This is a genomic window from Saccharothrix sp. (genome assembly GCF_031180885.1).
Classification (GTDB): Bacteria; Actinomycetota; Actinomycetes; order Mycobacteriales; family Pseudonocardiaceae; genus Actinosynnema.
Map to the genome: position 1 here is coordinate 1 of NZ_JAPSLK010000022.1, position 57,671 is coordinate 57,671.

A 57,671-nucleotide genomic window follows, 5' to 3' on the forward strand; every position below is an offset into this window, starting at 1 on the left:
TCCCCGCTCAAATCCACGCTTCGCGCGTGTAGACGCAACGCGCTCCGCGCTGCTGGAGGAGGAACGCGCTTCGCGCTCTTGAACCGCGCTGACGCGCTCTCAAGCTGAACGCGCTGACGCGCTCTCAAGATCAAAAGCGGCCTGGAGGCCGCCAATGGGGGAGGGAAGGGCGTCGGTTCCCCCACCGCATGGCCTGGCAAAGCCAACCACAGATTCCCCGGGTGCGGCTAAAAACTTTTGCTCGTTCCTCGCAAAACTTTTTGGCCGCACCCGGGGAATCTGTGGTAGCCCTTCGGGCAGGCCATACGGTGGGGGAACCGAAGCCCCGCCGTGGCTGGGAGCAGCCCGCCGCGCGGAGCGCGGCGAAAAGCGTAAAGCAGCCGCTGCGCGGCGAAAAGCGAAAAGCGTAAAGCAGCCGCTGCGCGGCGAAAAGCGTAAAGCAGCCGCTACGCGGCGAAAGCAGGCCGTGGGTGGCGACTTCCGGCCTGACGTCCTTCCGTTTCACCCATCGCCCGGACACGGGCGGTCCCTGCCGGCGCATCTCCGGCAGGGACCGGGCTCGGGGTGGCTGGCCGGGTGACTAGCTCTGGGCGAACTGCCACCAGTTCACGTTGAGCTGGTAGCCGCTGCCCCCGGTGAAGCGGAGGAACAGGTCGCGGGTGCCCGTCAGGCCCGACACCCCGCACGTCACCGTGGTCCAGTTCTGCCAGCCGCCCGTGTTCGGCACCGCGCAGCGGCCGACCACCGTTCCGGTCGCGGAGCCGGTGCGGACCTCGATCGCGCTGCCCGCCACCGGGGACGCCACCCGGGCGGTGAAGCGGGTGGCGCCGGTGCCGAAGGCGACGTTCTTGACCTTGACCCAGTCGCCGTTCTCCAGCCAGCCGATGTTCATGCCGCCCTCGCTGGACGGTTCCGTCTCGATGCCGCTGCCCCAGGCGATGGTCTCGGCTTCCTGGCGGACGTACGGGTTGAGCGTGTCGGCGGGCGGCGGGCCCGACGAGGTCATGTTGATGGTCGGGATGGAGCCGTCCGCGTTGTAGGTGAACTTCTCCACGGCCACCGAGCGGGTGAAGCCGCCGCCGCCGGGCAGTGCGCCGTTGTGGTAGAAGAAGTACGAGCTGCCCTTGAAGTCGATGATCCCGGCGTGGTTGGTGAAGCTGCTGCCCTGGGCGGGCATGATCGTGCCGCGGTAGGTCCACGGGCCGGTGGGGCCGGGCGAGGTCGAGTAGGCGATGAACTCCGAGCAGCACTTGGCGGCGAACACGTTGTAGTACAAGCCGTTGCGCTTGTAGACCCAGGGGCCTTCCTCGTACAGGGTGGGCCGGGTGGCGTCACCGGTCCGGGTGCCGAACCCGGCCGTGGTGAGCGGGATCTGGGTGGGGCCGCCGTTCAGGGAGATCATGTCCGGGTTGAGGCGGGCGTACCACAGGTTCGGGTTGCCCCAGTACAGGTACGCCTGACCGTTGTCGTCGATCATGACGGCCGGGTCGATCTCGCCGTTCTCCACCAGCGGCCTGCCGATGGCGTCGCGGAACGGGCCGGTGGGGCTGTCCGCCACACCGACGCCGATGGCCATGCGCCCGGTGGCGCGGTTGACCACGGGGACGTACCAGTAGAACTTCCCGTTGCGCTCGACGGCGTGGCCCGCCCACGCGTCACGAGCGGCCCAGCTGAAGGTGGCGAGGCTCATCGGTGAGCCGTGATCGGTCCAGTTGACCATGTCCGCCGAGGACCAGACGCGCCAGTCCTTCATGGTGAACCAGGTGGAGCCGTCCTCGTCGTGTCCGGTGTAGAGGTACACGCGTCCGTTGTGGACCAACGGCGCTGGGTCGGCGGTGTGGATGTGCTGCACGATCGGGTTGTCCGCCCGGGCGGGCGGTGGCGAGAGGACCGCGTTCAGGGTCGTCGCGGTCAGGACCAGTCCCAGGAGTGCGGCCGTCATCGCCCGCAGCCTCGTCAGTTTCATCTTCCACGCTTTCCGGAGAACGCCCGCGGCACACGACCAAACGAGTTTGGCAGCGCATGTGCACGCTCACAAGACAGATTTCAAGGTCACTGCGGATATTTAGCCCGGTTGGCGTAGACAAGGGCGAAGAGCGCCCTGAAGTGCCTGCTCAGCGCTACGAAACATGTGTGAACGAGTTTTCGTACATGAACTTGCTAAAGTTAGCGCTAACATCTTTAGCAACCGCCAGTAATTGACTCCCCTGTCGCGGCGTCGCTACATTGGCCTCTCTGGGAGCGCTCCCAACCTGCTGCACACGTCCTTCACCACGGCAACGACGCTACGAGGACTCTGAATGAAACCAACGATCCTGGCCCGAGGCGGCGCCGCTGTCGCCGCCCTGACCCTGTGTTCGGGGCTGCTGGTCCTGGGAGGCACGTCGGCAGGCGCGGCTCCCGGGTGTGCGGTCGACTACCAGGTGAACCAGTGGGACTCCGGCTTCACGGCCAACATCACGGTCAAGAACGTCGGTGACGCGATCACCGACGGGTGGACCCTGGAGTGGGACTTCCCGGGCAACCAGCGGGTCACCAACGGCTGGAGCGCGACCTACACCCAGTCCGGGCAGCACGTGACGGCGAAGAACCCCGACTGGGCGCGTTCGCTGCCCGCCGGCGGCAGCGCGAACATCGGGTTCAACGGCTCGTACTCGGGCTCGAACCCCGCTCCCACGTCGTTCAAGCTCAACGGCGTCACGTGCGGCGGCGGCCCCACCACGACGACGAGCACGAGCACCAGCACGAGCACGAGCACCACGACCACCACGACGACCACCACCACGACGACGACCACGACGACCGACCCGGGCCAGCCCGGCGAGCACGTGGCCAACCCGTACGTGGGGGCCAAGGGCTACATCAACCCGGACTTCGTCGCCAACGTCAACACCACGGCCGACGCGACGGGCGGCGCGCTGGGCACCGCGATGCGCAAGGTCGCCGAGCACTCCACCGCCGTGTGGATGGACCGCATCGGCGCCATCACCGCGGGCCGCGGCCTGCGGGGCCACCTCGACGAGGCGCTGCGGCAGGCGGCGGGCGGCAGCACCCCCGTGGTGATCCAGGTCGTCATCTACGACCTGCCCAACCGCGACTGCGCGGCGCTGGCGTCCAACGGCGAGCTGAAGGTCAGCGAGAACGGCCTGGCCCGCTACAAGGCCGAGTACATCGACCCGATCGCGGCGATCCTGGCCGACCCGAAGTACCGCAGCCTGAGGATCGTCAACATCGTCGAGCCCGACTCGCTGCCCAACCTGGTCACCAACCTGTCCAAGCCCAAGTGTGCCGAGGCCAACTCCAGCGGCGCCTACGTGCAGGGCATCCAGTACGCCCTGAACAAGCTCAGCGCGATCCCGAACGTCTACAACTACGTGGACATCGCGCACGCGGGCTGGCTGGGCTGGAGCTCGAACATGGGTCCCGCGGTGACGCTGATCGCCAACACGATCAAGGGCACCACCAAGGGCGTCAACAGCGTCGACGGCTTCGTGTCGAACATGGCCAACACCTCGCCGACCGACGAGATCCACCTGCCCGACCCGACGCTGAACATCAACGGCACGCAGCTCCAGGCGGCGACCTTCTACCAGTGGAACCCGTTCTTCGACGAGGCCGACTACGGCACGGAGATGCGCAACCGGTTCATCGCCGCCGGCTTCCCCAGCGGCATCGGCATGATGATCGACACCTCGCGCAACGGGTGGGGCGGCCCGAACCGGCCGACCGGCGCCAGCGGCACGACGGCCGACGCGTACGTCAACTCCGGCCGCATCGACCGCAAGCTGCACCGCGGCAACTGGTGCAACCAGAGCGGCGCGGGCATCGGCGCCCGACCCACGGCCGCGCCGCGTCCGGGCTTCGACGCCTACATCTGGGTCAAGCCGCCGGGCGAGTCGGACGGCATCGCCACCAAGACCGACGGCCCGAACGAGGAGGGCAAGCAGCACGACCCGATGTGCGACCCGAACTACCGCGGTGACAACCAGGCCAACGGCGGCAACCTGACCGGCGCCATGCCGGGCGCCCCGCACGCCGGCCACTGGTTCCCCGCCGGGTTCACCACCCTCGTCCAGAACGCCTACCCGGCATTCTGATGGCTGCGAAGAGGCAGGCGGTGGGCGCGGCCCTGGCGGGTGCGCTGGTGGCGGGCGTGGTGGCCCTGTCGGTGACCGGCACGACCACCGCCCGGGCCGCGGACTCGGTGTTCTACGTGGACCCGTCGAGTTCGAGCGCGAGGTGGGTCGCCGCCAACCCCGGCGACTGGCGCGCCCCGGTCATCCGCGACCGGATCGCGTCGGTCCCGCAGGCGCGGTGGTACACCACGACGAACACGTCCACCGTGCGCGGCGAGGTCAGTTCGTTCGTCGGCGCGGCGGCCGCGGCGGGGAAGATCCCGATCCTGGTGGTCTACAACGTCCCCAACCGCGACTGCGGCGGCGCGAGCGGCGGCGGCGCGCCGTCCCACTCGGCCTACCGGGCCTGGGTGGACGAGGTGGCGGCGGGCCTGGCCGGTCGTCCCGCGACGATCGTGCTGGAGCCCGACGTCCTGCCGATCATGTCCAACTGCCAGAGCCAGCAGCAGCAGGCCGAGACCAGGGCGTCGCTGGCCTACGCGGGCCGGAAGCTCAAGTCCGGTTCGGCGCAGGCGAAGGTGTACCTGGACATCGGCAACTCGGCGTGGCTGAGCGTGTCGGAGGCGGCGGCCAGGCTGCGGGCCGCGGACGTGTCGAACATCGCCGACGGCATCTCGACCAACGTCTCGAACTACCGCACCACCTCCGACGAGGTGGCCTATGCCAAGGCCATCCTCGGCGCGGTGGGCGACGGCAGGCTCAAGGCGGTCGTGGACACCAGCCGCAACGGCAACGGTCCACTCGGGACGGAGTGGTGCGACCCGGCCGGTCGCGCGATCGGCACCCCGAGCACCACGAACACCGGTGACGGGGCGATCGCGGCCTTCCTGTGGGTGAAGCTGCCCGGGGAGGCGGACGGGTGCATCGCCCCGGCGGGCCAGTTCGTGCCGCAGCGGGCGTACGACCTGGCCATCGCCGGCAAGCCACCGACGACGACCAGCAGTAGCAGCAACAGTCCCGGCAGTGGTTGCACGGTGTCCCACCGTGTGGTCAGCCAGTGGTCGGGCGGGTACACCGGCGAGATCGTGGTGGGGAACCGGGGACCGTCGATCGACGGATGGGTCCTCACGTTCTCGGCACCGGGTGTGTCCGTCACGCAGGGTTGGAACGGGACGTGGACGGACACCGGTGATGTCGTGCGGGTGACCAACGCGTCCTGGAACGGATCGCTCGCGACCGGCGGTCAGGTGACCATCGGGTACAACGCGAACTACAACGGGAGCACGCCCCCCTTCTCAGCAGCGGCGCTGAACGGCACGGCTTGCTCCTGACCGGCGATCCCCAACCCTGAAGCAGTTCCCCGCCCGGCAACGCCTCCGCCGGGCGGGGAACCGCCGTTTGTGGCGGTTGTGTGGAGGCGGTTCGCGCCTTTGCCGGTCGCGCTTCGACGGTTGGCGCGTTGGCGGTTGGCGCGTTGGTGCGTTGGCGGTTGGCGGTTGGCGGTTGGCGGTTGGCGGTTGCAGTTTGCGGTTGGTGCTTGGTGCTTGGTGCTCGGAGCTTGGCGGTTGGTGCGTTGGTGGTTGGCTCGCGTTTGTCGCGGGTTGTCTCGCGTCGGGCGGAACGCCAACGACCGCCGCCGGCGGCCTCCCGCGTCTACGAGCTGACCGAGTGGGGCGCCGAGTTAAGGCCCATCGTTCTCGCACTCGGCATCTGGGGCGCGCGGTCACCGGTGCTCAAGCCCGAGGGCGAACTGCGCGCGGACTCGCTGATGCTGTCGCTGCTCCGCGGGCTCGACCCGGCCATGTTCGCGTCCGCCCGCGTCTTCGAGGTCCGCCTCGGCAAAGACGCGTTCACGGTTTCCACGCGGGACGCGGTCCGGGTGTCTCGCGACCAGGTGACCGGTCCGGTGGACACCGTCATCGACATCGACACCGAGACAATGGGCGCGCTAATGGCGGGCGAGACCGATGTGGACTCCGTGGTCGAGGGCGTTCGGGTCCGACTGGACGGCGACGTCGAGGCCGGACGGGCGCTGCTGGCCGCGGTCTCGGCGTTGGACGTTTCGGCGGCTTGAAACCGCCCTCCGGCACCGCCGCGAAGCCCAAGATCCAGCACGACGACCACCAGACCGACTGCCCGTGTGGCGGCTCGGGTGAGGCGCACCGCCGGGGAGTGCGCGGCGGTGCGCCTCGGTGGTTCTTACGGTGTGGTCAGGTCGAACTTTCGGATGGTCACCGAGCCGCCCAGGGCCTGGGTGGCGTGGTTGAACATGGCGAAGCGGTAGCCCATGAAGAATTGCCAGGCGTTGTTGAGGGTCAGGGCGTTGCCGAGCGGGGTGAAGTTCACTCCGTCCGTGCTGTAGGAGAACCTTGCCTGGCGTCCGCTGCCTGGTCTGATGTCGGCGTTGGCGCGCAACCAGATCCGGCCGCCGCTGACGTTCGCGCCGGCCACCTCGGTGCCGGTGTTGGTGGTGTTCCAGTTGCTGTCCATGGCCAGGCCGTTGGTCATCACGACGCGGGTGTTGCCGTTGTCGCGTTTGATGCCGATCCAGGCGGATGACTGGCGCAGCATGGCCAGGCCCGAGCGGTCACCGTCGCGCATGGTGCTGTAGTCCAGCTCGATGGTGGCGGTGGATGTCGGGCCTTGGATGCGGTGGGTCAGGGTGTTGCGGGCTGCGTAGAGGTCGTTGGTGACGGTGGCCGTGGAGAGGCGCAGGCCGTTGCCCACGCTGTACTTGGTGGGGTCGGGGTTGTGGTTCCACTCCCACTGGGGGCCGAGGGTGGTGGCCGTGAAGGTGTCGGAGCCGACCATCGGCTTCACCTGGCGGGGCGGCGCGGGGAGGTTCGGCTTGGGGTAGTTGGTGCCCCAGGTGCCGTTGACGGTTTGGAGGACCGGCCAGCCGTCCGACGTCCAGGTGATCGGGGCGAGAGCGGGCATCCGGCCGCCGGGGTAGGCGTCGACGAAGGCCATGTAGTACCAGTCGCCGTTCTGGGTCTGGACCAGGCCGCCCTGGTGCGGCACGCCGCCGCCGGGGATGGGGCCGGGGAGGTCGAGCAGGACCTGGCGCATGGTGTACGGGCCGAAGGGGCCGTTGTCGGACTTGAGGACGTACTGGCCGTTCGCGGGGCGGGTCAGCCAGATGTAGTAGCTGTTGCCGCGCTTGTAGAAGCGGGCGCCTTCGAGCGTGCCGACGTTGGATGGCGTTTGGAAGACTTGTTGCGCGCGGACCTGCGTGCGGCCGTCGGGGGAGAGTTGGGCGACGCTGATCGTCGTGTTGCCGTACGCGATGTACATGGTGTCGTTGTCGTCGAACAACATGCCCGCGTCGTAGTAGCAGTTGTCGATCTGGGCGTGCTTGGTCCACGTGCCGTCCACGGCGGAGGCGGTGTAGATGTGGGTGTCGTTGAAGTCGATGCACCCGGCCCAGTAGTAGGTGCTGTTGCTGCGCCGGTAGTTCATCGTGGAGGCCCAGATGCCGTCGACGTAGGCATGGCCGCCGGTGAGGTTGTACTTGGACCCGAATTCGAGGGACGGGACGGCGTGACCCGCGTACTCCCAGTTGACCAGGTCGTAGGAGCGGATGATCGGGGCGCCCGGCGAGTAGTGCATGGTCGAGGCGGTGGCGTAGTAGGTGTCGCCGACCCGGATGATGTCCACGTCGGCGAAGTCCTGCCACACGACCGGGTTGGTGAACTGGGTGCCGGGTGTCGTGCCGCCGACCTTGACCAGTTGCCACTGCTGGTTGTTGCCGCCCCAGTCGCTGTACTGGACGATGTTCGCTCCATCGGATGTCGAGGCGTTCTGCACTTCGACGGCCTTGTTGCTGTTGCGGTTGATCAGGCGGACGTAGCCGTCGGGGGAGTCGGCCAGGCGGAACTGCTGGTTGGTGCCGTTGTGGTCGGACCACTGGACGATGGCGGCGCCGTCGGCGGTGGAGGCGCCCGTGACGTCGAGGACCTTGCCGGAGTGCTTGGACTTCAGCCGGTAGTAGCCGCCGCCGGAGTCGACGAACTGCCACTGCTGGTTGGCGCCGTCACCGCGCGTCCACTGGGTGATGCGCCCGCCGTCGTTGGTGGCGAAGTTGTACACGTCCAGGGCCTTCCCGCTGTTGCGGTTGACCAGGACGTACCACGCGGTGGTGTCCACGGTGGCGGCGGAGCTGGGGGTTGTGCCGAGGGCGACCAGCAGGCCGCCGAGCAGGGTGACGACGGCGAGTGCGGCGACCCGTCGGCGTCTGGTGGGGGAGTGGCCTGGCTCGGCCATGAGCGCTCCTTCGATCGTCGGTGATCATCGGACCGCGACGCCCCGGACCAGGGCGTCGGCGAAACGGCGGTGCGCCAGGGCGAGCGCCACGACCACCGGGGCCGTGATCAGCAGCGCGCCCGCGCACAGCAGCGGCACGTCGGTGCCCCAACGGCCCTGGAACGCGTCCAGCGCGCCGGCGGCTGTGCGGCGCAGCGGGTCGTCGACCAGGACCAGGGCGAAGAGGAGGTGGTTCCACGTCCACACGGAGAGGAGGAGGGCGAGGGACCGCAGCGCGTCGTCGGCGAGGGGCAGGTGCACGCGTCGGAGTGCCGACCAGGGGCCGGCGCCGTCCACGCGGGCGGAGTCGGTCAGTTCGGGCGGTGTGGAGGCGAAGTGTGTGCGCATCCACAGGACGCCGAAGGGGAGGTGGGCGGCGATCAGCGCGAGGGCCAGGCCTGTGGTGGTGTTGAGCAGGCCGAGGTCGCGGACTTGTTGGTAGAGGGGGAGGGTGATGGCTTCGCGGGGCAGCACGAGGCCGACCAGGAACAGTCCCTCGGCGATGCGTCGGCCGGGGAAGGGGAGTCGGGCCAGTGCGTATCCGGCGGCTGTCGAGAGCGCCAGGGCCGCTGGTACGACGGTGAGCACGAGGAGTGCGCCGGAGAGCAGGGCGCGGTCTATGTGGGCCGAGCGGAATGCATCGGTGAAGTTCGACCAGTGCGGGTCCGATGGCCAGGTCAGGCCCGGGGGATGGGTGCCCGGTGGGTGCAGGGCGGTGACCAGCAGTTCCGCCAGGGGGAGGAGGGTGACCGCGGCGAGCGCGATCTGTGTCGTGAGTTTCACCGCGACCACCGGAGTACGGGGGCGGTGAAGGCCAGCACTACGGCCACCAGGAGCACGGCCAGGGCGGAGGCGAGGCCTATCTGGCGGTCGGTGAAGGCCAGGTGGAAGATCTCCAGTGCGGGAACCGCTGTTGCGCCGCCGGGGCCGCCCTTCGTGGTCACGTAGACGACGTCGAAGCTCGACAGCGCTGCCAGCGAGGTGATCACCACGCACACGCCGATCTCGCGCCGGACACCCGGCAGCGTCACCGTGCGGAACTCCTGCCATCGGCCGGCGCCGTCCAGGCGGGCGGCTTCGTAGAGGGACGGGTCCAGGCGGCGGACGCCCGCCGAGAGCAGGAGAGTGCACAGGCCGAGCAGCGCCCACGCTCCGATCACACCCACGGCCGCCAGGGCTGTTGAGGAGTCGCCCAGCCATGCCCGTGTCACGTTGTCGAGGCCGATTGCCTCCAGCGTTCGGTTCACCGCGCCGGTCGAGGACAGCAGCACGCTCCACGCCAGGCCCGCCGCGACCGGCGGCACGGCCTGGGGCAGGACCAGGATCAGTGTCGGCCCCCGCTGGAGTGCGGCGGCGAGGGTCAGGCCCAGGACGATCGGACCGGCCGTGAACAACACGACCAGTAGGAGGGCGTTGAGGAGTGGGCGGTGTAGATCTGGGTCGGTGAGAACGGCGGTGTAGTTGTCCCAGCCGACCCATACCGCTTGGCCTACGCCGTCCCAGCGGTACAGGGAGTACTGGGCGACCAGGGCCAGTGGGCGCAGGACGAAGACCCCGTACACGGCTAGTGCGGGGAGGACGAACAGCCAGCCGGCCAAGCGGGTTCGCACCTCGTCAGCCCCCGGTTTGGGCGACGTAGTCCGCCTGCACCGCGCGCAGCAGGCCCTCGGGGGTCTGGTCGCCCTCCGCCAAGCGCTGGAGCTGCGGGGTCCAGCTCTTCGCGTAGATGGCGCCGGTCGCGTTGGCGATGAAGTCCATGGCGGTGTCGTGGGTCAGGACCTCGTCGGTCGCGGCGAACGTGGCGGCGGTGACCGAAGCCGGGTCCAGTGGCCAGGGCGTTGTCGGGCCGAGGGGGCGGGCGCCGCCTACGCGTACGACCAGGTCGCGGGCCGTGGGGTTGGTGGTGGCCCAGTCGAGGAACGCTGCGGCGCAGTCGGGGCGGGCGGCGCGGGACGGGATGCCGAAGGTGGGGGGACCGGCCATCGCGGCGCGGGGGTGGCCCGCTTGTCGTGGGGGCATGAGGAAGAAGCCGGCGCGGTTGGGCATGCGGCGGTCCAGAGTGGCGGATTCCCAGTCGCCGTTGACCATGAACAGGGCCTTGCCGGAGGTGAACCTGTCCATCATGCGGGCGTAGTCGGTGGCGTTGAGGTCGGGGTCGAAGTAGCCCGCCTTCAGCCAGCGCGCCAGGTGTCGTGCGGCCTCGATGTTGGACGGGGTGTCGATGGTCGCGCCGGGGCGCTGGAAGATCCAGTCGTCCAAGGACTTCGGGGTGCTGTAGACGCCCATGAGGCTTTGCAGGGGGAACGTCAGCCCGCCGGTTGCGCCGCCGTTGAAGCCGGCTATGGGGGTGATGCCGGCGGACTTGGCGCGGGCGAGGGCGTTGTCCAATTCGGCCAGGGTTCGGGGTTCTTGGATGCCGATGCGGGCGGCGATTTCCTTGTCGTAGAAGATTCCTGTGACGCTGGTGGACAGGCCGGTCGCGTACAGCGGTCCCTCGCCGCGGGGCCGGCCGTTGGGGGAGACGCGCAGTGGGCGGGTCTGGGCTGACGGCCTGCGGTCCCAGCCCAGGGTGCGGGCGTAGCCGTCGAGGTCGCGTAAGAGGCCGGCGCGGACGGCCTCGGACACCTGGGGCAGCCGCATCAGGTCCGGTGGGTCGTCGGCCAGGACGCGGAGGGCGTTGCGGGTCAGGACGTCGAACTGTTCCTCGCGGATGTCCCACGTGACGTTGGGGTGCTGGCGGGTGAACTCGTCGGCCAGTGCCTTTGCCAGTGGGAAACCGGTTTCGAAGCGGGCCTTCAGGGTGATGTCCGCGGTGCCGCAGCCCGGGGTCGTCGATGTGTCCACTGTGGACTGCGGTGCGCTGCCGGGTGCACAGCAGCCGACCACGATGGCGGTCAGTGCGGCCAGGACCGCTCCGGCGCGATGGGACATCCGAGTCTCCTCTTGCCCTGCTAAATCGTGTTAGCGTGCCGAGTCGTGGGACGCAGGCGGGTGACGCTGGCCGACGTGGCCGTGGCGAGCGGGGTGTCCGCCACGACCGCGTCGTTGGTCCTGTCCGGACGGGCGCGGGAGTTGCGCATCTCCGAAGCCGTCGAGAAGCGGGTGCGAGCGACCGCGCACGAGTTGGGCTACCGGCGCAACACCCTGTCGGTCGGGCTGCGCACCGGGCGTTCGCAGACCATCGGGTTCGTGTCCGACACCGTTGCCTCGTCGGGGCTCGCCGGCGACATGATCCGGGGCGCGGTGGATGCGGCGCACCGGCGCGGGTTCATGTTGTTCGTCGGGGAGTCCGGTGGGGATCCGGCGGTCGAACGGGCGTTGGTGGAGGCCATGCACGACCGCCGGGTGGACGGCATCGTGTTCGCCGCCATGTACACGCGGACCGTCGCGGTGCCGGATGGGCTTCACGACGGTCCGGCGGTGCTGCTCAACGCCACGGCCGCGTCCCGGTCGAGCCTGCACTCGGTGCTGCCGGACGAGGTCGAGGCGGGACGGTCGGCCGCGCGGGTCGTGGTCGAGGCGGGGCACCGGGCCGGCGTCCACCTGATCGGCGCGGGGCCGGGGCTGGACGACATCCCGCCCAACAGCACGGCCGCCGTGGAGCGGCTGGTGGGGTTGTGGGAGGTGTTCGAGGCGGCCGGGGTCGACGTGGTCAGCGCGCACCGGTGTCCGAAGTGGATGCCCGAGGACGGTTACGCCGCGACCCACGAGGTGCTGCGGGAGCACCGGCCGCGGGCGCTGGTGTGCTTCAACGACCGCCTCGCGTTCGGCGCCTACCAGGCCCTCGGCGAGGCCGGCCTGGCCGTGCCGGACGACGTCTCCGTGGTCGGGTTCGACGACCATCCCATCGCCTCCTGGCTGCGTCCGCGGTTGACCACGGTCGCCCTGCCGCACCACGAGCTGGGCGTGCGGGCGGTCGAGGTCCTGCTGGGGCTGTTCGAACGGCGCCGGCGCGGCCAGCGGACCCCCGTGGTCCACCGGGTGCCGATGCCCGTGCGCGAGGGCGGCTCCGTCGCGCCGCCCAGCACCACGTGACACCTCCCCAGCAGTGCGGACGGAGTGTGCCAGCCGTTGTTCACGCTCACAAGGACTTGCGAAAGATCCGCGCGCACCCCGCTAGGAAGGTTCGTTAGCTAAAGTTAGCGCTCACACCTTTAGCTTTGACCGGCTGTGACCGCCTGGCTACATTGCGAGGGTCGACGACGACGCAGGGAGACCTGATGCCCATCCGACCCTGGACGGCGATCCGCCGCGCGACGGTCGCGCTGGCCCTGGCCGCCACCGCGCTGGTCGCGCCCACCACCCCCGCCACCCCACCCGCTTCGGCCGCTCCCGGCAGCCCGGCGCTGACCCCGCCGCTGGGCTGGAACAGCTGGAACAGCTTCGGCTGCGGCATCACCGAGAGCCAGGTCCGGCAGGCCGCCGACGCGATGGTGTCCTCGGGCATGCGCGACGCCGGCTACCAGTACGTCGTCGTCGACGACTGCTGGTTCGACCCCCAGCGCGACGCCGCCGGCAACCTGCGCAGCCACCCGACGAAGTTCCCCAGCGGCATGAAGGCCCTGGGCGACTACATCCACAGCAAGGGTCTGAAGTTCGGCATCTACCAGGCGCCCAACGAGAAGACCTGCGCCCAGGGCGTCGGCACGTTCCCCGGTTCGACCGGCAGCAAGGGCCACGAGGTCCAGGACGCCCGGTCGTTCGCGTCGTGGGGCGTGGACTACCTGAAGTACGACTGGTGCTCCAGCAGCGGCACCCGGGACGAGCAGATCGCCCGGTTCACGATCATGCGCGACGCCCTGCGCGCCACCGGCCGCCCGATCGTCTACAGCATCAACTCCAACAGCTTCCACGCCCCCACCGGCGACAAGTACAACTGGGGCGAGGTCGCCGACCTGTGGCGGACGACCGAGGACCTGCTGGACATCTGGCAGAACGGCAACACCAACAGCTACCCGATGGGCGTGGGCAACGTCCTCGACATCACCGCCCCGCTCGCCGCCCAGGCCGGCCCCGGCCACTGGAACGACCCGGACATGCTGGTCGTGGGCCGCCCCGGCCTGACCCTCACCGAGTCCCGCGCGCACTTCGCGCTGTGGGCGCTGATGGCCGCGCCGCTGATGGCGGGCAACGACATCCGCACCATGTCCGCCGACATCAGCGCGGTCCTGCGCAACCCGCGGCTGATCGCGGTCAACCAGGACCCGCTCGGCGCTGGCGGCCGGCGCGTGCGCGACGACGGCAACACCGAGGTCTTCGCCAAGCCCCTCTCCGACGGCTCCGTCGCGGTCGGGCTGCTCAACCGCGGCAGCGCGACCACCACCATCAGCACGAACGTCGGCCAGATCGGCTTGTCCGGCACCGGTTTCACGCTGACCGACCTGTGGACCGGCGGCACGTCCAGCAGCTCGGGCACGATCTCGGCCAGCGTCCCGGCCCACGGCGTCGCCGCCTTCAAGGTCACCGGCGGCAGCCCGATCGCGAACACCACCGCACGCCTGCGCGGCACCGGCTCCGGCCGCTGCCTCGACGTCGACAACGCCTCCACCGCCGCCGGCGCGACCGTCCTGATCTGGGACTGCCACACCGCCGCCAACCAGCTGTGGACGACGTGGGCGGGCGGCGAGGTCCGCGTGTTCGGCGACAAGTGCCTGGACGCCTACAACGGCGGCACCACCAACGGCACCCGCGTGATCACGTGGCAGTGCAACGGCCAGGACAACCAGCGCTGGACCCAGAACTCCGACGGCTCCCTGCGCAACGTCCGCGCGAACCTGTGCCTGGACGTGGAGGGCGCGGCCACCGCCAACGGCTCCCGCCTCGTGCTGTGGACGTGCAACGGCCAGAACAACCAGAAGTGGACGCGGTCGTGAGCGCCCGGCGTCTGCTGCACGCCTTAGCCGCGGCCGTGCTGGTGTCGGCGGGCGTCGTGACGGCGGTCGTGCACACCCAGTCGGCCCAAGCCCTGGAGAACGGCGTGGCGCGCACGCCCCCGATGGGCTGGAACTCGTGGAACACCTTCGGCTGCAACATCAACGAGACGTTGATCAGGCAGATGGCCGACGCGATGGTGTCCAGCGGGATGCGCGAGGTCGGCTACCAGTACGTCGTGGTCGACGACTGCTGGATGAACCCCAACCGCGACGCGGCGGGCAACCTCCAGGGCGACCCGACCCGCTTCCCCAGCGGCATGAAGGCACTCGGCGACTACATCCACAGCAAGGGCCTGAAGTTCGGCATCTACCAGGCGCCGCTGGACAAGACGTGCGCCCAGTACTTCAACTCCTACCCGGGCGCGACCGGCACCAACGGGCGTGAGGCGCAGGACGCCCGCCAGTTCGCCGCGTGGGGCGTGGACTTCCTCAAGTACGACTGGTGCTCGCCCACGGGGACCATCGAGGACCAGGTCCGCACGTTCGCGAAGATGCGGGACGCCCTCGCGGCCACCGGCCGCCCGATCGTGTACAGCATCAACCCCAACAGCATCCACGAGAAGACCGGTCCGCGGCGCGACTGGGGCGACGTCTCCAACATGTGGCGCACCACCGAGGACATCACCAACGCGTGGAACACCGGGCAGACCAACGGCTACCCGATGGGCATCCAGAACATCGTGGACGTCACCGTGCCGCTGGCCTCCTACGCCGAGCCGGGCGGGTTCAACGACGCGGACATGATGGAGGTCGGCCGCGGCGGCATGAACGACACCGAGATGCGCAGCCACTTCGCGCTGTGGGCGATGATGGCCTCGCCGCTCATCGCGGGCAACGACCTGCGCAACATGAACGCCGCCACCACGACGATCCTGAAGAACACCAACCTCATCGCCATCAACCAGGACCCGCTGGGCCTGCAGGCCCGCCAGGTCTCCCACGATGGGACCCGCCGCGTGCTGGCCAAGCGGCTAGCCAACGGCGACGTCGCGGTGGCCCTGTTCAACCAGGGCACCACCACCACGACGGTCAGCACGTTCTCCGCCGCGGTCGGGCTGGAGGGCACCTCGTTCCTGCTCCGCGACGCGTGGACCGGGGCCGAGAGTTCCACCTCGGGGTCCATCTCCGCCTCCGTCCCGCCGCACGGCACGGTCGTCTACCGGATCACCGCCTCCGGCGGGTTCCCGACGACGACCACGACCACGCCGCCGCCGTCGTCCTGCCGGGTCACCGACACGGTCAACGCCTGGAACACCGGCCTGACCTCGGAGATCACCATCACCAACACCGGCACCGCGCCGGTCGCCGGCTGGTCGCTGGCGTTCACCCTGCCCGCCGGGCAGACCATCACCTCCGGGTGGAACGCCGACTACACGCCGAAGTCGGGCGCGGTGACCGCCCGCAACCTGTCCTACAACGCCGACATCGCACCCGGTGCGAGCGTGTCCATCGGCTTCCAGGCCACCCACACCGGTAACTCGGGCGAACCGGCGGCCTTCACCCTGAACGGGGCCGCCTGCACCATCGCCTGAGCCGACGCCCCGCCACCCGTCCGAGGGGTGGCGGGGCACGGTGCTCCTTCACCCGTCATGCTGTACGTGCCGACGGACCACCAGAAGGAGCAGGATCAGCGCGCATGGTCACACTCGCCGACGTGGCAAGGCACGCGGGCGTGTCGTCCAGCACGGTCAGCTACGTCCTCAGCGGCAAGCGCACGATCTCCGAGGAGACCCGCCGCCGCGTCGAACAGGCCGTGGCCGAACTCGGCTACCACCCCAACGCCCGCGCCCGCGCGCTGGCCGCCCGCAGGTCCTACATCCTCGCCCTGGTGGTGCCGCTGCGCGCGGACAGCCACGAGCCGATCATGATGGAGATCGCCACCTCCGTCACGGTCGCGGCCCGGCAGTACGGCTACGACGTGCTGCTGATCACCAACGACGAGGGACCCGAGGGCGTGCGGCGGGTGGCGTTGACCGGGTTGGCGGACGGCGTGATCCTGATGGACGTCGGGCTGGACGACGAGCGCATCCCGGTGCTGCGCGAGCTGGGCACCCAGGCCGCGCTGATCGGGTTGCCCGACGACCGGGCCGGGTTGTCGTGCGTGGACCACGACTTCGCCGCCGCCGGCGCGATGTGCGCGGACCACCTGGCCGACCTGGGCCACCGCGAGATCGCGTTCGTCGGCCACACCTCGGACACCAGGCACGACAACCCCACCGTGGTCGGGTTCCGCGAGCGCGCGCAGGAGCGCGGCCTGCGCTTCGTCCACCGGGCGTCGGAGGGCAATTACGACAGCACGGCGGGCACGTTCGCCCGCATCTTCGCCGACCGGCCGGCCACCACGGCGTTCGTCGTGCAGAACGACGGCGCCATCGGCCCGTTGCTGAACTTGCTGCGGACCAGCGGGCGGACGGTGCCCGAGGACGCCTCGGTCGTCGCGCTGTGCCCGGACCGGGTCGCCGAGCAGCACACGCCCCGGCTCACGACGGTCAGCGGGTCGTACCAGGACCTCGGCCGGGTCGCGGTGGAACAGCTGCTCCGCCGGCTCACCGCCGTGTCGCGCGGCGAGGAGCCGACCGACGAACAACTCCTGCTCACGCCGACGCTGACCGTGCGGGAGAGCACCGCGCCCAGGGTGTAGAGCGGCGCCCCCACCCGGTGGGTGAGGGCGCCGGTCGGGAGTCGGGCGGTCAGCGCTGGAGCGTCAGCACGCCCGGCCGCCAGGGCAGGGAGTTGTACGGGACACCGCCCGAGCCGTGCGGAAGTCCCTGGTAGAGGAGCTGGAGGTTGCAGGGGTCGATGGTCTTGGTCTGGTCGGGGTTGGTGCGGACCAGGTCGCCGTGGCTGATGTCGTTGGTCCAGGTGGCGCCGCTGTTGGCCTTGCCCGCGAACGGGTTGCTCTCGGTGGCGGCCTGCGGGGTCCACGTGCCGTTGAGGCTGGTGGCGGTGAAGGACCGGAAGTAGCGCCCGTTCACGCCCATCGCCTCGACGATCATCAGGTACTGGTTCTGGTCCTTGACCTTGTAGACCTCGACCGCTTCGAACAGGTTCTCCCTCGTGTCGGTCATGATCGTGGTGTAGGACGTGCCGAAGCTGCCCGGGAAGTTCCCGATCGGCATGGACGACCGGTAGATGTTGCCGTTGTCACCGGCGAAGAACATGTACATGTTCTGGCCGTCGGCGATCAGCGTCTGGTCGAGCGCGCCGCCGCCGGGGATCTGCCCCGAGAAGAGTTCCTGCGGGGCCGACCAGCTGTTGGCGTTGGTCGGGTCGGTGGAGGTCCGGTAGCTGAACGTGGTCGGACCCCACTGGTAGGCGAGCACCCAGATGTTCTTCGGGGCGAAGTAGAGCAACGTGGGCGCCACCGTGCCGAGGTTCATCGTGTTCTGCGGGGCGGAGGCCATGTCCGACCAGTTGGTGAACGGCCCGAAGTTCATCGAGCCGTAGTGCTGGCCGGTCCGGTCGACCGTGGACCCGTAGACCAGGTGCTTGCCGTTGTGGACGACGGCGGTGAAGTCCTTGAGCGAGATCCAGTCCGACTTCGGGGTCGCCAGGACGCCCGTCGACGACCAGCGGTAGGTCGACGGGAGCGAGCACGTGCCGCCACTGCCCACGCGGACCAGTTGCCACTGCTGGTTGGCGCCGTTCCAGTCGCCGTACTGGACGACGGCCGCCCCGTCCGCGGTCGACAGGCCGGTCACCTCGACCGCCTTGCCGCTGTTGCGGTTGAGCAGCCGGACGTACCCGCCGTCGGAGTCGGCGAGCCGGAACTGCTGGTTGGTGCCGTTGTGGTCGGTCCACTGCTGGACCTTCGCGCCGTCCGCGCTCGACCAGTTGTCGACATCGAGGACCTTGCCGGAGTTCTTGGACTTCAACCGGTAGTAGCCGCCACCGGAGTCCACGAACTGCCACTGCTGGTTGGCGCCGTCGTGCCGGGACCACTGCGTGATCGCCGCCCCGTCCGCCGTGGACGCGCCCGAGACGTCCAGCGCCTTGCCGCTGTTGCGGTTGACCAGCACGTACCAGGCGTTCGTGTCGACGGTCGCCGCCGTCGCCGCGCTCGGGCTGAGCGCGACCGCGGCACCGGCCGCGAGCACGGTGGCGAGCACCGGGCTTAACAGGGACGAGACTCTGCCCCTCGATTTCACGGTGATTCTCCTTTGGTGTCAGGGTTGAAGGAGGTTCGGGGTCAGGCCGTGGTGCCCGTGACCGCGCTGCCCGACTTGGTGACGTAGTAGGTGAGCTTCGCCCCGCTCCAGTAGTGGAACGTGAGGGTCACCCGGGCGTTGTCGTTGACCTCGGCGAAGAACTCGGGCGTCAGGGTGGTGGTGCCGGCCGTGTAGTTCGGGGCGAACGTGCGGTCGAACTCCTTGAAGGAGGTCCAGTTGTGCGGGCCGGCGTTGGTGCCGTCGTCGTACTTCGCTTCCATCGTGGCCAGTTGGTCGCCCTTGAACGCGGTCGGGATCGCGAAGCCGGCCGTGGTCCCGGTGGCGTCGGACAGGACCGGGGTGTCGTGGGTGACCAGGTTGATCCGCCACGGCACGCCCTTGGAGAACCGGGCGTGCAGCACGGCGTTCGTGCCGTACTCGCGCGCACCGCTGAGCCTGGTCATCGCCGACGCGGTGAGGGTGAGCTGGTCGCCGGAGACGGTGTAGTCCGTGCCGCGCACGAGTTCCGTCGTGCCGTGGCGCAGGCCGGTGAAGGTGGTGCCGTTGAGGTTCAGCGCCAGGGTCTTGGCGGTGACGGGGCTCGACTTGCTGGAGAAGATCTGGTCGGAGTAGGCGGTGCCGGAGCGGGTGGTCCAGCTGGACTTGATCTGGGCGATCAGTTCGGGGTCGCTCCACTGGAAGGACGTGCGGCCGAAGTGCTGGCCGTTGTCCCACAGCATGGTGGTGATCTTCTTGACGCCCGCGTAGTAGCCGAGGTACTCGAAGAACTTCAGCTTCTCGCCCTGCTGGATGGTGTTGATGTGCCGGTCGAAGCCGAGCAGGCCGTACTCGCCCAGGATCACCGGGATGCCCTTGGACACGAACGTGTTGTGGACGCGGTCGAAGGCGTCGGTGAGGTCCTTCTGGGCGGTGGCGTCGAAGCGCGTGCCGCCGGCGACGTTGACGCTGAACGGCCAGTAGCCGTAGTTGTGCACGGTCGCGACCAGGTACGGGTCGTTGAACGTGCGGAACGAGCCGGCCAGCGCGTCCAGGTGGTCCTGGTCGGCGGAGGTGTGCAGGGTCGGCAGGATCAGCAGCCGGGTGGCGTTGCCGCCGCCGGACCCGCGCACGATGTCCCGGAAGGACGCGTTCAGCTCGTGCAGCAGCTCCTCTTCCTGGGGCACGCCCGTGCTGCCCCGGAACTGCGGCTCGTTCACGCTCTCCAGCACCAGCTTCGGGCCGAAGTCCTTGAACGCGGCGGCGAGCTGGGTCCAGATCGCGTTGTACTGGGCGAGCACGCCGGCCCGGTCGGTCGGCATGTTCAGGATCCACTGCCACGAGTCGTGGTGGATGTTGACCATGACGTACAGGTCTTCCCGCAACGCCCAGGTGACGACTTCCTTGACCCGGTCGAGGTACGCGGGCTCGATCGTGTAGTCGGGGGCCGGACCCACGTGGGCGCTCCACGTGACGGGCAGGCGGATGCTCTTGAAGCCCTGCGCCTTCACGTTGTCCAGCAACGCTTCGGTGATCCTGGGGTTGCCCCAGGACGTCTCGTCGGAACCGGTGGAGTCCAGGGTGTTGCCCAGGTTCCAGCCGGGCTGCATCGCCGCGACGTGCTGCATCGCGGTGGGTGCCTTGGCGTCGGCGCACCGGACACCGTTGAGGGAGAAGGAAACCGGCGCCGTGTTGGCTCCGCTCCACGTGCCCTTCAGGCCGAACGTCACCGTGCCGCCCGTGGCGATGGTGGCGTTGTAACCGGCGTTGGTGGCGGTCACCTGGGCGTCCGACGAGGTCACCGTGGCGTTCCAGGCGCGGTCTACCCGCTGGCCGGACGGCCACGTCCACTCCAACCGCCAGCCGTCGAGCCGCTGGCCGCCGTTGGTCACCGAGACCTCGGCGGTGAAGCCGCCCGTCCACTGGCCGGTCACCGAGTACCCCACGCTGCACGCGGTGGCGGCGGTGGTGGCCGGCGCGGCGGCGGACGGGTGGGCCGCGGCGACCAGACCGGCGGCCAGGGTCGCGAACCCGGCCGCCACCGCGCCCATCCGATGGCGCACCGTCTTGCTCCTGCGCAGTCCGAACATGGATCTCCTCACTGAGAAACCGAAGCTGTCGAAGCGCTTAAACAAGTGCGGCGAGAGTAGCCACGGGGACCCGATCCGACAAGGCCGCTTTTCTCAATAGGCGTTGTCAGGACTGGATCGTTGACAGCTCGAACGGGACCGTGTCAAGGTCGAAGCGCTTCAACGAACAAGGAGTCGAGCATGCCGCTGACGGACGCACCCCTCGACGACCTCGCCGGCTACCGCCCGGAGTCCGAGGCTCCGCCGGACTTCGACGCCTTCTGGGACCGGACCCTCGCCGAGGCTCGCGCGTGCGGGGGAGCGGTGAAGACCGAGCGGGTCACCGACCGGCACCACCTGCGCACCGTCGAGGTGGACGACGTGCGCTTCCCCGGCTGGAACGGCGAACCGGTGGCCGCGTGGCTGCTGCGCCCGCGTGACGCCGAGGGGCCGCTCCCCGTCGTGGTCTCCTACCAGGGCTACAGCGGTGGTCGCGCGCTGCCGACCGACCACCTGTTCTGGTCCGCCGCCGGCTACGCCCACCTCGTCGTCGACACCCGCGGCCAGGGCCACGACACCCCCGACCCCGACCCCGGCTTCGGGACGCAGTGGGCGGAGGGCTTCATGACCCGGGGCGTCGAGTCGCCCGAGCACTACTACTACCGACGCCTGATGACCGACTGCGTCCGCGCGGTCGACGCCCTCTCGGAACTGTCCGATGTGGACGCGAGTCGGGTGGTCGTCGCGGGCGGCAGCCAGGGCGGCGGTCTGGCGCTCGCCGTCGCCGGCCTGCTCAAAGACCGGGTGGCGGCGGTGCTGTCCGACGTGCCCTTCCTGTGCCACTACCGCCGGGCGGCGGAGATCAGCGGCGAGGGCCCGTACCTGGAGCTGGCGAAGTACCTGCGCTGGCACAGCCGGCACCGCGTGGAGCCCACCTTCGCCACGCTGGCCTACTTCGACGGTGTCCACTTCGCCCAGCGGGCCACCGCGCCGGCGTTGTTCAGCGTCGGTCTGATGGACCCGATCTGCCCGCCGTCCACCGTCTACGCCGCGTTCAACCACTACGCGGGCGAGGACCGGACCATGACGGTGTGGCCGTTCGCCGACCACGGCGGCGGTCACGGCTCGAACCAGGCCGCCCAACTCGCGTGGCTGCGCGATCGTGCTCTGTGAGCGTTAACAGGCCAATTGAGAGTCGATCGTTGACAGATCAGGGGTGATCAGACTAACCATATAGCCCGCAAGCACGCCGACCGCCTCGATCCAGTGTTAATGATGTTAACGCTAACATCCGGATCGGCGGCGGGGTCAAGGGTGACCGCAGGGCGTGCGGAGGGAGGAATGCCCGATGGACGTGCGCCTTTCCCGCCATCGACGACCGCGCGCCGGGGTCGTGTCGGTGGTCCTCGCCCTGCTGGCCGGCCTGATCGTCGTGGCGGCCCCGACCGCCTCCGCAGCCCCCGCCGTGCAGTACACGAACCCGCTGGCGAACCAACGGGCCGATCCGCACATCTTCAAGCACACCGACGGCTACTACTACTTCACCGCCACCGCCCCGGAGTACGACCGCATCGTGCTCCGGCGCGCGACCACCATCCAGGGCCTGGCGAGCGCGCCCGAGTCGGTGATCTGGCGGCGGCACACCACCGGTGAGATGGGCGCGCACATCTGGGCGCCGGAGATCCACTTCATCAACGGCAAGTGGTACGTCTACTTCGCCGCCGGGCGCGCCGAGGACGTGTGGCGCATCCGGCCCTACGTGCTGGAGAACACCTCCGCCAACCCGTTGACCGGCACCTGGGTCGAACGCGGCCGGGTCAACGTCCCGTGGGACACCTTCTCCCTGGACATGTCGACCTTCGTGGTGGGCGGCGTGCGCTACCTGACCTGGGCGCAGGCCGAACCGGGCATCGCCACCAACTCCAACATCTACCTGGCCCGCATGGGCGCGGACCCGTGGCAGATCACCGGGACCGTGGCGCGCCTGACCGTGCCGACGCTGGACTGGGAGACCCGCGGTGGCGTGAAGGTCGCCGAGGGGCCGGCGGTGGTCGAGCGCGGCGGACGGGTGTTCATGACCTACTCGGCCAGCGCGACCGACCACAACTACTGCCTCGGGATGCTCTCCGCGAGCGCGTCGGCCGACCTGCTCAACCCCGCGTCGTGGACCAAGTCGCCCACCCCGGTGTTCGCGAGCAACGCGGCGACCGGCCAGTACGGTCCCGGGCACAACTCGTTCACCGTGTCCGAGGACGGCCAGAGCGACATCCTGGTCTACCACGACCGCAACTACCGCGACATCGCCGGCGACCCGCTGCGCGACCCCAACCGCCGCACCCGCGTGCAGAAGTTCTACTGGCGCGCGGACGGCTCGCCGGACTTCGGCATCCCCGTCGCCGACGGCGTCACCCCGGTGCGGCTGAAGTCCTACAACGTGCCCGACCGGTTCGTCCGGCACTGGGAGTACCGGGCGCGGATCGAGGCGAACGTGCAGCCGCTGGCGGACTCGCAGTTCCGGATCGTCCCCGGCCTGTCCGGCTCGGGCACGGTGTCCCTGGAGTCGACCAACTTCCCCGGCTACTACCTGCGGCACCGCAACTACGAGGTGTGGGTGGAGCGCGACGACGGCAGTGCCGGCTTCCGGGCCGACGCGAGCTTCTTCCGCCGCGCGGGCCTGGCGTCCGGTTCGGCGGTGTCGTTCGAGGCGATCACCCACCCGGGCTACTACCTGCGGCACTTCAACTACCTGATGGTCCTGCGCACCGCCCCCGACGCGATCGGGCGGGCCGACGCGACGTTCGTGCTGGAGTGAAGATGAAGCCGACCCGCGCACTCGCGCTCGTCCTGACGACCCTGGCCACGTCGGTGCTGGTCGGCGTGCCCGCCGCCCACGCGGCCGGCCCGGTGCCGCACTACCTGATGACCGCGTTCACCAACAGCAGCGAGTCGAACATGTACGTCTACGACTCGCCGAACGCGACGAACTTCAGCCTGGTGCGGGCCAACGCGTACCGGCCGCCGTCCGGCCTGATCCGCGACCCCAGCGTGATCCGGCACAGCGACGGCTACTACTACGTCGTCTACACCACCGGGTGGACCGGCAACACGATCGGGTTCGCCCGCAGCGCCGACTACACGAACTGGACGTTCCTGCGGAACGTGACCGTGGGCCTGAACGGCTCGACCGGCAGCACGTGGGCGCCGGAGTGGTTCCGGGACAGCGACGGCAGCGTGCACGTCGTGTTCTCCGCCTCCACCACCGGCACCTCGGGCCAGTTCCGGCCCTACCGCATCACCGCCACCAACGGCGACCTGTCCGCGTGGACCTCCCCCGTGCCGCTGGGCATCCCGGCGAACTACATCGACAGCTTCCTGGTCAAGGTCGGCGGCACCTACCACAACTTCCTCAAGAACGAGACCACCAAGTACATCGAGCACGCCACCGCCACGTCGCTCAACGGCCCCTGGCAGTTCGTCGGCACCGGGAACTGGGCCGGCTGGGGCTCGGGTCTGGAGGGACCGGCGGTGGTGCAGCTGCCGGACGGCCGGTGGCGGATCTACTTCGACCAGTACGCGGCGGGCCGCTACTACTACGCCGACAGCGCGGACCTGAACTCGTTCGGGGCCAAGGTGGAGCTGCCCGGTCTGACCGGCACCGCGCGGCACTTCACGGTGTTGCGGGAGAACGTCGGCGACAGCACGGCGGTGCCCACCGGGAACCGGTCGCTGCGCTCGGCGAACTTCCCCGACCGCTACGTCCGGCACCGCGACAACCTCGCCTACATCGACCCCATCAGCACCGCGACGGACCGCGCCGACGCCACGTTCACGATCGGCGCGGGCCTGGCCAACTCCGGGTGCTACTCGTTCCAGGCGGTCAACTTCCCCGGCTACTACCTGCGGCACAACAACATGCGCCTGACGCTGGCCCGTGACGACGGTTCCGCGCTGTTCCGGGGCGATGCCACGTTCTGCGGCCGGGCGGGGCTGGCCGGGGCGGGCACGACGTCCTTCGAGTCCTACAACTTCCCGGGTCGCTACCTGCGCCACTACAACTACGAACTGCGGCTCGACCTGCGGGAGAACACGTCCACGTTCGCCGGCGACGCTTCCTTCACCGTGGCGGCACCGCTGTCCTGATCTCCGGCGCGCTGGGAAGTCGGATGGTGACGGTGAGGCCGCCGGTGGGGCGTGCTGTGAGGTCGAGGGTGCCGTCGTGGGCTCGGACGATGCTGTGCACGATGGCGAGTCCGAGCCCTACGCCGGCGTGTTCGTCGGTGCGGATGCGTTCCGTGCCGCGCTGGAAGGGTTCCGTCAGGGTCGGCACGAGTTCGGGTGGGAGCGGAGGGCCGGTGTTCTCGACCTTGAGAACGCTCCCCTCGGGCCCTGCTTCCGCGTGGATGATCGCCGTGCCGCCGGTCGGTACGTTGTGGACGATGGCGTTCTGGACGAGGTTGATCACCATTCTGAGGAGGAGTGCCGCCGAGCCGACCGTTTGAGTGGTGCCGCCGGTGACGGTGAGGGTGATTCCGCGTTGTTCGGCTAGCGGGAGCAGGGTTTCGGTGGCTTCCTCGGCGATCAGGGAGAGGTCGACGGTCTCGCGGGTGAAGTTCCTCCGGTCGGCGCGGCTGAGCAGGAGCAGGGCTTCGGTGAGGTCGATCGCGCGGGTGTTGACGGTGTGGAGGCGTTCGACGAGTTCGGCCCGGTCGCGGGTGGGGTCGTTGCGGGCCACTTCCAGCAGTGTCCGGGAGATCGCGAGCGGGGTGCGCAGTTCGTGGGAGGCGTTGGCGGCGAACCTGCGTTGTTCGGTGACGTGTGATTCGAGCTGTTCCAGCATGGTGTCGAAGACGTCGGCGAGTTCGCGGAACTCGTCCGCCGGGCCGTCCATGTGGATGCGGTGGGACAGCGAGCCGTTGGCGGCCAGGCGCGCCGCGGTCGTGATCTTGGTCAGTGGTGCGAGCATGCGGCCGGCGAGGATCCAACCGCCTATCAGGCCGACGAACAGCAGGAGGACGAGTGCGATGGCGGCGGCGGGCGCGAAGATCTTGAGGAGGAGGTTGCGGCTGGGGGACAGGCCCAGCAGGCCCTGGTCGCGGTCGGGCACGTAGCGGAGCAGGAACGCCCAGACCACGGCGAGCAGCAGGGCGCTGGCGAGCATCAGGAACCCGGCGTAGCTGAAGGTGAGCTTGAGCCGGGCGCTGAGGCCCGGCCGCCTGGTCATGCGTCGATCCGGTAGCCGACGCCCGGGACGGTGGCGATGAGCCAGGGTTCGCCGAGGCGTTTGCGCAGGGCGGAGATGGTGATGCGGACGGCGTTGGTGAACGGGTCGGCGTTCTCGTCCCAGGCCCGTGCCAGCAGCTCCTCGGCGCTGACCACGCCACCTTCGGCGGCGACGAGCACTTCGAGGACGGCGAACTGCTTGCGGGTGAGGGCGACGTAGCGGCCGTCGCGGAAGACCTCGCGGCGGAACGGGTCCACGCGCAGGCCCGCGATCTCGCGGACCGGGGGTCGGGCGTGCCCGCGCCTGCGGTCCAGCGCGCGCAGGCGGAGGACGAGTTCGCGCAGCTCGAACGGTTTGGTGAGGTAGTCGTCGGCGCCGAGTTCGAAGCCGGAGGCCTTGTCGTCGATCCGGTCGGCGGCGGTGAGCATGAGGATCGGGGTGCCGGTGCCGGAGGCGACGATCCGGCGGGCGACCTCGTCGCCGGAGGGGCCGGGGATGTCGCGGTCGAGGACGGCGAGGTCGTAGGAGTTGACGCTGAGCAGCTCCAGCGCGGTGTCGCCGTCGGGCGCGACGTCGGCGGCGATGGCCTCCAGGCGGAGGCCGTCCCGGACGGCTTCGGCGAGGTAGGGCTCGTCCTCCACGATCAGCACGCGCATGACCGCCAGGGTAGGCAGCCCGGCATATCGCCACCATATGAAACGCTCCCGGGTCGCCGTGTGGAAGGCATCAGGCGGCAGTCCGCGTTGTGCAGGCTTCAGGCGGCGGTCCTCGCGTTGTGCAGGTCTCAAGCGGCGGTCCTCGCGTTGTGCAGGTCTCAAGCGGCGGTCTCCGCGTTGTGCAGGTCTGAGGCGGCGGTCCGGGGTCTCATGGCGGTCGGGTGCCACCAGGGGCGTGAGACGAGGGCGGCCAGCGCGGCTCCGGCGGCGTTGAGCAGCACGTCGTCCACAGAGGACACCCGGTCGAGGCGCAGGACGTACTGCGCTGTCTCGACCAACACCGAACAGCCCACTCCGAGCGCCAGGACCCGTGGCACCGACGCCAGTGCCGCGAACCGCAGCGGGGCGAGGAACCCCAGTGCCGCGAACACCAGCAGGTTGCCGACGACCTGCCCGGTCGCGGTCTGCGGCCCGGCGGCGAAGATCGCCGACAGGTCTCGCAGCGGCACCAGGCTCACCTGCCCGGCGACGTCCCCGGCCCGGCCGCCCGGCAACATGATCATCCACACCCACGGCACCGTCCCGTAGACCATGCCTACCTCGGCCAACGATCTCCGCCAGGCCCACGACGTCCCACCCCGCCGCCAGGCCAGCCCCCACACCACCAGCCCGGCCACCGGCAGCAGGGCCACCGCGAGCACCACGACCCCGGTGAACGTGCCGACCAGACTGTGCCACCCCTTGATCACGCTTCCTCCTCCCGATCGCCCGGTCCATGGAAGCCGGAAGTCGGTTCTTGGGGCGTAAGCGTTTTTGCTTATGTTCGCGATATGTCCGGCCGGGTTGACTGAGTGCGGCGGGAAAGCCACCTGGTCGCTTTGACCGTGATCGCCACGAGGGCGACTCCGGCCACGATGTCCAGGACGTAGTGGTGTCCAGTAACGAGCACGACGAAGGCGGTCAGCAATGGAAAGAGCCAGGCCAACCACGCCATCCGGTGATGGCGCAGCATCGACCACACCGCGTAGCCGCACCACGTGGTCCAGGCGACGTGCATGCTCGGCATGGCTGCGAGGAGGTTGATACCCGGACGGGGGATGCGGTGTTGCGCGCCGCCGAGGATGTCGTAGGTGGCCATGTAGTCGACGATGCCGGGCAGGGAGAACCGTGGTGGGGCTTCCGGGTAGAGCAAGACGAGGGGGAGGTCGAGGAGGGTCATCACGACCAACACGGTGCGCAGCTGCCGGTAGTGCGCGCGTCGGGCGAGGTAGAGCCAGATCAGCACGGCTGGCACCGCCAGGACGCTGAGGCGGTAGAAGTACCCGGTCAGGTAGATCGCTTCCGGGTGCGCGAGGACCATCTGGTTGAGCGGCAGTTCGACGTCGATCTTGAGCGCCCGCTCGATCCGCTGGACCAGGAGGGCGTTCTCGGTGGCCGCCGGCCCACCCCGGTCGACCGCGGCCCGGACCAGCCCGAACGCGATGTACCCACCGATCAACAACGGCACTTCGAGAACCCACAATGGCCGCTCGTGCCGCACACGTAAGGACCGCATGCGGCGTGAGCGTAGGTGGGCAGGTGAAGGCGCGATGTGAAGTGCGGTCCTCGGCGGACGGTCGCGCTGGGCAGGTCGTCACGGACCAGTGCGACGACCTGCCCAACGAGCGGACCGGGTACGTCGAAGTCGGTGGAGCCGGTCGTGGTGGCGGGGATGGTCGCGGTGGGGTTGAACCGCCAGTCGGCCGAAGTTCTGACAAAGCCGCCGACCTGCCGAACGGCTACCCGCTCGACCCGCCGGACAGCAAGATCGCGTCGAGCACGCCGTCTACCTCGACGCACCGGCGATGGCGGCCTGGTACGCGCACCCGGAGTTCCACGTCCTCAAGTGAACCGCCTGTGGCCCGCACCCCGGTCCTGCTACGCTTGTCGTGATGATTCACTACTCGTGCAGATCGGGGGTTCCGTTCGTCAAAGGTGAGTGCTGATGCACCACTTGACCGCGAATGAGAACACCCGCCTTCTCCTCTGGTCGCGCGTGCGCGAGTTCGCCGTGCCGCCGACGATGATCGAGTCAGCGACTGCCCGCCGCGCGGTGGGTGACTGGGCCGGGGCCTGTGCCGCGGCGCGCGTTGACGTGGACCTGAACCTCAGAGCCGTGGGGCGTGCCCATGGTGCGCAGGTCGTCGCACAGGTCCGCGACGACCTGCGGCACCTGGCTCCGGACCTGCTGCGCTGGCACTTCCCGCGGATCCCTCCCGACGGCCTGTTGCGGCCCGGGCTGACCGTTTCCCTTGCCCGGTACGGCCCGCTGCACCTCGTGGCGCGCACACCGCCGGCCTGGGCGGACGCCGGTCAGCGGATCAGTCTCGCGCTGTGGGACCCGGGGCGGCCCCGGGACGGGGCGGGTGCGCATCCCCATCCCCGGCCGGACCGAAGGTTCCGGCTCGACCTGCACCGACATTTGTGGGACGTGCGCAGGGTTGGTGAGCTGCGAGAACGTTCCGGGAGTGCGCCCGCAGGGGGCTGCGCCGTCGACCGGTGGGTGGACGAGGCGGCGTTGCTGCTGCGGGCGGACGGGGTTGCGGACGGGGTTGTCGCCGTGCGGCTCAACACCCGGCGTTGGCTGGCGGTGGCGCCGTCCGAGGCGCGGATCGTGGAGTGCCCGCCGAGAAGTCGTGCGGGGCCGGTGTTGCCCGATGCCGCCACCTGGGTGTTGCCCGACCTGGAGCTGCTCCGAGCCGGGATGATCGACGCCGACCGGCTGCATCCCCTTGTGGCGTCGGCACTTCTGCCGGGACACCGGGCCGCCGAGACCCGAAACCCGGACCGCACGGGGGAGCGCCTGGTCGAGTGTCGTGGTGCGACGCATCGGATCGGTGTGGTGGACGGGGTGCTGGTCCCGCTCGACCACGACGCCGACGAGATCCGGCGCGAGGAGTTGCTGGTCGCGTTGGGTGGTCCGCCATTGCCGTGCCTGCGCGCGATCGACGACGTCCACCGGCATCCGGAGTCCCTTGTGGACGTTCGCGCCCGCCTGGACCACGGCGACGCCGCCGGCGCCATTGCCGCGGTCGAAGACCTGCTCGGACCGGACGCGATCCTGCGTGGCGGCGCGCTGCGCGACGAGCTGGAGACGGCGGTGCGCCGTCGGCTCGCGCACGGCCTGTACCGCGCCGGACTCCTCGGGGGTGGAGGCGCCCCGTCCACTCAGGACAGTCGAGACACTCGGCGAAGCAGGCGAAACCGCCTGCGCCACGCCACTCACTGAGCCCTGCCCACGCAAGGGCTCCCAGACCTCATGGTGATCAAACATGCCCGCACACGTTCACAAGCCGCTCGACGTTGCCGCCGATTTGCTTGCCCTGCTTCAGAAAACCGACACCGAGCCACGTGCCGACCCGCAATTGGAAGCCCTGACCCTGGCCGTGTCCGCCGACCTGCCGGTCCTGCTGTGGGGCGAACCGGGGATCGGCAAGACCGCGGCCTTGATCCAGCTCGCCGACGCGCTCGAACTGCCGTTGACCACGGTCATCGCGAGCGTGCACGAGCCGTCCGACTTCTCCGGTCTGCCGGTGGTCGGTGACGACCCGGCGGTGCAGGGCGTGCCGATGGCCCCGCCGGACTGGGCCGTGCGCCTGGTCCGAGCCGGCAAAGGGCTGTTGTTCCTGGACGAGCTGTCCACGGCACCGCCCGCCGTTCAAGCCGCGCTGCTCCGCGTTGTGCTTGAGCGCCGAATCGGAGCGCTGACCCTCCCACCTGGGGTCCGGATCGTGGCTGCGGCCAACCCGCGGTCTTCGGCGGCGGACGGGTGGGAGCTGAGTCCGCCGCTGGCCAACCGGTTCGTCCACCTGCAATGGGCCCACGACCACGACGTCGTGGTGCGCGGACTGGGTGGGACGTGGCCGCGTGCGACGTTGCCCCGGCTCGACCCGGCGCGGCTGCCGGAGGCGGTGGCGTTGGCGCGGCGCGCGGTGTGTGAACTCCTCGCCGCTCGGCCCGGGCTCGTGCACCAACTGCCGAAGAGTGAAGCGCGCCGGGGTGGTGCGTGGCCGTCGCCGCGCAGTTGGGAGATGACGTTGCGGCTGATCGCGTTCGCCACCGCGGCGGACGTGTCCCGCGAAGTGCTGTCGATGCTGGTGCGCGGCACGGTGGGCGATGGGCCGGGGCTGGAACTGCTGGCGGGTCTCGACCGGCTGGACCTGCCGGACCCCGAGGTGCTGCTCGCGGACCCGGCGGCGGCCGTCCTGCCCGAGCGCGGCGACCTGCGGCAGACCGTGCTCGACGGCGTGGTGGAGGCGGTGCGGCGGCGGCCGGAGTGGGCGCGGTGGGACGCGGCGTGGCAGCTTCTGGTGCTGGCGCTGGAAACCGGTGCACCGGACCTGGTCGTCGTGCCGGCGTCCACGCTCGCGGCGGTGCGGCGGGACGACTGGGAAGTTCCGGCGGCGATCGAGCGGTTGGCGGGCGCGGTGGCGGTGTCGCGGCGAGCGGACCGGGTGGCCGCCAAGGTCGGGGCGGGCCGGTGACGTCGGGGACCTTGGACGAGGAGAAGCTCTTCGCCGCACGGTTGTACGCGGTCCGCAGCCGGCCGTACCTGGCGACGGCGTTGTTCGCCTTGCACGTGGTGGAATCGCGGTGGGTGCCCACGATGGCCGTCGACCAGCACTGGCGCTGCTACGTGTCGCCGGCGTTCGTGGACCGCACCCCGGTGGAGGAACTGGCCGGGGTGTGGGTGCACGAGGTGTCCCACCTGCTGCGCGACCACCACGGGCGCAGCGACCGGTTCGCCGCCGAGCACGGGTTGAGCGGGCCGGGGGAGCGGTTGCGGATGAACATCGCGGCGGACTGCGAGATCAACGACGACGTGTTCGGTGAAGGGCTGGTGCGACCGGAGGGCGCGGTCGAGCCGACGATGCTGCGGCTGTCCGAGGGGCAGTTGATGGAGGACTACCTGCGGCAGTTCCGGCTCGGGCCGCACACGAACGCGTTGGCCTGGCTGGATTGCGGCAGCGGTGCGGACGGCTTGGCGCGACCTTGGGACCTGGGGCCGGACGGCGCCCACGGGCTCAGCACGGGGGAACGGGACGCCGTTCGGTTCCGGGTCGCCCAGGGCATCACCGCGCGGCCGGGGAGCGTGCCGAAGGGGTGGCAGCGTTGGGCGGAGGAGGCTTTCCACCCGCCGCAGCCGTGGCGGGAGCTGCTGGGGGCGGCGGTCCGTTCGGCGGTCTCGGGCGCCGGTGCGGGGGAGGACTACACCTACGGTCGGCCCGCGCGCCGGTCGGCGAGCCTGCCCGGTGTGGTCCTGCCGAGCCTGCGCCGCCGGCCGCCCCGGGTGCGGGTCATCGTCGACACGTCCGGGTCGGTGAGCGACGCCGAGTTGGGCAGCGCCCTGGTCGAGATCGCCGGGATCGTACGTGCGGTGGGCGGACGGCGCGACCTGGTCTCGGTGCTGTCGTGCGACGCCGCCGCCCAGGTCACGCACCCGTTGTGCCGAGCGGAGGGGATTCCGCTGGTGGGCGGCGGCGGCACGGACCTGCGCACCGGCTTCGCCCAGTCCCTGCGCACCAGTCCGCGGCCGGACGTGATCGTCGCCTTGACCGACGGCCAGACCCCTTGGCCCGAGGCCAGACCACCGTGCCGGACGGTCGTGGGCCTGTTCCCGCGCTCGGGCCGCTCCGGCGAGGACAACCCCGACTACCGCCCGGACACACCGCCGCCGTGGGCACGGGTGGTGACCATCGGTTGATCACTCCTCGACGGACACGTGTCCGCTGGGCTGCTCCGTCACGGTGAAGTGGAGCCGGCCGGGTGACCGCACCACCATCGACACCAGGAAGACCGCGCCACCGGCGGCCTGCGTGACGACAACCGTGAAGTAGGAGTCCACCGCGTGCCCGCGGTCGTCGGGCTGGGCATCGCCGCCACGCTCCTGGGCGGCGTGCCCGCCGCCGGCCTCTGCGTTTACGTGTGCTGGCGGATGTTGCGCCCACGGGGGCTCGCCGAACAGCAAGGCGTCGACGAGCCCCCGGAAAGGGTGTCGAGGAGCCCTCGACCGCACGACCTACAGGATGATCTCGGCGCGGGCGCGCTCGTTCGGCGTTCCGATGTCCCAGAAGCGCACCGTGCCGCGGGCCTTCTGGTACGCGCCGGTGCCGCCGGTGATCGCCATGTCGAGCGGGCTCGTGCCACGGGACCACTGGGCCTGCATGGTCACCGAGCCGCGTTCGACGTTCATCGTGATCACGCACTGCATGTCGACGTCGTCACCGTCGACGTGGATGACCTGGCACGAACCGCCGCCGTGCCCGACCACCCGGCCGTCCTTGATCGCCTTGCCGGAGTAGACGTCCATGTCGCCCAGGCTCAGCCCCGGTTTGCCGAGGTCGAGGGCTTCGTACTGCTCGTTGCGCACCCCGAGTTCGAGGATCTCGACCCGGTCCCGGGCCGCGGTCTCCGGCGCGCCCTCGGCCACGCTGCAACCGCCGACCGCGACGGCGACGAGGGACACGGCGGCGAGCCTGGTGAACGTCTTCTTGTTGTGCATGGTGGTTCCTCTGTTTGAAATCCGACGGTGGAAATCAGGACTGCTGGACCCAGCCGCGTTGCGCCGCCCACTCCCGGGCGAGGTCGTCGGCGGCGGGCAGGGTGAGGATCGAGACGGCGAGCAGGCCCACGACGAGCCCGATCGGCCCGGCCCACTGGCGCGTGGTGGGCCGGGGGTGGTCCGCGGTGGCCGGGAGTCGGCGGTCGGCGGGCCGCAGAGCCCACGACACGACGGCGAACGCCAGGTACATCAGCGGTGGCCCCCACGACACCAGAGTGTCGCCGACGACCACGAACGACAGCACGGCGGCCCCCACATGAAGAAGACGCCCGCGTACGCCCACCGAGGATCTCGTAGACGATCGTGAACAACAACGGCCGCAACACCGTGAACCGCTCCGCCTGCGGAGTTCGGTGCCCTGTGCTCAGACATGCCCCCAAGACACCGCCGGCCCGTCGAACGTGACAGGAGTCGACGTGACGCGGGGCACACCGGAAACGTCGAAGGTCCGCGAGTGCTGCGACTCGCGGACCTTGGGGACGGATGCGGAACGGTCAGTAAGGAACGGCGAAGGCGTGGCTCATCACGGCTGCGTGGGTGGTGGTGGAGCCGGTGCTGTCGGTCAGGCCGCTGGCGGCCATTTGGATGGCGGCCGTGGAGCCGCCCAGCCAGTCGGTCTTGACGTAGAAGTTGAAGCGCGGGATGCAGTCGCCGCCCGTGGCCGCGGGGAAGAGGAGGTGCAGTGGGACGACCTGGTGGTGGACGTCGCGGCGGACGGTGGTGGTGATGGAGGTGCTGTCGGTCTTGCAGAGGGTGCCGTCGCGTTTCCACTGGTTGACGAACAGGGTGACCTGGACGTTGACGAAGTTGTCCGGGCAGTCGTAGCCGGCGGGTTCGGGGTGGCAGGCCATCAGTTCCATGTCGCCGAACACGCTCAGGCCGGTGACCGGGGCCGTGTCGAAGGTGTCGTGGGCGGGTTCGCGGACCGGGGTGGCGCCCGGGTTCAGGGCGATCACGCGGCCCCGGGACACGTTGTCACCGTCGTCGGCCTGGATCGGGGCGCCGGTGAGGGTGTTCGCGACGCTGGTGTCGGCGTACCGCATCGAGCCGCCGACCAGTTGGACCAGGGAGCTGGTGGTGCCGAGGCTGGCGGTGCGCAGGTAGGTGGTGCAGGTGACGGTGCCGGCCGCGCCCGGGTGGACCAGGAACCTGGTGGTGACGTTGATGTCCTTCAGGTTGGCGGGTGCGTCGGGTGTCGCGGCGAGGACGTTCTGGCCCATCACGACGTTCTTGTGCCAGCTCGGGCCAGTGCAGCGCACCTCGTTGTCGATCAACGTCCGGTACGAGGCGTTGTTGACGCGCAGCGTGGAGTAGACGTAGGCGGTCTGCGTGGCGGTCATGGCCAGGGAGACCGAACCCAGCGCGATCACGCTGTGCACACCACCCGGAGGAACTTTCACCTCCCGCGGCGTGAACGAGACACTGGCGGCGGCGGTCCCGGCGGTGGCGACCAGGGCTGTGCAGGTCAGAGCGGCGGCGGTCAAGGCCGTGATCAGACGTTTCATGTCGTTTCCCCTTCGCGGTGGAGCTTGGCACGTCTTCACCGGAACATGGCGGACAAGGGTGCTTTTCCACCGGAAGGGCTGGCGGCCGTGGGTGGCGCTCGCGGGGTGTCGGAGTGGTGCGTCGGCGGTGTCTCTTTCGGGTGGTGCATGGGCCGGCCGCCCGGTCCGCGTGGACAGACTGGACGGGACGGGCGACGGAGGAGGGTGGCGATGGTGACCGTGGGGACGTTCCTGCCGGACGCGGCGGGTGGTGGCGGGGTCATCGCGCCCGACGAGCACGTGTTGCTCATGCGGCTGCTGGCGGACACGCCCGGACTGGAGTTCGTGCACGGCCTGGACTTCCGCCGGTCCCACGTCCGGCAGGGCCGCGTGCACTGCGGGGACGTGTGCCTGAACGACCTGGACGCCTACGTCTGGCACGTCGACTTCGCCCGCAAACCCGGCAGCTACGACCTCGACGCCCTGCTCACGCTCAAGCACGACACCGTCGTCATCCCCGACCCAGACCAGATCGCGCTCGCGTTCGACAAGCACTGGGCCTACCTGGCACTGGCCCGCGCGGGCGTGCCCGTGCCGGACAGCATGTTGCTCAGCGCCCGTGACCTCGACGCCGCCGAACCCGTGCTCGCCGAGTGGGGCAGCGCGGTGCTCAAACCGCGGCGGGGCTGCTTCGGCTGGGGCGTCACGTTCATCGACAGCTTCACGACCTTGCGCGACATCGTCGGCTACATCGACGCGGAGACGACCGACACGCGGGTGCGCGGTGTGGCGGAGGCGGCGTCGGGCCGCAGTTTCCTGGTGGAGCGCTGCTACCCGAACAACCCGGCCGACTGGCTGGGCGTCACCTACGTCGGCGACGAACCGGCCTACGCCTTCAGCAAGGACGCCGACCACCACGTCCGGTGGAACGACACGGCGTGGAAGGTCTACGACCCCGCGCGCGGCGGCGGTGGGGTGCGGCACCGGGACATCCCCGCGGAACACGCCGACATGCTCCGGGCCGCGCGGGGCGCGTTCGACCTGCCGTTGGTCGGGTTCGACGTCATCTGCCACGAGGGACGTCCCGTGGTGGTCGACGTCAACACCGGTCCCGCGCTGTACCCGGAGCTGTTCGCCGCCGCGGGCAAGAGCATGGCCCACGAAATGCACCGCGCCTACACCACCGCCATCGACCGCGCGACGAGGTGAGTCACGGGGTGTTCGGACGGGCGTCGACCGCGGCTCGGACCAGCTCGATCGCCGAGATCCCGTGGATTTCCTCCACCGCGTTCGCGGCGCAGTGGCAGGTGCGCATCCGTTCGTACGGGGTGAGGCCCAGCCGGTTGATCTGGAGGTAGGTGCAGTTGAGCAGGAACCGGTAGCGCAGGAACCCGGGGTTGGCGAAGACCGCTTGGCGGAACGCGCGGTTGCCGAACATCATCGCGTGCATCGGGGCGCGGGGTGTGATGGCGGGAGGTTCGGCGGGGGTGGGGGCGAACACCAAGCCTTGGCCGATGAGCGGCTGGACGCGGGGGCCGTACTCCCGGCACAGGGCCGCCCAGGCACGCGCGAACGGGCCGGGAGTCGCAAGGACCTCTCGCGTGCAGTCCACAAAGGACTGTCGGTGGGTGCGGTAGTGCCCTTCGAACGCCGTGCGGACCGCGTCCGGGTCGCCGCACGCGTGCAGGTAGCCCTCCGCGTGGGAGCGGTAGGAGACGAAGCTGCGGGTGATCGGTGGGCGGGCGGTGGCGGAGGTGGCCGGCATCAGTTCCAGCGCGAGGAGTTCCTTGCGGGCACCGACGCGGGCCTGGGCGAGGAGATCGAACAGGAGGGGTGTGCTGTCGGCGGCGAACTCGGCCATCAGCTCGGCGGTCTCCGGGCTCCGCAGGACGTGCAGGCGGGGGTCGTAGGGCTGTTCGTGGACGGTGTTGTCGGGCAGCCACGGGGTGAGCGGGCCGTGCTCCTGCTCGTGCCGGGCGAGGAGGCGGTGCTGGGCCAGCGCTCGCGCCGGGTCCGGCACGGTGGTGGAGGGGTGCGCCGCGAGGTATTCGCCGATGACGGTGTCGATGCGCGGCTTGACCACGCGGGTCCACCTGCCCGGGTCGGTCTTGACGAACAGGCGCACGTGCGGGCCGCGCCGCCAGTGGCGGGCGAGGTGGAGGCGCTCGGCGTGCGGGCGCAGGTCGTCGAACAGGGGGCGGACGGCGTCGAGGATCAGGCCGTCCTTGTCGGGGTCGTAGTACTGGACGTGGACGCAGTGCCATGTGGTCACGGCGGGGCCACCTCGTCGTGGAGTGCGGACAGGCTCGCGGTGGTGAGGTCGACCAGGCGGGCCTCGGTCGCCGCGGACAGGCCCAGGCGGTTGCACAGCAGGTGCGCGCAGCGCAGCACGACGCACGGGACCAGCGGGTCGTCCGGGCACAGCGCGCGGGCCAGGCCCGCGAACCGGGAGAGCACGTCGTCCGGCGCGAACCCGCCGGTTTCGCGCAGTGCGGTCAACGTCGTGTGGACGGCGCGGATCGAGTGCAGCCACACCGCGAGCGGATCGGTCGGCGCGGGGTTTCTGGACGCGTGGGACCACAGCAGCCGTGCCTGGTCGCGGTAGCGCTCGGGGAGTTGGGTGGTCGTGGTGAAGCGGGCGGAGGCGCGGGCGAGGTCGGGCTCGCACACCGCAGTGGTCAGGGTGAGCATCGCCAGGGCGACGGCGGCGCGCCGGTCGCGCGGGGTGGTCAGCAGAGCGGCGGCGATGCGGCTGGAGTCGGTGAAGTGCCGTTCGACGGCCCGCAACGCGATCCCTGTGCCGTAGGTGCGGTGTTCGGGGCGGTAGGCGGTGAACTCGACGGTGTCGACCGGGCGCAGGCGGCGCTGCCAGCGGGTCATGGGCTCGGCCGCCGCGCGGTGGCGGGCGATGGCCTGGTAGCGCTCCTGGGTCCAGGTGTCGGGTGGGGAGGGGTGGTCGGTCAGGTGGCGGGCGCAGGTGTCCGCCACGGCCGTTCGTACCTCTTGGACGTTCCCGGTCACGCGCAGGCGCAGCCGCACGTGTGGGCCGCCTTCCCAGTAGCGCAGGAAGAACCAGTCATCTATCTGTCCACAGTGGAGCAGTTCCGCGCACAACGGGGCCATCGCGTGTGAGACGAGGAGGTCCTGGTCGCCGCGGTGGAACACATGGGCGGCGATCCATGTCGGCTCAGCCATGGGATTCCGACAGCTCGAAGACGAATTCGGTGACGCGCTGCCCGTGCGGGCCGTGGTGCGGGGCGTCCGAGGGGTCGGGCAGGACCTCCTCGAACACCACGTGACCTTCGGCGGGTCGAGGGAGGGCGGAAAGGGCGAACCAGGTGGAGAAGTCGAGGTAGACGGGCTTGCGGGACCGGTCGCGGCGGCCGGCCGCGCGGGCGAAGCACCGCAGGGGCAGGCCGTGGCGGTCGCGCCAGAGTGCCAGGTTGAGCAGGGATTCAGCGTCGCACGCGCCCCGGGCGGGCAGGTCCGCCGCGGGCACCCGCCACCCGGCGCGGCCCAGCACGACCCGGCCGACCTCCAGCCGGGGGCGGCGCGCGACACCGTCCACCGGGCGGCGCCAGCCCACGTCGTCCGGGAGGGTGAACGCGGTCTGCGGTTCGCCGAACACCGCCACCAGGAACCGGAGAGCGGGCGGCAGGAGGTCTTCCACCAGCATTCCGAGGGCGAGGGGGCGGACCTGCCGGCCGGTCCGGTCGTGGAGGTCTGCGGGGGACAGCGCCGGGCCGTCCGGCGGCTGCCCGCCGGGGTGGTCGAGGACGTGCGGAACAGCCTGCACGCGCTGGTTGAGCTGCGAACCGAACGCCGCTCGGCACTCGGCCAGGGCGACGTCCGGGGCGGTGGTGAGTGTGCGGTCGGGGACGGTGACGCCGGCGGTCCGCAGGAGGTGTTCGGTGCGGGTGACGCCCCAGCCGTAGCCGGTGCGGACCGTGTTGAGCACGAACCGGGGGCCGGGCATTTCCTGGCCGTAGCAGCACACCGAACCGGGGGCGATGACGTGCGCGGGCCAGGCGGCGGCGAGTTTGGCCAGCACCTGCGGGTCCACGGTGATGACGTCGGCGCTGTCGTCGTACAGCCCGGTGAGCACGGCACGTCGGGGGTCGGACCGCTCGCGGGGGCCGGGGTGGGCGCGGAACTCCCGGTACAGCCGCAGGAACGGCACCCGGGCGCGTGGGCCGAAGCGGTCGCGGAACAGGGCCGCGAGGCGCAGTTTGAAGGGGAGTGAACGGTCCAGCCCGCCCAGGAAGCCGCGCAGTGCTTCGAGGTCGGCCAGCACCGGTTGCCACTGGTCGCGTCCGCACGTGACGACGCGTTGGGGCAGCACCGCGTTGTCCAGCAGCACGGGCCGGCGTGCGGACCACTTTGGGCGACCCAGGTCCGTGAGCACCCCGTCGAGCAGGTCCCGGGCCGCGCGCTCGGTGGACTCCGCGCGCAAGCGGCGCAGCCGTGCCGGCCACGGTGAGTCGGGGTCGTGGTCGGCGACCCAGCGGGCGAGGTGGTCGAGCGGGTCGGCGGACTGGTCCGGGAAGGGGCGCAGCGGTGCGAGGAGGCCCAGGTCGACCAGCCCGGTGACGGCTGCCCTGTCGAGGTGGCGGACCAGTGCGCCCGTGGTCGGTTCGGGTGTGGTGCGGACGAAGTTCAGCACCGCGCGCACCGCCTCGGTGGCGGCGACGGACACGATCGGCTCACCGGCTGCGGCGCCCAGGAACCACAGCCGACCGCCGTCCTCTTCGACCGATGGGTTGACCCGGAGTCGAACGTGGTCACGCAGTGTGGGGAAGGCGGCCAGGGCGTCCCAGAGCGCCAGCACGGCGGGGCGGTCCAACTCGGGGACGGAGAGCCAGTCGAGGTCGCCGGACGGGGTCACCGCCGGGCCGGTGGCGGTCCACCCGCCCAGGCCGCTCAGGGTGAACGAGGCGTAGGGGCTCGGCTTGAGCGCGGCGCGGGCGAGGTACTTCGCGAGGCTGGCGAGGGCGCCGGGGCCGGGTTCGGGCGCGGCCGGGTCGTCCAGCCATGCCGTCACCGCGCGGGTCAGGTCCGGGCTGGCCGACGCGAGCGCCGCCCGGAACGCGTCCCGCCGGGCCGCCACCCGCAACCCCGCCACCGCCGCCGCCCGGTCCTCCGCCAACGCCCGCGCGACCGCCACGGCCACAGGCTGCTCGTCCGCCAACGCCGCTGCGGCGGCCGGTCGGTCGGTCGCCAACGCCCGCGTGACGCCCGGCTCTCGTGCGAGTGCCTGTGCCCAGTGCTCCAGCCGGGCGGCGAGGTCCGCCGGTAGTGCCCGCCGGGCCGTCCACACCCGAGCCGCCGGCCGCCTGCCCCGGAACACCGCCCGCCGCAACGCCACCAGCAGCGGCCGGTCCGCGTCGGCGCAGCGGCCGATCACCGGGTGCAGCAGGTCGGACAACGCCGTCCCTTCGGCCCGCAGCCACCGGGTAAGGGCCACGGCCTCCTCCAGCGCCGCCTGCACACGCGGGCACCGCAGCGCTTCGAGGTCGGCCACGGGCACCCCGCCGACCCGGACACCGACCACGTCGTTCACCTGGTACCCCGCTGCCGGGGGAAGCGCTTTCGGCCGCAACGGTCCACTCCAGACGATGGGGGTGGGGCACCCGCCGCGGATGCCCCCACACGGTCGCGCGTCGATTGCCAGGTTCGTCGGCTACCCGATGCGGTCGCAGTCGCAGTCGCAGCTACCACCCGTGCAGTCGCAGTCGCATCCACACTCGCTGGAGGCGCCGAGTTCGGTGAGCCCGTGGCCCTCGGTCATGTCCTCCGGGCCGACGGCCGGGACGACGCCGATGGTCTCGACGGCGAGGTCGTCGAGGTTCAGAGCGGGTTTCGAGGCAGTCATGGGAATCCCTCCCGTGATGGCGGATTCGTTGTGCCCGATGGGTTTCCGGGCATCGTGGCCAGTGCAGCACGGTTTTCCGGCGGGCGGCGGCGCAGTCACCCGCGCGGGTCGCGGTGGACGATCTCGCGGTGGCACGCCGTGTAGTCGGGTCCGGTGGCGGGCGTCCCGGGTCACCTGGCCGGGACCGGGGCGCGGGGTACGGGCGGTCACGTCAGGGATGTGGTCACCGTGCTGCCGGGTCGGGCAGTACCCAGGAGCAGGAATGACAGCGACCGCAGCGGTCCGGCCAGGCCCAGGGCGGCGTCGGTGACCGGGTTGGTGCCGTCGGAGTGGATGCGGGCGGTGAGGCCGGCGGCGGTGGCGGCGAGGGCGGCGCGGTGGACGACCAGGCCGGCTTCGGCCTGTTGGAGCCGGTACCAGCGGTCGCCGAACGCGGTGGCCCCGGTCGCCTGGTCGCCGACCGGCACCACGACGGCCGCCGCTTCCGGCAGGGCCAGTCGGGTGTTGGGCTGGAGCGGGGCGGACCGGACGTCACCCGTGCCGCCGGTGGCGACCAGCGCGCCCGTCCGCCGGTCGTACCGGTAGGCCCCGGCCGGGATTCCGGTGACCCGCTGGACCAGCACGTACGGGGTCACGGTGACCGGGGCGTCGGCGGTGCCGGGCAGGTCGCCGGGGTAGCCGGCCGCGCAGTGCGCCAGGACCGCGGCGAGGGTGCCGGCGGGGATGGGGCGGGGCAGGAAGCCGTTGTCGGGGGAGCCGCGCCGGGCCAGGCCGTCGGTCAAGCGGACGGCGCGCGGAGCGGGCAGGCGCACGACCGGGCCGCGTGGACTCGGTGGCGCGGGCGGCAGGACGCCGGGGTGCGGTGCGGCGCCCGCCGCGTGCAGGGCGGTCAGCAGCGGAAGCCGATCGGCCACGCTGGGCGGCAGGTGATCGGTGGTGTTGGGTGGCGGGTGGTTCTCGGTGGTCGCGGTGGGGGCGGGGACGTGGCTGGTCGCCGTGGTGGTGCCGCAGGTGAACGCGCCCAGGACGCCCTCGCACGCCGGGTCGAGGCCCAGCAGCGACTGGCAGGCCGCGTCGTCGAACCGCCAGTGCACCCCCATCGGCACGCCCAACCGCTCGCCCAGCGCCAGCACCTGCGCGCTGAGCACACCGATCTCCTGGCACTGCAACCGGTAAGCGAACTCCTTGTACTTGAACCCGTTGCGCCAGAACACCGCCGCCGGCACGACCACCAGCTCCGGCAGCACGGCGGGCGGCCGGGCCAGTGCCGCGTGCAGCACCGGCCGGTGGTCGCCGGGCCGGACCAGGTCCACGGCGTGGTGGGCGGCGTCGTAGTGGTAGAGCCCGTCGCGCAGCGCGATGTAGGCCTCGATCGGGTACAGCGCGCCACCCGACGGAGCGGGTCGTTTGAGCCGCACCGTGCGCGCTCCGTGCGCCCACTCCGCCCGCGTCACGCCGAGCAGGCCGCGCAGCAGGTCGCCGGGCAGCGACGGTTCCCGCCACGGCAGCACCACGCGCCCCTTGGCCGGGTACCGCTTGTACGTCGGCGGCGCGGCGCTCCAGTCGATGCGCTCGCGCTTGCGCGCGGCCAGGGCGGCCAGGTACTGCCGCGTCGCCTCGCCCGGCACGACGGCGGACGGTGGTGCGACCACGTGCGACACGACGCCTTCCGGCACGTCAGGGGAACGGGTGCGGGTACGGGTTCAGCCCGCCCACACCGTGCCCGAGCAGGCGGGGCACGGTGCGCAGGCGCGGCAGGCCGTGCGTGCGGCGGTAGCGGTGGCCGAAGGTCATCGGCAGCGTGCCCGGCACGATCACCTTGGCCGCCGCGAAGCCGCCCGCGCGCTGCTCCGGCGCGGTGATGTCCACCGCGACCACGTCCAACCCGGAGGCCGCGTAGCGCCGCACCAACTCGGCCAGGTCGTCGCCCAGGTCGTGATGGGTCGGCCACGCGGTCCGCGCCCGCAACTCCGGCAACGTCAACCGCTTCGTACCCTCCAAAAAGGACAGTCGCCAGACGGTGCCGGGGTGTCCGTAGAGCAGGGCGTGGTCGGCCATCTCGCGGACCTCGTCGACGTCGGCCACCATCCGGGCCGCTTTGCCGGCGTCGAAACGGCCCATCCGACTGCCGATGCCGGCGGCGGCGTCGGTCAGCGCGGTGAGCAGGGCGCGTTCCGGGTCGGGGTGGGCGGCGGCGCTGAACCCGTGCCGCGGCACGTCGGGGCGGTTCAGGGCGTCCACGGCCAGCACCATCACCGCCGGCACCCGTTGTTCGAGCGTGATCGAGTAGGCCGACATCGTGTAACCACGGCGTTGGCGGACGAACTCGGCGGTGACCGGGATGCGCCGGTCCACAGCCGAGTCCAGGTCCAGCCGGGGCACCGGGAGGCGGGCGTACCAGGTCATCAGGAACGCGTCGCGCTCGGCGACCTCCAGCAGCCCGTGCAGGACCGCCTCTTCCAGACAGCTGCCCAACGCGCACCCGTTGGAGCACTCGTACACCATGCGGGTGTCCTGCGACCGGGTCCGGGCCCCGTAGTAGGCGTAGCTCTCCGGCACCAGCACCGGTTCGCCTCGCCCGAACGAGAAGCCCCACACCCAGGCCACCGGCCGGTCCGGGTCGAAGCGGGCGAACGGGAAACCGGGCTGGTCGTACCAGTCGTCGGGGTACAGGCCCAGGTCGCGGGGGTCGATCGCGTGGTCCGCGACCTCGGTGTGGGGCGCGGTGACGACGGTGCGGCGGCCCAGCGGCCGGCGGTTGCCGTACCGCTCCAGCGCCTCGGTGATCGCGGTCAGGCGCGCGGTGCGGAAGTCGCGGCTGCGGCCGTAGCCGTGCCGGTGCTCCGCGTCCGGGCGCGGCGGACCCAGCCGGGCCACGGCGGTCGGGATGCCGTACGGCGCGCCGGAGGACAGCGAGCCGACCAGGCCGGTGCGGGAGTCCACATAGGACTCGAAGAGGTCGGGCCACCGACCGTCGAGCGTGCTCGCGCGCAACGTCGAGGGGTCGGGTTTGGGCAGCGGCCGGCGGCGGATCTCGGCGGCCGACCGGGTGTCGGCGGGCGGGTGCGCGCAGTCGGGGCACTGCGGGTCGGGCAGGAACGGGTGGCGGGTGAGCAGGCCGGTGGTGAGCGAGAACACCAGCACCGCGCCCAGGGTGCGGCCGTCGGGGCGGGCCAGTTCGTCCACGACCACCTCGACGATTGCACGTGCGGTCACCGCCGTCACCAGCGGGTTTGGTGCGTCCACCGGGTCGTCGCCGAACTCGCGGCGCAGCGCGGCCCACCCCGGCCCGTCCGCCCGGTTGGTCTCCCAGCGGCGGTCGGCGCACGTGTCGCAGCCGGGGACACCGGGGCGGACCAGGGGGCCGATCCGGACGTGCGGCCCGTCCACCCGCACCGGCAGCCACGCCGCACCGGCCACCTCACCGGAGCTGACCCGATCACCGAGCGCCTCGGTCAACGCCGTGCGCAGCAGGTCGGGGCCGAACACCCCGGCCCGCGTGGTGACGACCGCTTCGGCCGCGAGCAGGTCAGTCACCGTCGACCACCACCCGGACCAGGCACGGCACCCGCTCCCGAACCGCGTCGTCGGCCACCAGCGGCACCGCCACCGGCACACGCCCCACCCGCCGCAACGCCCCCACCAACGCCCGACACCGCGAGTCCTCGACCACCGGGACCCGCCGACCCTCGGTCACCCAGCGCGTGACCACCGGGCCGTCCCACGGGTCGCACTGCCACCGCAGCAGCACCCGTTCCAGCCCATCGCGCAACGCCTCGCCGGCCGTCGCCGCACACGTCACCACCGACGCCCCACCCACCCGCAACGCCACAGCAGGCACCCCCAACACGTGCCCCAAGTCCTCCGACACCACCTCGACCCCCGCGGCCCGGACCAACCGCAACAACTCCGCCGCCCGCTCATCACCACACGACCGCACCACGGCGTCGAGGTCGCACGGCCGCCCCGGATCGGCCTGCTCCACCAGCAGCGCCTCGCACCACGCCCGAAGCCCGGCCGTCACCGCATCCCCCCACGAACGCCCCGCCGCCACCCCCACCGGAGCCCGGTACGGCGCCCGCCCCGGAACCGGTGCCGCCAGGCACGGCAGGCCGGTGAGCAGGTCGACGCGCTCCCCACCCCGGTCGACCAGGCTCCCGTACGTCGCCAACGCCGCCAACACCGTGTGCCACCGCGCCCGCTCCCGGTCCACACCCCAGCCCACCACCCGAGGAGCCGGCGCCCAGGCCGGCAGCACCAACCCGGGATCGGACACCGACGCCCGGCACACCGCCAGCGGCACCTGCGGCAACTCGCCCTCGTCCAACTCCCGCAGCACACCCACCCGGCCGTCGACCAGCCGCTCGTCGACCCGATCCACCTCGGCGACGGCATCGGCCCCGACGTCCATCGCGAACGTGTAAGGCAGCGGCCGGTGCGTCCGCGCGGACAGGTCCCGCAGGTCGATCCGGGTCAGCACCGGCTCCCCGGGCACGTCCGACTCGGTCAGGTAGTGGAAGCACGACATCACCACGTGCGCGGCAACAATCCCCGGCACCGGACCGGTCATCAGCCCGCCGTCCCCGCCGCGCGGCGCGCCCAGCCGCTGCCAACACCCTTCCGCGGCAACCCGTTCGGGTGGACCGACCGCCGTCACCCACACTTCGTCCGCACCGACCAGCACCTGCCCGAGCGCCGCGCGCGCCCCGAACCGCGCCGCCGCCACCAGGTCCTCCATCCGGTCGGACACGCACAGCACCAGATCGGCGTCCGGCTCCGCCGCCGGTTCCGGCCCGATCACCACGTCCTGCGCGCTGTCCCGCACGGCCGCACGCCCCACCGCGCGCAGCGCGTCGACCTCCTCGTCGTCGGCCCACACGACCACCCGCCGCCACCCGGACCGCAACCCCGCTTCGAGCAGCGCCGCCATCACCGGTCCGTGGCCGACCAAAGCGATCCGCGCCGACCGCAACCGCTCGAACCGGTGCTCGGCGGAGTTCCCCGCGTACCGGAGGAACGCGATCTCCGGCGCGTAGACCCGTTGTTCCTCTTCGGTGAGCGAGTGCGGCTCGTCGTCCTGGGCGTCCACCAGCAGCCGCTGCTCCATCAGCGAGCGGACCAGGTGCTCCACCACGGCCCGCTGGTCGCCGCGCAACGGCTCCACGAGGTCGTCCAGCACGTGCTCGCCGGTGAGGAACGGGGCCAGCCGGTCCAGCCACTCGTAGCTCGCCCCGCCGGTCAGGGTGCACGCCCCGGCCGCGCCGCGCACGTACACCCCGTCCGGGCTCTTCACGTACCGCACGTCGGCCCGAAGCCGTGGACGCATACCGACCTCCGCGACAGTGGTGACCCGTGCCCCGACCGTAAACGAGATCGTCCGACCCGACCTGTGCTCGAAGCGTGACGGCCGGCCACGGTCGAGTGGTGACGGGACGTCACCGCCACCCCCGGGTGAACCGTCCGTTCGGGTCGGTCGGGCGGCGTTAGATTGGCCTGGTGCTCAGCAAAATCCCGGCCGTGCTGACGCTCGTGGTCGCGCTCGGCGTGCCCGCGCCGTCCGGTCACCCGCTGCCGGACCTGAGGCAGGCGCCCGTGGGCTGCCCCGGCGGCACGACCGTGCAACCGGCGCAGTGCCGCGACTGGGACGTGTGCATGGTCGCGGACGCGTCGAGGCCCAGGGGACCGTGCCTGGAGCACGGACCGGCCGCCGCGGTGCGGCTGCGGTTCACCAGCTCCGCGGACAACATCGGCGACGGTCCGCTGGTCATCTACGCGCGCAGGTCGCCGGAGGAGCCGACCATGCGGGCGCGACAGGCCCTCCAGTCCGGTGTGGACGGTTCGATCCCGGCGTCCTACGACCAGGCGCAACGCGACCTGCCGGCCACCGTGTACTACGAGCCGGCCCCCACCCACGAGCACTGGCACCTGCTCGACTTCGAGCACTTCATGCTGCGCACCCCCGGCGGCGAGACGGTCGTGACCGACCGCAAGAACGGTTTCTGCCTGGGGGACCGGTACACCATCGCCGACGACCTGCCCGCACGACCCCAGGACGACGCGAGCCCGACCGGAGAACTGGCGAAGTTCCTGCGCCGCAACATGTGCAAGATGCGCGACCCCGCGGCGACGACCGTGAAGCAGGGGATCTCGGTCGGGTCGGGCGACGACTACCCCTACAAGGTCGACTTCCAATGGCTCGACCTCACCCATGCGCCATCGGGGCTGTACGACGTGGTGAACGTGGTCAACCCCGACCGCGGCCTGGTCGAGAAGAGGTACGACAACAACGCTTCCTCCATCGCGATCTTGCTGCAATGGCCGCAGGGAGCGAAGAACCCGCCGGCGGAGATCACCGAACCGCCGCGCGTCGAGCTGATCCGCAGTTGCCCGGGGCAGGAGCGTTGCGCCCGGCCGTGGCTGCCCCCGGTGCGGTGACGTGCGGATGTTCCTGGTAGCCGTGCTCGTCGCCGCGAGCGTCGGGGCGGCCTCCGACACCACGCCACCCACCGCGCCCGGCGACCCCCGCGTGAGCGACCTGACGTGCGAACGCCTGACCCTGTCCCGGACGGCCGCCTCGGGCGCCGTGGGCGTGGCGGCCTACGACGTCTACCACGACGGGCAGCACATGACCTCCGTCGCCGGAACATCGGCCGATCTGACGGTCGTGCGGGGTGCGGCGTGGGGGCTGTACGTCAACGCCCGGGACGCGGCGGGCAACGTCTCGCAGGCCAGTCCGACGGTGACCGTGACCGTGCCGGACTGCCAGGCCGACACCGAGCCACCAGCCGTCCCGGTCGGGGTCGGCGCGGGCGAGTGGGGCACGGCGATCAAGGTGCGGTGGGTGCGGTCCACCGACAACGTCGCCGTCACCGGCTACGAAGTCCTGCGCGACGGCGTCCAGGTCAGCAAGGTCGCCGCGGACACGACCTCCTACGCCGACACCGGCCTGGCCGCCGTCACCCGCTACGAGTACCGGGGGGTGGCGCGCGACGTCGCCGGCAACCGCTCCGCGCCCAGCGCGCCGGCCCACGCCATGACCGGCCCGTTCCGCGTCGCGGCCGTCTGCTCGGTGACCGAAGTGGCCTCGGACGACGACCTTCCGTGGGGCCTGACGACCCTGCCGAACGGCGCTGTGCTCTACAGCCGCCGGGACGCCTTCGACATCGTCCGACTCGACCCCGCCACCGGCACCAAGACCAGCATCGGGACGGTGCCGGACGCGGCCGGGAGCGACGGCGAGGGCGGCGTGATGGGGATCGCCGTCGCCGCGGACTTCGCCGAACACCCGTGGCTCTACGTGATGCACACCACCGCCACCGACAACCGAGTGGTGCGCATCCGTTACGTCGACGGGGTGTTGAGCGGCAGTCCGCAAATCGTGATCAGCGGCATCCCGCGCAACAAGTACCACAACGGCGGCCGGTTGCGGTTCGGTCCCGACGGCAAGCTCTACATCGCCACCGGCGACGCCCAGCGCCGGGACTCCGCCCAGGACCGCAACAGCCTGGCGGGCAAGGTCCTGCGGCTCGACCCGGACGGCAAAGTCCCGCCGGACAACCCGTTCGGCAACGCGGTGTGGAGCTACGGCCACCGCAACCCGCAGGGGTTGGCGTTCGACTCGCGGGGCCGGCTGTGGGCGCAGGAGTTCGGCAACCACCTCGCCGACGAGACCAACCTGGTCGTGCGCGGCGGAAACTACGGCTGGCCGCTGTGCGAAGGCCCGTGCGACAACCCCTCTTTCGTCCCGCCGAAGCGCACCTACACCACCAAAGAGGGCTCGTGCAGCGGTATCGCCGTCGTCGGGGACGCGCTGTACGTGGCGTGCCTGCGGGGCGCCCGGCTCTACCGGATGCCGATCAACGGCGAGGAGTTGGGCGAGGCCGAGCAGTACCTCCACGGCGCCCACGGTCGGCTGCGCACGGTCGAGCCGACCGGTGACGGCGACCTGTGGTTGACCACGAGCACCAAGGGCGACAAGGACAGCGTGGCGGGCAACAGCGACGAGCGGGTGCTCAAGGTCGTTCTGCGGAGGTGAACCGCCTGTCGTGCGGGCCGGTGCCGGCGGTCTTACGGTGGGGTTGACGGGAGGGTGGCATGGATCGTTGGCAGTACCTCGGGGTGCTGGTGGCGTGCCTGGTGGTGACGTTCCCGCTGGAGTTCGTGGGGGCGGGGGTGTACCGGCGCTGGCGGTTGCTGGCCCGGGTGCTCCTGCCCGTGCTGGTGGTGTTCACGGCGTGGGACCTGGTGGCGATCGCGCGCGGGCACTGGACGTTCAGCGCGGCGTTCACGTCCGGGCTGGTGCTGCCGGGGGCGCTGCCGGTGGAGGAGGTGCTGTTCTTCCTGGTGGTGCCGGTGTGCGGGCTGTTGACCTTCGAGGCGGTGGACGCGTTGGCGCGGGGCGGGGGACGGGTTGGGTAGGGAGTACCTGCTGGCGGCGGCGCTGTCGGTGGTCGTGGTGGTGGCGCTGGAGTTGGCGGTGGTGCGGTCCGGGGTGTTCCGGCGTCCCGCGTACTGGGTGACCATGGCGATCGTCTTCGCGTTCCAGGTGCCGGTGGACGGGTGGTTGACCAAGCTGGACGCCCCGGTCGTGCACTACGCGGGGTGGGCGATCAGCGGGGTGCGGGTGCCGTGGGACATCCCGGTGGAGGACTTCATGTTCGGTTTCGCTTTGGTGACCTCGACCTTGGCGTTGTGGGTGCGGGCGTCCCGGCGGGAGTCGGTGTGACGCGCCGGCTCGCGGTCGGCGAGGTTCCCGGCGTGTGCGACACCGCTGCACGTGGGTACGACCTGCTGGTCGGCCTGATCGTCGGGCGGGCTCCCGATGCCTGATCGCAGGGCGGTGCGCCACGACCCGGTCCCGGGCCGGCCCTCGCTGCGCCGGCCGGAGCCCCGGGTGGTCGTCGTGGGCGGCGGGATCGCGGGACTGGCCGCCGCTGTGTTGCTGGCCGAACGCGGTGCGCGGGTCGTGCTGTGCGAACGGCAGCGGCACCTCGGCGGGCGGGTCGGGGGCTGGCCCACGCGGCTCGCGGACGGCAGTTCCGCCACCATGACCCGCGGGTTCCACGCGTTCTTCCGCCAGTACTACAACCTGCGCCGGCTGCTGCGCCGCGCCGACCCGCACGGCACCGCGCTGGTCGGCCTCCCGGACTACCCGCTGTGGCACGCCGACGGCCACCGGGACGGTTTCGCCGGACTGCCGGCCGCGGTGCCGTGGAACGCCCTGGGTTTCCTGGCCCGCAGCCCGACCTTCCGGTGGCGGGACCTGCGGGACGTGGACTCCCGTGCCGCGCTGCCGCTGCTGGACGTGGAGGTGCCTCGGACTTACGAGGAGTTGGACGGCCTCGACGCGGCCCGATACCTCTCGCTGCTGCGATTTCCCGGGCCGGCGCACGCGTTGGCGCTGGAGGTTTTTTCGCGCAGCTTCTTCGCCCACCCGGCCCGGATGTCGGCCGCCGAGCTGGTGACCATGTTCCACATCTACTTCCTGGGTTCCGGTGAGGGGCTGCTGTTCGACGTGGCCGCGGACCCGTTCCCGCACGGGTTGTGGGAGCCACTGGCCCGTTACCTCGGGGATCTGGGGGTGGAGGTCCGGCGGGGGACGGCGGTGTCGGCGGTGGAGCGGGGCGGGCGGCGGTTCGTCGTGCACGCGGACGAGCCGATCGACGCGGACGCGGTGGTGTTGGCGACTGATGTCGGTGGGTTGAGGGAAGTCGTTGGGTCGTCACCGGATCTGGGCTCGGCGGAGTGGCGGGCGGACATCGCCGCGCTGGAGACCGCGCCGCCGTTCCTGGTGTCGAGGTATTGGCTGGACCGGCCGGTCGCGCCGGACCGGCCGGGGTTCGTCGGGACCAGCGGGTACGGCCCGTTGGACAACGTGTCGGTGCTGGACCGGTACGAGCACGAGGCGCGGGCGTGGGCGGCGCGGACCGGTGGGGCGGTGGTCGAGCTGCACGGGTACGCGCTGCCGGCCGGGGTGGATCTTCGGCGGGAACTGTTGGACCAGCTCGGGGTGGTGTTCCCGGAGACCAAGGCGGCGCGGGTGGTGGACGAGCGGCACGAGCTGCGGTCGGACTGCCCGCTGTTCCCGCCCGGTGGGTTCGCGCGGCGGCCGGCGGTGGTGACGCCGGAGCCGTTCCTGGTGCTGGCGGGGGACTTGGTGCGCATCGACCTGCCGGTGGCGCTGATGGAACGTGCCGCCACCACGGGTTTCGCCGCCGCGAACGCGCTGCTGGCGCGGTGGGGCGTGCGCGGCACTCCACTGTGGACGGTGCCGACCCGGGGTCGGGTGCCGTTGCTGCGCGCGGTGGCCCGACGCTGGGGCCGCAACCCCGGCCTGGAGACGCCTTAGCGCTGGTCAGCCCGGCGACCGGCCTGAGGTGCGCAACGCGTAGCGCCGTTCGGCGTAGGCCAGGTCGTCTCGCCACAGCCTGGCGGCGGCCCACCGCATGAGGGGGCGCAGGACCGGTGCGGCGGGTCTTGCGAGCGCGAAGCCGGGCCGGGTGGAGTGTGCGATGGACGCCTCGATCACCGCCGTGCGGGCCGGCCCGACCGGGGTGGCGTGGGTTTCCACCACACTGCCTTCGCCTTCACCGGACACGATGTGCATGACCACCGTGCGCGGCTCGGGGCAGGTGAACTCGGCGAGCACCGGCACCCCGAAGCGGCCCGCGACCTTGAACGTCACCTCCACCCGGAACCGGTCCCGCTCCTCGGTGGCCGCCTCCAGCACCCGCAGGTTCGCGAAGGAGTAGGGGTGGAACCAGGCGCCGTGCCACGGGTCGAGCCGGTTGGCGACCACGTCGTCGGGTTCGCAGCGCCCGAACAGCGTGGTCACGGCGGCGATCGAGGTTCGGGGCGGTCGAACCGGCAGCACCGGGGCGGGCAGGGGTTCTTCGCCGCCCACGTCGTCCAGCCGCACCCACACCAGGACACCGTCGTCGTGGGTCGGGTACGGGCTCCAGCCGCCGAACCGGTCGCCGTCCAGCGCCAGGCCGTGCCAGCGGCACACCAGCCGCCCCCGGTGCACCGCACCGTCGCACAGCGGCGCACCGAGGTGCGGGCAGGCCCCCGGCCCGGCCCGCAACGAGCCGTCCGCGCCGCGCCACAGCACGACTTCGCGGCCCGCCACGGTCCGCCCCGCCGGCCGGTCCGGCCGGACCTCGCGGCACGCGCCCACCACGAACCAGTTTCCGGACGGCCTGGCCCGCGCCCGTTTCAGCGCGGCCTCGATCAGGGCGGGCTTCGCGTCGCGCCACGTCGGCTGCTGCTCGTGCCACGGCCGAGAGCGGAATCGCCGCAGGGGAACGTGCATGGTCGTCATCCCAGGGTGGTCGGGTCCAGCGGCCGCCGACAAGGGCCGTGCCACGGCGAGCCGTCCAGCTCGCGGTCGACTGACATCGGGTTCCTCTCGTCGGGCCGTGGCCCCACGCTAAGTCCGCGCACCGCGCCCTGCATGACGGGCGCACTCCCCGAGGCGCGCCCCGGTGCGGCACCGCGCCGGCTGGTCGACTGTGGACTGATCGCCGGATGTAGTCGTCGGTGAGCAGGTCGCACGCGCACCAGTCGCCGTCGCAGGGTTGACCGATTTCACTCCCGTACGGGCCGAGCCCGCGCATCAACGTGAGGATCTCGTCGCGTTCGGTCGTCCGCGCCCGGTGCGGCGGCGCGGGCCTGGAGTTGCCCGATGGGGAAGCGCGCGACGGAGCCCGAGATCAGCAACTGCATGTAGAGCGTCGCGGCTCCGGTCAGGTCGGGCAGCAGCGGACTGCGCCGTTCGACGCGGGCGCCACCGTCGACGAGCGGCTCGGGTGTGGACATGTGCCCCGACGCCCGTCCAGACTCCGCAGTCATGTCTTTCCGACTGGAAACCGTGACACCCGACAACGTCCTGGCCGCTTGCGCGCTGAAAGTCGAGCCGTGGCAGGAGGAATTCGTCGCGCCCGTCGCGGTGTCGCTCGCCGAGGCCTACGCCCAACCAGACGCCGCATGGCCCCGGTTGGTCTACGACGACGACCAACTCGCCGGGTTCATCATGGGCGGCTTCGACCCGGACTCCCCGATCGACTACTTCCGCTGCGGCATCTGGCGACTCAACGTCGCAGCTGGCCACCAGCGCACCGGATGCGGTCGGTTCGCCGTCGAGCAACTCTGCGCCGAGGCCCGCCGCCGGGGCCAGAACCGGGTCACCGTCCTGTGGGTGCCGCACCCCGACGGCCCCGAACAGTTCTACCTGCGGCTGGGCTTCACCCCGACCGGGCAGACCTTCCACGGCCAGACGGTTGCCGAGCGCTTCCTCGACTGACACCGACGGTGCCCGCGGCGACACCGCTGATGTTCTCGGGCTGTCGAGCGTCTGGGATCGTTCGAAATCGGCGTTCGGGACCATCGTGCGGTGAGAGCGAACACGCTGCGGTTGATCGGGTATTGGCTTGGCCCTGACGCCCTGACGCCCTGACGCCCTGACGCCCTGACGCCCTGACGCCCTGACGCCCTGACGCCCTGACGTCCGGGCGTCCGGGCGTCCGGGCGTTCGTCGATCCACCACTCGATCCCGCCGCGCGTGACCGAGTGGTGGATCACTTCCGGTCGTAGGGTGATCGGGTGACCAACATCGAGTTCTCCACGCCGTCCACGCTTCCGCAGCCCAACGGGTACAGCCACGTGGCTTCGATCGCTCCGGGCAGTCGGCTGGTGTGGACGTCGGGTCAGGTGCCGATCGCGGCGGACGGGACGGTCGCTGCGGCCGGTGACTGGGCGGCCCAGACTCGTCAGGTGATGAGCAACGTGGGCGCTGCGTTGGCTGCGGCGGGGGCGTCGTGGGCGGATGTGTTCAAGTTGACCTTCTACGTCACGGACACGTCGGGGTTGGCGACCGTGCGGGCGGTGCGTGACGAGTTCATCGACACCGAGCGGCCGCCGACGAGTTCGTTGGTGCAGGTGGCGGGGCTGTTCCGGCCGGATCTGCTGATCGAGGTGGAGGCCGTCGCGGCGGTGGCCGCGGACTGATGTCGGGACCCGTGCAACCTCCCCGGGGCTGACCGCGTTCTTAGCCCGTCCAAGATCTGCAGGAGGAATGCCGGTGGCCGGTTTCGATCAAGACTTCGCCGACTTCTACTCGGCGCGGTTCGACGCGGCGCGGCGCACCGCGTACGCGTTGTGCGGCGACTGGCTCGAGGCCGAGGAGTTGGCCCAGGGCAGCTTCGTCCGGCTGTACGCGAAGTGGCCGCGGGTGGCCGGCGGCAACGCGGAGGGCTACCTGCGCACCACCCTCGTCCGGCTCTTCCTCGACACCAGGCGGCGGGGCCGCGCGAAGGAACGCCTGGTCGCCGAGGCGCCCGAGCGGCCGGAGCACTCGAGGGAACTGGCGCGCGTGGACGAGCAGCAGTCGCTGCTGGCGGCGCTGCAGGACGTGCCACCGCGGCAGCGGGCCACGCTCGTGCTGCGCATCGTCCACGACCTGCCCGTCGAGCAGGTCGCGCAGGTGCTGCGGTGCTCGGCGGGCACCGTCAAAAGTCAACTGTCACGAGGGATGCAGGCGTTGCGGGCGGCGTACCGCGACGCCGACTCACCGGAGCGGAGCGTGTCGGATGTGGGATGACGACGACCTCGGGGCCGCGTTGCGGGCCGAACTCGCGGAACGGACCCCGCCGAGGCCCCGCGGCGGGTTGGTCGACGCGGTCGCCCGTGGTCGGCGGCGGCGTCGGCGCCACCAGCTCGGTGCCGCGGTGGCGACGGTGGCCGCGGTCGCCGGGGTGGCCTCGGTGGCGGTCAGCGCGGGAGCCCTGTCGTCCGGGGGCCAGGACGTCGCCGCGACCGGGACGTCCACGAGCGGGTCGAGCCCGAACGGAGTGCCGTGGCCGCGGGCCGACCTGCCCACGCACTCCCCGCGCACCACGTGGACTCCGGCGCCGACCGCACGACCACCGGCCGGCTGGCCGACCGGGCCGGTGCCCAGGTGCGAGGTCCCCGGCGCCACCGGCCGCGACCTGGACAGCGTCCGTGCCGACCTGACGGTGCTGCAGGAACGGGTCCGGCGGACCCTGATCGAGGTGAAGGGGGTGCCGTCGGTCAGCCGCCCGACGAGCCCGGCCTCGCAACCCGGCAGCAGCTCGTTGCCGTTGCCCGACGGCGTGGGCCTGCTGGTCGAGCGGAGGCTGTCGTCCACCGGGTCGAACGGTCGCGACGGGTTCGACTACACCGTCGACGTGGAGGACGCCGGGGGCACCGGCAGCGTGGTGCTCACCTTCGGCCGGTTCACCGGTGATCCGCTGACCGCGGCGGACGGGCAGGCGTACGACATGGGCAACTGCGCGCCACCGAAACGGCACGTGCTGGCGGACGGGACGGTGTTGCAGATCTACGACGTGGCGCCGAGCGACCCGTTCGCGTCGCTGACCCAGACCCTGCGGATCTACCGGCCTGACGGACAGCTGCACTCGCTGACGGTGCGGAACTTCGGCAGCCCGGACTTCGCCACCAACCGGCAGGACCCCGGGAACCCGCACCGGGTCGGCGCGGGCCGGCCGACGCTGCCGCTGACCGAAGCGCAACTCGCCGAACTGGGCCTGGCCATGGTGGGCTGACCCCTCCTTGCCCGTGGCGGCGGGTCGCCCCCACCGCTCTTCGTCCGGCCGGACCGCGAACTTGCGGGCGTGATTCGCATCGAGTAGGAATAGTCGAACGTGTGTTCGACCGGCCGGGTGAACGTGTTGCCCCGGTCGTGTCCCGCCGGCTTCCCCACGGCGAGCGGTCCTCGGGGAAGGTGTGGTGCGGGTGGGGTTCGACAGTCGGCCGGAGTTGCCCTGGAACGAGTTGGAACGGGCGTTGTCCGGGCGGGTCGACGGCGAGGGGCGGCGGTCGGCCGGGCCGCGCGGGGTCGACGGGTACGCGCGGGCCGGGGACCTGCTCGACCGGCGGGTCACGCGGGAAGCGCCCAACGCCCGGCGCGTCCCGTACGCGGAACTGCACTGCCACTCGAACTTCAGCTTCCTGGACGGGGCGAGCCACCCCGAGGAACTGGTGGAGGAGGCCGCGCGGCTCGGGCTGGACGCGGTGACGTTGACCGACCACGACGGGATGTACGGGGTGGTCCGGTTCGCGGAGGCCGCCCGTGACCTGGGGGTGCACACCGCCTACGGAGCGGAGTTGAGCCTGGGGTTGTCGGGGCCGCAGAACGGGGTGCCCGACCCGGAAGGGGAGCACCTGCTGCTGGTGGCGCGCGGCCCGGAGGGGTACCGGCGGCTGTGTTCGGTGATCTCGTCGGCGCACCTGCGGGGCGGGGAGAAGGGCCGTCCGGTCTACGACCTGGAGGAGGTGGTGGACGAACTGGCCGGGCACGTCCTGGCGTTGACCGGGTGCCGCAAGGGCATGGTGCGCAAGGCGTTGACCGACCACGGGCCGTGCGCGGCGGGGGAGCGGCTGGCGTGGCTGGTCGACCGGTTCGGGCGGCGCAACGTGGCGGTGGAACTCGTGGACCACACGCTGCCCGGCGACTCGCTGCGCAATGACGTGCTGGCCGGGCTGGCGGAGCGGGCCGGGGTGCCGACGGTGGCGACCAACCAGGTGCACTACGCGCACACCCGGGCGGGGCGGCTGGCGGGGGCGATGGCGGCGGTGCGGGCGCGGCGGTCGTTGGACGAGATGGCCGGGTGGTTGCCGCCCTTCGGGGCCGCCGCGCTGCGGTCGGGGATGCAGATGGCGTCGAGGTTCGCCCGGTACCCCGGCGCGGTGACGCGGACGGCGTTGCTGGCCATGGAGTGCGCGTTCGACCTCCAGGTGGTCGCGCCCAAGCTGCCGCCCTTCCCGGTGGACCCGGGGCACACCGAGGTGTCCTGGCTGCGGAAACTGACGGCCGAGGGCGCGCGGGACCGCTACGGGCCGCCCGAGGGCAACCCGCGGGCGTACGCGCAGTTGGAGCACGAGTTGGGCGTGATCGAGCGGCTCGACTTCCCCGGCTACTTCCTGATCGTGCACGACATCGTGGAGTTCTGCCGCCGCAACGACATCCTGTGCCAGGGTAGGGGTTCGGCGGCCAACTCCGCGGTCTGCTACGCGCTCGGCGTGACCAACGTGGACCCGGTGCGCTGGGACCTGCTGTTCGAGCGGTTCCTGTCGGTGGAGCGGGACGGGCCGCCGGACATCGACATCGACATCGAGTCCGACCGGCGCGAGGAGGTCATCCAGTACGTCTACGAAAAACACGGCAGGCGGCATTCCGCGCAGGTCGCCAACGTCATCACCTACCGGGCGAAGTCGGCGATCCGCGACGCCGCCCGCGCCCTCGGGTTCCCGCCCGGCACGCAGGACGCGTGGAGCAGGAACATCGACGGCTGGGGCACCGTGCACAGCGCCGCCGCCGAACACCGCGACAGCCCGACCCCGATCCCCGCCGCGGTGTGGCGGCTGGCCGCCCAGTTCGAGGGCTTCCCCCGGCACCTGGGCATCCACTCCGGTGGCATGGTCATCTGCGACCGCCCGGTGTCCGAGGTGGTGCCGGTCGAACACGCCCGGATGCCCGGCCGGACCGTGCTCCAGTGGGACAAGGACGACTGCGCCACCGCCGGCCTGGTCAAGTTCGACCTCCTGGGGCTCGGGATGCTCTCCGCGGTCCGCTACGCCCGTGACCTGATCGCCGAACACGACGGCGTCCACGTCGACCTCGCCCACCTCGACCTGGCCGACCCGCACGTGTACGACATGCTGTGCGCCGCCGACACGGTCGGGGTGTTCCAGGTCGAGTCCCGCGCCCAGATGGCCACCCTGCCCCGCCTCAAACCGCGCACCTTCTGGGACCTCGCCGTCGAAGTCGCGCTGATCCGCCCCGGCCCCATCCAGGGCGGCTCCGTGCACCCCTACATCCGCCGCCGGCAGGGCGAACCCTGGCAGCACGACCACCCGCTCCTCGCCCGTGCCCTGGACAAGACCCTCGGCGTGCCGCTGTTCCAGGAACAGGTCATGCAGATCGCCGTCGACGCCGCCGGGTTCACCCCCGGCGAGGCCGACGAACTGCGCCGTGCCATGGGCTCCAAGCGTGCACTGTCCAAAATGGACCGACTACGGGACCGGTTCTACCGGGGTGCGGCTGCGAACGGCATCCACGGCGACCTTGCCGACAAGATCTTCCTCCAGGTCCAGGCCTTCAGCGGCTACGGCTTCCCCCAGAGCCACGCGCTCGCGTTCGCCCACCTGGTGTTCACCAGCGCTTGGCTCAAGCGCTACCACCCCGCCGCGTTCTGCGCCGCCCTGCTCCGCGCCCAGCCGATGGGGTTCTACACGCCCCAGTCCCTGGTCGCCGACGCCCGCCGCCACGGCGT

The 57,671-nt window shown here is 71.1% G+C and carries 47 protein-coding genes and 1 pseudogene (1 of these 48 running past the window's edge); 24 read left to right on the top strand and 24 right to left on the bottom strand.

Annotated features, from left to right (window positions below; all coding sequences use genetic code 11):
- Window positions 1-580: 580 nt before the first annotated feature.
- On the bottom strand, window positions 581-1,966 hold the full coding sequence (locus RIN75_RS23725) for a glycoside hydrolase family 43 protein (protein ID WP_309114204.1): 1,386 nt from the start codon (window positions 1,964-1,966) through the stop codon (window positions 581-583).
- Between the two features lie 334 nt (window positions 1,967-2,300).
- On the opposite strand from RIN75_RS23725, the gene RIN75_RS23730 reads away from it, so the two are divergent.
- The 3 genes from RIN75_RS23730 to RIN75_RS23740 all read left to right on the top strand — a co-directional run bounded on the left by RIN75_RS23730 (window position 2,301) and on the right by RIN75_RS23740 (window position 6,150).
- The gene (locus RIN75_RS23730) at window positions 2,301-4,097 is read left to right on the top strand and encodes a glycoside hydrolase family 6 protein (protein WP_309114205.1); all 1,797 of its coding nucleotides are present in this window, start codon (window positions 2,301-2,303) and stop codon (window positions 4,095-4,097) included.
- Window positions 4,097-5,407, top strand: coding sequence for a glycoside hydrolase family 6 protein (locus tag RIN75_RS23735; protein ID WP_309114206.1), 1,311 nt, complete (start codon window positions 4,097-4,099; stop codon window positions 5,405-5,407). Before RIN75_RS23730 ends, RIN75_RS23735 begins: the two co-directional genes overlap by 1 nt.
- A gap of 245 nt (window positions 5,408-5,652) precedes the next feature.
- Window positions 5,653-6,150, top strand: coding sequence for an SCP2 sterol-binding domain-containing protein (locus RIN75_RS23740; protein ID WP_309114207.1), 498 nt, complete (start codon window positions 5,653-5,655; stop codon window positions 6,148-6,150).
- A gap of 125 nt (window positions 6,151-6,275) precedes the next feature.
- On the opposite strand, the gene RIN75_RS23745 is transcribed toward RIN75_RS23740, so the two are convergent.
- Genes RIN75_RS23745 through RIN75_RS23760 form a run of 4 tightly spaced genes read right to left on the bottom strand, consistent with a single transcriptional unit; the run spans window position 6,276 to window position 11,309 of the window.
- Window positions 6,276-8,339, bottom strand: a complete 2,064-nt coding sequence (locus RIN75_RS23745) for an RICIN domain-containing protein (RefSeq protein WP_309114208.1) — start codon at window positions 8,337-8,339, stop codon at window positions 6,276-6,278.
- Between the two features lie 24 nt (window positions 8,340-8,363).
- Window positions 8,364-9,161, bottom strand: coding sequence for a carbohydrate ABC transporter permease (locus RIN75_RS23750; RefSeq protein ID WP_309114209.1), 798 nt, complete (start codon window positions 9,159-9,161; stop codon window positions 8,364-8,366).
- Window positions 9,158-9,988, bottom strand: coding sequence for a sugar ABC transporter permease (locus RIN75_RS23755; RefSeq protein ID WP_309114210.1), 831 nt, complete (start codon window positions 9,986-9,988; stop codon window positions 9,158-9,160). Before RIN75_RS23755 ends, RIN75_RS23750 begins: the two co-directional genes overlap by 4 nt.
- A gap of 4 nt (window positions 9,989-9,992) precedes the next feature.
- Entirely contained in the window at window positions 9,993-11,309 is a 1,317-nt protein-coding gene (locus RIN75_RS23760; protein ID WP_309114211.1) for an extracellular solute-binding protein, read from the bottom strand.
- A gap of 45 nt (window positions 11,310-11,354) precedes the next feature.
- Here RIN75_RS23760 and RIN75_RS23765 point away from each other — a divergent pair, with 45 nt between their 5' ends.
- The 4 genes from RIN75_RS23765 (at window position 11,355) to RIN75_RS23780 (ending at window position 16,952) form a co-directional block, all read left to right on the top strand.
- Entirely contained in the window at window positions 11,355-12,413 is a 1,059-nt protein-coding gene (locus RIN75_RS23765) for a LacI family DNA-binding transcriptional regulator (protein WP_309114212.1), read from the top strand.
- 185 nt (window positions 12,414-12,598) lie between these two features.
- Window positions 12,599-14,251 carry a ricin-type beta-trefoil lectin domain protein gene (locus RIN75_RS23770; RefSeq protein ID WP_309114213.1) on the top strand — a complete coding sequence of 551 codons (1,653 nt, stop codon included), beginning with the start codon at window positions 12,599-12,601 and terminating at the stop codon, window positions 14,249-14,251.
- The gene (locus RIN75_RS23775) at window positions 14,248-15,843 is read left to right on the top strand and encodes a cellulose binding domain-containing protein (protein ID WP_309114214.1); all 1,596 of its coding nucleotides are present in this window, start codon (window positions 14,248-14,250) and stop codon (window positions 15,841-15,843) included. The genes RIN75_RS23770 and RIN75_RS23775 overlap by 4 nt, the downstream gene beginning before the upstream one ends.
- Window positions 15,844-15,947: 104 nt before the next feature.
- Window positions 15,948-16,952, top strand: coding sequence for a LacI family DNA-binding transcriptional regulator (locus RIN75_RS23780; RefSeq protein ID WP_309114215.1), 1,005 nt, complete (start codon window positions 15,948-15,950; stop codon window positions 16,950-16,952).
- A gap of 49 nt (window positions 16,953-17,001) precedes the next feature.
- On the opposite strand, the gene RIN75_RS23785 is transcribed toward RIN75_RS23780, so the two are convergent.
- Both RIN75_RS23785 and RIN75_RS23790 read right to left on the bottom strand, forming a co-directional pair.
- Window positions 17,002-18,420 (bottom strand): non-reducing end alpha-L-arabinofuranosidase family hydrolase, encoded by a 1,419-nt coding sequence (locus RIN75_RS23785; protein ID WP_375296010.1) that lies wholly within the window; start codon window positions 18,418-18,420, stop codon window positions 17,002-17,004.
- Window positions 18,421-18,500: 80 nt separating this feature from the next.
- A complete protein-coding gene (locus RIN75_RS23790; RefSeq protein WP_309114216.1) occupies window positions 18,501-20,546 on the bottom strand; it encodes a cellulase family glycosylhydrolase in 2,046 nt (681 codons plus the stop codon).
- A gap of 180 nt (window positions 20,547-20,726) precedes the next feature.
- On the opposite strand from RIN75_RS23790, the gene RIN75_RS23795 reads away from it, so the two are divergent.
- The 3 genes from RIN75_RS23795 (at window position 20,727) to RIN75_RS23805 (ending at window position 24,665) form a co-directional block, all read left to right on the top strand.
- The gene (locus RIN75_RS23795; protein ID WP_309114217.1) at window positions 20,727-21,698 is read left to right on the top strand and encodes an alpha/beta fold hydrolase; all 972 of its coding nucleotides are present in this window, start codon (window positions 20,727-20,729) and stop codon (window positions 21,696-21,698) included.
- 175 nt (window positions 21,699-21,873) lie between these two features.
- Complete coding sequence (locus tag RIN75_RS23800; RefSeq protein WP_309114218.1) at window positions 21,874-23,337, top strand: family 43 glycosylhydrolase; 1,464 nt, start codon at window positions 21,874-21,876, stop codon at window positions 23,335-23,337.
- Between the two features lie 2 nt (window positions 23,338-23,339).
- On the top strand, window positions 23,340-24,665 hold the full coding sequence (locus RIN75_RS23805; RefSeq protein WP_309114219.1) for a glycoside hydrolase family 43 protein: 1,326 nt from the start codon (window positions 23,340-23,342) through the stop codon (window positions 24,663-24,665).
- On the opposite strand, the gene RIN75_RS23810 is transcribed toward RIN75_RS23805, so the two are convergent.
- The 4 genes from RIN75_RS23810 to RIN75_RS23825 all read right to left on the bottom strand — a co-directional run bounded on the left by RIN75_RS23810 (window position 24,640) and on the right by RIN75_RS23825 (window position 27,957).
- Window positions 24,640-25,746 carry a HAMP domain-containing sensor histidine kinase gene (locus RIN75_RS23810; protein ID WP_309114220.1) on the bottom strand — a complete coding sequence of 369 codons (1,107 nt, stop codon included), beginning with the start codon at window positions 25,744-25,746 and terminating at the stop codon, window positions 24,640-24,642. The two genes, RIN75_RS23805 and RIN75_RS23810, sit on opposite strands and share 26 nt — an antisense overlap.
- Window positions 25,743-26,402, bottom strand: coding sequence for a response regulator transcription factor (locus tag RIN75_RS23815; RefSeq protein ID WP_309114221.1), 660 nt, complete (start codon window positions 26,400-26,402; stop codon window positions 25,743-25,745). Before RIN75_RS23815 ends, RIN75_RS23810 begins: the two co-directional genes overlap by 4 nt.
- Window positions 26,403-26,560: 158 nt before the next feature.
- Window positions 26,561-27,151 carry a VanZ family protein gene (locus tag RIN75_RS23820; protein ID WP_309114222.1) on the bottom strand — a complete coding sequence of 197 codons (591 nt, stop codon included), beginning with the start codon at window positions 27,149-27,151 and terminating at the stop codon, window positions 26,561-26,563.
- 68 nt (window positions 27,152-27,219) lie between these two features.
- The gene (locus tag RIN75_RS23825; protein WP_309114223.1) at window positions 27,220-27,957 is read right to left on the bottom strand and encodes a phosphatase PAP2 family protein; all 738 of its coding nucleotides are present in this window, start codon (window positions 27,955-27,957) and stop codon (window positions 27,220-27,222) included.
- Between the two features lie 429 nt (window positions 27,958-28,386).
- Between RIN75_RS23825 and RIN75_RS23830 the strand changes: the two genes are divergently transcribed.
- Genes RIN75_RS23830 through RIN75_RS23840 form a run of 3 tightly spaced genes read left to right on the top strand, consistent with a single transcriptional unit; the run spans window position 28,387 to window position 32,145 of the window.
- On the top strand, window positions 28,387-29,670 hold the full coding sequence (locus RIN75_RS23830) for a hypothetical protein (protein ID WP_309114224.1): 1,284 nt from the start codon (window positions 28,387-28,389) through the stop codon (window positions 29,668-29,670).
- A 43-nt stretch (window positions 29,671-29,713) separates the two neighbouring features.
- Window positions 29,714-30,925 carry a MoxR family ATPase gene (locus RIN75_RS23835; protein WP_309114225.1) on the top strand — a complete coding sequence of 404 codons (1,212 nt, stop codon included), beginning with the start codon at window positions 29,714-29,716 and terminating at the stop codon, window positions 30,923-30,925.
- On the top strand, window positions 30,922-32,145 hold the full coding sequence (locus RIN75_RS23840; RefSeq protein ID WP_309114226.1) for a VWA-like domain-containing protein: 1,224 nt from the start codon (window positions 30,922-30,924) through the stop codon (window positions 32,143-32,145). Before RIN75_RS23835 ends, RIN75_RS23840 begins: the two co-directional genes overlap by 4 nt.
- Here RIN75_RS23840 and RIN75_RS23845 read toward each other — a convergent pair whose 3' ends face one another.
- The 4 genes from RIN75_RS23845 to RIN75_RS23860 all read right to left on the bottom strand — a co-directional run bounded on the left by RIN75_RS23845 (window position 32,146) and on the right by RIN75_RS23860 (window position 34,508).
- Entirely contained in the window at window positions 32,146-32,286 is a 141-nt protein-coding gene (locus tag RIN75_RS23845) for a hypothetical protein (RefSeq protein WP_309114227.1), read from the bottom strand.
- Between the two features lie 174 nt (window positions 32,287-32,460).
- A complete protein-coding gene (locus RIN75_RS23850) occupies window positions 32,461-32,943 on the bottom strand; it encodes a hypothetical protein (RefSeq protein ID WP_309114228.1) in 483 nt (160 codons plus the stop codon).
- Window positions 32,944-32,977: 34 nt separating this feature from the next.
- Entirely contained in the window at window positions 32,978-33,247 is a 270-nt protein-coding gene (locus RIN75_RS23855) for a hypothetical protein (protein WP_309114229.1), read from the bottom strand.
- 250 nt (window positions 33,248-33,497) lie between these two features.
- Window positions 33,498-34,508, bottom strand: a complete 1,011-nt coding sequence (locus RIN75_RS23860) for a hypothetical protein (RefSeq protein ID WP_309114230.1) — start codon at window positions 34,506-34,508, stop codon at window positions 33,498-33,500.
- A gap of 210 nt (window positions 34,509-34,718) precedes the next feature.
- Here RIN75_RS23860 and RIN75_RS23865 point away from each other — a divergent pair, with 210 nt between their 5' ends.
- On the top strand, window positions 34,719-35,696 hold the full coding sequence (locus tag RIN75_RS23865; RefSeq protein WP_309114231.1) for a hypothetical protein: 978 nt from the start codon (window positions 34,719-34,721) through the stop codon (window positions 35,694-35,696).
- Between the two features lies 1 nt (window position 35,697).
- Here RIN75_RS23865 and RIN75_RS23870 read toward each other — a convergent pair whose 3' ends face one another.
- From RIN75_RS23870 to RIN75_RS23900, 7 genes are all read right to left on the bottom strand, one after another.
- Window positions 35,698-36,759 (bottom strand): thiopeptide maturation pyridine synthase, encoded by a 1,062-nt coding sequence (locus RIN75_RS23870; RefSeq protein WP_309114232.1) that lies wholly within the window; start codon window positions 36,757-36,759, stop codon window positions 35,698-35,700.
- Window positions 36,756-37,682, bottom strand: a complete 927-nt coding sequence (locus tag RIN75_RS23875; RefSeq protein WP_309114233.1) for a lantibiotic dehydratase C-terminal domain-containing protein — start codon at window positions 37,680-37,682, stop codon at window positions 36,756-36,758. Before RIN75_RS23875 ends, RIN75_RS23870 begins: the two co-directional genes overlap by 4 nt.
- Window positions 37,675-40,047 carry a lantibiotic dehydratase gene (locus tag RIN75_RS23880; RefSeq protein ID WP_309114234.1) on the bottom strand — a complete coding sequence of 791 codons (2,373 nt, stop codon included), beginning with the start codon at window positions 40,045-40,047 and terminating at the stop codon, window positions 37,675-37,677. The genes RIN75_RS23875 and RIN75_RS23880 overlap by 8 nt, the downstream gene beginning before the upstream one ends.
- 120 nt (window positions 40,048-40,167) lie before the next feature.
- Window positions 40,168-40,359, bottom strand: coding sequence for a hypothetical protein (locus RIN75_RS23885; protein WP_309114235.1), 192 nt, complete (start codon window positions 40,357-40,359; stop codon window positions 40,168-40,170).
- A gap of 206 nt (window positions 40,360-40,565) precedes the next feature.
- On the bottom strand, window positions 40,566-42,020 hold the full coding sequence (locus RIN75_RS23890) for a SagB family peptide dehydrogenase (RefSeq protein WP_309114236.1): 1,455 nt from the start codon (window positions 42,018-42,020) through the stop codon (window positions 40,566-40,568).
- A 16-nt stretch (window positions 42,021-42,036) separates the two neighbouring features.
- Complete coding sequence (locus tag RIN75_RS23895) at window positions 42,037-43,896, bottom strand: TOMM precursor leader peptide-binding protein (protein WP_309114237.1); 1,860 nt, start codon at window positions 43,894-43,896, stop codon at window positions 42,037-42,039.
- Window positions 43,889-45,685: a hypothetical protein gene (locus tag RIN75_RS23900; protein ID WP_309114238.1), complete on the bottom strand. Its 1,797-nt coding sequence runs from the start codon at window positions 45,683-45,685 to the stop codon at window positions 43,889-43,891. The genes RIN75_RS23895 and RIN75_RS23900 overlap by 8 nt, the downstream gene beginning before the upstream one ends.
- A gap of 170 nt (window positions 45,686-45,855) precedes the next feature.
- Here RIN75_RS23900 and RIN75_RS23905 point away from each other — a divergent pair, with 170 nt between their 5' ends.
- The 5 genes from RIN75_RS23905 to RIN75_RS23925 all read left to right on the top strand — a co-directional run bounded on the left by RIN75_RS23905 (window position 45,856) and on the right by RIN75_RS23925 (window position 50,707).
- Window positions 45,856-46,794, top strand: a complete 939-nt coding sequence (locus RIN75_RS23905) for a lysyl oxidase family protein (RefSeq protein WP_309114239.1) — start codon at window positions 45,856-45,858, stop codon at window positions 46,792-46,794.
- Between the two features lie 7 nt (window positions 46,795-46,801).
- Window positions 46,802-48,394 (top strand): PQQ-dependent sugar dehydrogenase, encoded by a 1,593-nt coding sequence (locus RIN75_RS23910; protein ID WP_309114240.1) that lies wholly within the window; start codon window positions 46,802-46,804, stop codon window positions 48,392-48,394.
- A gap of 59 nt (window positions 48,395-48,453) precedes the next feature.
- A complete protein-coding gene (locus RIN75_RS23915) occupies window positions 48,454-48,777 on the top strand; it encodes a lycopene cyclase domain-containing protein (RefSeq protein ID WP_309114241.1) in 324 nt (107 codons plus the stop codon).
- Window positions 48,770-49,084: a lycopene cyclase domain-containing protein gene (locus RIN75_RS23920; RefSeq protein WP_309114242.1), complete on the top strand. Its 315-nt coding sequence runs from the start codon at window positions 48,770-48,772 to the stop codon at window positions 49,082-49,084. Before RIN75_RS23915 ends, RIN75_RS23920 begins: the two co-directional genes overlap by 8 nt.
- A 96-nt stretch (window positions 49,085-49,180) precedes the next feature.
- The gene (locus RIN75_RS23925) at window positions 49,181-50,707 is read left to right on the top strand and encodes an FAD-dependent oxidoreductase (protein ID WP_309114243.1); all 1,527 of its coding nucleotides are present in this window, start codon (window positions 49,181-49,183) and stop codon (window positions 50,705-50,707) included.
- A gap of 6 nt (window positions 50,708-50,713) precedes the next feature.
- On the opposite strand, the gene RIN75_RS23930 is transcribed toward RIN75_RS23925, so the two are convergent.
- Both RIN75_RS23930 and RIN75_RS23935 read right to left on the bottom strand, forming a co-directional pair.
- A complete protein-coding gene (locus RIN75_RS23930) occupies window positions 50,714-51,670 on the bottom strand; it encodes a DUF5914 domain-containing protein (protein ID WP_309114244.1) in 957 nt (318 codons plus the stop codon).
- Between the two features lie 323 nt (window positions 51,671-51,993).
- A pseudogene (locus RIN75_RS23935) lies at window positions 51,994-52,158 on the bottom strand (amidase); the annotation flags it as partial.
- A 49-nt stretch (window positions 52,159-52,207) separates the two neighbouring features.
- Between RIN75_RS23935 and RIN75_RS23940 the strand changes: the two are divergent.
- From RIN75_RS23940 to RIN75_RS23960, 5 genes are all read left to right on the top strand, one after another.
- Window positions 52,208-52,660 (top strand): GNAT family N-acetyltransferase, encoded by a 453-nt coding sequence (locus RIN75_RS23940; protein WP_309114245.1) that lies wholly within the window; start codon window positions 52,208-52,210, stop codon window positions 52,658-52,660.
- A 299-nt stretch (window positions 52,661-52,959) separates the two neighbouring features.
- Window positions 52,960-53,364: a RidA family protein gene (locus RIN75_RS23945; protein WP_309114246.1), complete on the top strand. Its 405-nt coding sequence runs from the start codon at window positions 52,960-52,962 to the stop codon at window positions 53,362-53,364.
- Between the two features lie 73 nt (window positions 53,365-53,437).
- The gene (locus tag RIN75_RS23950; RefSeq protein ID WP_309114247.1) at window positions 53,438-53,956 is read left to right on the top strand and encodes a SigE family RNA polymerase sigma factor; all 519 of its coding nucleotides are present in this window, start codon (window positions 53,438-53,440) and stop codon (window positions 53,954-53,956) included.
- Window positions 53,946-54,941, top strand: a complete 996-nt coding sequence (locus RIN75_RS23955; RefSeq protein ID WP_309114248.1) for a hypothetical protein — start codon at window positions 53,946-53,948, stop codon at window positions 54,939-54,941. The genes RIN75_RS23950 and RIN75_RS23955 overlap by 11 nt, the downstream gene beginning before the upstream one ends.
- 190 nt (window positions 54,942-55,131) lie before the next feature.
- Window positions 55,132-57,671, top strand: the 5' portion of a protein-coding gene (locus RIN75_RS23960) for an error-prone DNA polymerase (RefSeq protein WP_309114249.1). The gene runs 778 nt beyond the window's last position; the window shows 2,540 of its 3,318 coding nt (coding positions 1-2,540); it begins with the start codon at window positions 55,132-55,134; its stop codon lies off the right edge, out of view.

Coding starts and splice junctions, on each gene's coding strand:
- RIN75_RS23760 (WP_309114211.1), bottom strand. CDS start 11,309: ATGTCCCATCGCGCCGGAGCGGTCCTGGCCGCACTGACCGCCATCGTG.
- RIN75_RS23790 (WP_309114216.1), bottom strand. CDS start 20,546: ATGTTCGGACTGCGCAGGAGCAAGACGGTGCGCCATCGGATGGGCGCG.
- RIN75_RS23835 (WP_309114225.1), top strand. CDS start 29,714: ATGCCCGCACACGTTCACAAGCCGCTCGACGTTGCCGCCGATTTGCTT.
- RIN75_RS23910 (WP_309114240.1), top strand. CDS start 46,802: ATGTTCCTGGTAGCCGTGCTCGTCGCCGCGAGCGTCGGGGCGGCCTCC.
- RIN75_RS23735 (WP_309114206.1), top strand. CDS start 4,097: ATGGCTGCGAAGAGGCAGGCGGTGGGCGCGGCCCTGGCGGGTGCGCTG.
- RIN75_RS23915 (WP_309114241.1), top strand. CDS start 48,454: ATGGATCGTTGGCAGTACCTCGGGGTGCTGGTGGCGTGCCTGGTGGTG.
- RIN75_RS23925 (WP_309114243.1), top strand. CDS start 49,181: ATGCCTGATCGCAGGGCGGTGCGCCACGACCCGGTCCCGGGCCGGCCC.
- RIN75_RS23730 (WP_309114205.1), top strand. CDS start 2,301: ATGAAACCAACGATCCTGGCCCGAGGCGGCGCCGCTGTCGCCGCCCTG.
- RIN75_RS23780 (WP_309114215.1), top strand. CDS start 15,948: ATGGTCACACTCGCCGACGTGGCAAGGCACGCGGGCGTGTCGTCCAGC.
- RIN75_RS23725 (WP_309114204.1), bottom strand. CDS start 1,966: ATGAAACTGACGAGGCTGCGGGCGATGACGGCCGCACTCCTGGGACTG.
- RIN75_RS23930 (WP_309114244.1), bottom strand. CDS start 51,670: ATGCACGTTCCCCTGCGGCGATTCCGCTCTCGGCCGTGGCACGAGCAG.
- RIN75_RS23955 (WP_309114248.1), top strand. CDS start 53,946: ATGTGGGATGACGACGACCTCGGGGCCGCGTTGCGGGCCGAACTCGCG.
- RIN75_RS23815 (WP_309114221.1), bottom strand. CDS start 26,402: ATGCGCGTGCTGATCGTGGAGGACGAGCCCTACCTCGCCGAAGCCGTC.
- RIN75_RS23800 (WP_309114218.1), top strand. CDS start 21,874: ATGGACGTGCGCCTTTCCCGCCATCGACGACCGCGCGCCGGGGTCGTG.
- RIN75_RS23825 (WP_309114223.1), bottom strand. CDS start 27,957: ATGCGGTCCTTACGTGTGCGGCACGAGCGGCCATTGTGGGTTCTCGAA.
- RIN75_RS23875 (WP_309114233.1), bottom strand. CDS start 37,682: ATGGCTGAGCCGACATGGATCGCCGCCCATGTGTTCCACCGCGGCGAC.
- RIN75_RS23940 (WP_309114245.1), top strand. CDS start 52,208: ATGTCTTTCCGACTGGAAACCGTGACACCCGACAACGTCCTGGCCGCT.
- RIN75_RS23850 (WP_309114228.1), bottom strand. CDS start 32,943: ATGCACAACAAGAAGACGTTCACCAGGCTCGCCGCCGTGTCCCTCGTC.
- RIN75_RS23900 (WP_309114238.1), bottom strand. CDS start 45,685: ATGCGTCCACGGCTTCGGGCCGACGTGCGGTACGTGAAGAGCCCGGAC.
- RIN75_RS23805 (WP_309114219.1), top strand. CDS start 23,340: ATGAAGCCGACCCGCGCACTCGCGCTCGTCCTGACGACCCTGGCCACG.
- RIN75_RS23810 (WP_309114220.1), bottom strand. CDS start 25,746: ATGACCAGGCGGCCGGGCCTCAGCGCCCGGCTCAAGCTCACCTTCAGC.
- RIN75_RS23860 (WP_309114230.1), bottom strand. CDS start 34,508: ATGAAACGTCTGATCACGGCCTTGACCGCCGCCGCTCTGACCTGCACA.
- RIN75_RS23795 (WP_309114217.1), top strand. CDS start 20,727: ATGCCGCTGACGGACGCACCCCTCGACGACCTCGCCGGCTACCGCCCG.
- RIN75_RS23830 (WP_309114224.1), top strand. CDS start 28,387: ATGCACCACTTGACCGCGAATGAGAACACCCGCCTTCTCCTCTGGTCG.
- RIN75_RS23865 (WP_309114231.1), top strand. CDS start 34,719: ATGGTGACCGTGGGGACGTTCCTGCCGGACGCGGCGGGTGGTGGCGGG.
- RIN75_RS23770 (WP_309114213.1), top strand. CDS start 12,599: ATGCCCATCCGACCCTGGACGGCGATCCGCCGCGCGACGGTCGCGCTG.
- RIN75_RS23885 (WP_309114235.1), bottom strand. CDS start 40,359: ATGACTGCCTCGAAACCCGCTCTGAACCTCGACGACCTCGCCGTCGAG.
- RIN75_RS23745 (WP_309114208.1), bottom strand. CDS start 8,339: ATGGCCGAGCCAGGCCACTCCCCCACCAGACGCCGACGGGTCGCCGCA.